We start from the raw sequence: 57,671 nt of genomic DNA, 5'->3' as shown, positions 1-57,671 counted from the left end.
TGGAAGATGACGGTGGGCATGAGGTCCTCCCGATGGGGACGGCTCAGGGAACTTGCCAGGTGACGTTCAGCGAGGTGAGCCCCCGGAACACCCAGCCGTCGAGACGGTCGGGGGCCTCTTCGGCGAGGCGGAGTCCCTTGAGGCGGCTGAGGACGAGGGGCCAGGCGACGGCGCTGACCTCGTGGCGCGCGACCCACGCGCCCATGCAGAAGTGCGGTCCGCCGCCGAAGGCGAGGTGCGGGCGGTGCGGGCGGTCCGGGTCGAACTCGTCGGCCCGCTCGAAGACCGACGCGTCCCGGTTGCCGGAGGCGATGACGAGGGCCACCCGGCTGCCGGCCGGCAGGGTCACACCGGCGATCTCATGGTCCTGGGTGAGCTGACGCGGATACATGCCGATCGGCGAGATCCAGCGGGCGCACTCCTCGAAGACCCGCTTCCAGCCCGCCGGGTCCTTGAGCACCCTCTCCAGCACCTCGGGGCGGCGCAGCAGCGCCCAGATCCCGACGCCGAAGACGTCCCGCGGCTCGTTGACGCCACCGCCGATGATCACCTTGACGTTGTTGTGGATCTCGGTCGGCGAGACCGGGTCGGGGGCGTGGAGCATGGCGGAGATCACCGAACCGTCGGGGGTGTCCCGGAGGGTGCCGGCCGCCTCGGCCACCGCGTCCTCGACGGCTCGGGTGGCCTCCTCGGCGCGGCGCCAGATGTCGGGGTCGTCGGCGTAGTTGCCGTTGGCGGCCATCATCGCCCGCGACCAGTCGGCGATGTCGTGGGCACGTGCCGGGCGCAGTCCCAGGACCAGGGCCAGGTTGGCCGCGGCGAGCGGTTCGGCGAAATCGGCGATCAGATCGGCCTGTCCACGGCCTTCGATCCGGTCGAGCAGTTCGTGTGCGGTGCGCTCGAAGCCGGCCGCCCACAGGTCGCGGACCTGGCGGGGGCGGGTGGGCGGCTCGGCGGCGGACCGCAGGCGCCGGTGGACGGGGTCGTCCTCACGGAGCAGGTTGGCCCCGACGGTCCGCAGCAGCAGCGAGCCCTCCTCGCGGGAGCTGAAGACCTCGGGCAGCTTCTCGGCGCGGACGATGTCCTCGTAGCGGGTCAGCAGGTGGCGGCCCACGGAGGGGACCCAGGCCAGCGGCGCGGTACGGCGCAGCTCGGCGTAGGCGGGGTAGGGATCGCGGCGCAGTTCCGCGAGGTCGAGGTCGACGACGGGGGCGCCGGGCGCCGCCGTCATCAGGGCGCTCATGATGTCCCGCCCGCGCCGATCAGGACGAAGAAGAGCGTGGCGGGCTCGGTGCCGAGGTTGCGCCAGGCGTGCCGGGTGGCGTTCTGCACGACCAGGTCGCCGGGCCTCAGGACCGCGGTCTCGCCGCCGTCGAGGTCGAGGACGATCTCACCGCTGAGGACGACGGCGTAGTCGACGGTGGGCGTGGTGTGCATGCCCGGGTTGTCGGTCTCGAACAGCTCGGCCAGGCCCGGTGTAGCCTCCAGTTGTTCGGAGCCCGCGGCCACCGGGTCCCAGGAGGGGTCCGCGTACACGCTCATGGGCGGGAAGGTGACCGTCAGCGCGACCGTTTCTCCGGGGGCCGGCACGTAGGACTTCAGGGACTGCGTCGGGTCGGACGACGGGGTGGCGGGAGCCGTCGTGTTCCACACCAGGGAACGGGCGAAGCCGGGGGTGTGGACGTAGGGACGTGTGACGGGCGGCTCCCCGTCACTGACGATCACGGGCTTGCCGCTGGAGCCCACACCTGTGACGACACGACGGACCATGATTCTCTCCTTTGAGAAACCAAGCCATTGTTAGATGCTTGACGGTAAAAGGTCTGACGAATTTCGGCGCCGACGCCCGCCCCTGCTGTTCCGGGCGCGGGCCGGGTCACTCCCCCGGCGGGGTCTCCTGGCTGACCAGGGTACGCAGCAGGTGGACCAGTTCACTGAGCTGATCGTCGCGCAGCACACCGGTCCACGCCCGCTCGCGCAGGGTCTGCGCCTCGATCGCCTTGCGCAGCGTCTCCCGGCCCTCCTCGGTCAGCTCGACGAAGAGCTGACGCCGGTCGGACTCCACGCGCTCGCGGCTGACCAGACCCCGGCTCTCCAGGGTCGCCAGCGCGCTGGAGATGCTGGCCCTGGTGGAGCCGGAGAACCGGCCGATGTCCTGCTGGCCGAGGGGTCCGTAGACCCACAGCGCGTTGAGGATCCGGAAGCCCGCCCAGGTGAGGCCGAGGGGCCGGTGGACATGCTTCTCGAAGTCCTTGGTGAGCCGGGCCTCAAGGCGAGTGAGGTCGGTGACCATCTCGATCGCGTCGAGGTCCCGGGGATCGGTCGTGCCCAGCTCACGATGGTGGTGGCGCAGCAGCTCCGAGAACTGCCTGGTCCGGCTCGCGGCGCCGGCCCCCGTCTCCCGTTCGGTCACGATCTGCTGCCCTTCCCTCTGCCTAGCCCGCCACGACCGGATTGACCATAGTGCCCACGCCCGTGACCTCGGTGCGCAGGACCTTGCCCCCGGTCAGGTACAGCCGCGGTGTGCGGCGGACCCCGCAGCCCGCCGGGGTGCCGGTGAAGATCAGGTCGCCGGGCTCGAACGTCACCCGCTTCGACAGCCAGGCGATCAACGCGGGCACCGGGAAGATCAGGTCCGAGGTGCGGCCCCGCTGCACCTCAAGGTCGTCGACCCAGCCGGTCACCTCGATGTCGTCCGGGTCCTCGAACTCGTCCAGGGTGACGAGGTAGGGACCGATCGGGCTGAAGGTGTCGTAGGACTTCGGCAGCGTGAACTGGTTGATCGGCTTGCGCCACTGCTCCCTGCGGTCGCTGATGTCCTGTCCGGCGGTCACGCCCGCGACGTGGGACCAGGCGTCGGCCTCGGGGATGTTCTTGCCCTCCTTGCCCATCACGACGACGAGTTCGGCCTCGTAGTCGACCTTGTCGTACTGCGGCTCCACCACGATGTCGTCGTACGGACCGACCACGGACGAGGCGAACTTGGCGAACACCGACGGCTCTTCGGGGACCGGGAGGTTCGACTCCTCGGCGTGCGCGCGGTAGTTGAGGGCCACTCCGATCGCCTTGTACGGCTTGGCGACCCGGCCCAGGTCGCGCGGGTCGAACGGCTTCCAGTCCGCGTCACCGGCCCGCTCGGCGAGCGCCCGCAGCTCGTCGTGGAGGGAGAGGTCGGACAGGACCTCCAGGCGCGGCTCGACCGCTCCCTTGCTCGCGTCCGCGATGTCCAGTGCGCGGTCGTGGCGCACGAGGACGGGACGGCCGGCGAGATGGGCGAGCTTCATGCGGGAACTTCCTTCCGGGGGGCGGGCCGAGGGAGGGGGAGCGCGCTCTCACCGTCGGTGCGCACGCCGAGCGTGTTGATGACGGTGGCGATGGTCAGGTACTGGCCGACGGTGTAGAGGACGTCGATGATCTGCTCGGTGCTCAGCCGGGCGCTCAGCCGGTCCCACAGCCCGTCGTCCACGCCTTGGTGGTCGACGAGCGAGTCGGTGGCGGCCAGCAGGACCTGGTCCAGTTCGTCGAGTCCGTCCCAGGCGCCGGTCGCGGCGGCGAGGATCGTCTCGTCGGCGAGGTCGGCGCGGCGGGCGATCCGCACGTGCTGGTCCCACTCGTAGGCCGCCTGCGCGCGTGCGGCGATCCGCAGGATCATCAGCTCCCTCGACTTGAGCGGCAGGGTGTTCTTGCCCAGCACGTGGTTGCTGAAGACGAGGTAGCGGCGCAGCGCGTCCTCGTGGTGGGCCAGGGTCGCCCAGATCGTGTGGATCCGGCCGTCCTGGTCGCGGTACGGCGCCAGCGACGCCAGTGTCTTGTCCTGCAGATCCGTCTCGTCGACGGGGAGCAGGCGGGGCTTCTCCGGCATCGGAGTCCTCCTCGGCTCGATGACGGCAACGTATTCGTCAGAACCTTGACCGTCAAGGGTCTAACAAATACCGTCTTCGTCATGACGACGATCCAGAGCCTTGGTTATGTGGGGATCGGCACGCCCGATCCGGCAGCGTGGGCGCGGTACGCCCGCGACGTGATCGGGCTCGCCGTCGAGACCGGCGAGCCCGACGACCCTGTGCAGTACCGGCTGCGGATGGACCAGCACCCGTTCCGTATGTGGCTCACGCAAGCCCCGGTGGGCGGTGTCGGGGTCATCGGCTGGGAGGTCCGCGACTCGGCCGCCGTGGACGAGGCGACGGTGCGGCTGAAGGAGGCCGACGTCGACGTGACGGCCGGCACGGAGGAGGAGTGCCGGGAGCGCCAGGTGACCCGGATGGTGCATTTCACCGGCCCCGCCGGGATCCGCACCGAGCTGTTCTGCGGGCGCCGGCTGGCGGCGAGCCAGTTCGTCTCACCGCTCGGCGTCGACTTCGTGACCGGCGACCAAGGGCTCGGACACGTGGTGATGAAGACACCGCACGTCCAGGAGGCGGTGGACTTCTACCGCGACGTCCTGGGCTTCCGGCTCAGCGACACCGCCGACTACCCCTGGGGCACCTTCTACTTCCTGGGCTGCAACCCCCGCCATCACAGCGTCGCCTTCGTCCGCTCGTACAAGAACGAGGGCACCCATCACATCCTGTGCGAGGTGACCACCCCCGAAGAGGTCGGCCGGGCCCTCGACCGGACCCGCGAGCACGGCATCGAACTCATGGCCACGCTCGGCAAGCACGCCAACGACGGGATGTTCTCGTTCTACATGACCTCGCCCGCCGGCTTCGGCATCGAGATCGGCGCGGGCGGGGTGCAGGTCGACGAGGACACCTGGGTCAGTCGCACCTACACGGCCGACATCTGGGGCCACCACCCGGTGCCGTAGTCCTTCGCTCCCCGACCCCTCTGAAGAAAGCGGGCCGCAGCCCATGCTTCTCGAAAGCCATCTCCAGGACACCTGGGTCGCGCCGACGGCCGCCGATCCGGCGGTGGTCGACGTCGCCGACGCCGTGACCGGCGAGACGGTCTGCCGCGTCTCCTCCGCCGGCCTCGACCTGGCGGGCGCCTTCGGCCACGCCCGCCAGGTCGGCGGCCCGGCACTGCGCGCGCTCACCTTCCACCAACGGGCCGACCTCCTGGAGGCTCTCGCCACGGCCGTCCGCGGCCGTCGCGAGGAGCTCTACGCCCTCTCCGCCCGCGCCGGGGCCACCCTCGACGACGCCCGCTACGACGTCGACGGCGGCATCCGCGTCCTGCGCGACTACGCCGTCCGCGCCCGCGCCGAACTGCCGGACGCCCCCTACCTCGTCGAAGGTCCCGCCGAACGCCTGACCCGCGGCGAGGACTTCCTGGGCGTCCATCTCGTCACCCCTTCCCCCGGTCTGATGCTCCAGGTGAACGCCTTCAACTTCCCTGTCTGGGCGCCCTTGGAGAAGCTGGCCCAGGCCGTGCTGGCGGGCATGCCGAGCGTGGTGAAGCCGGCCACCCCGACCGCGTACCTCACCGAGCACCTGGTGCGGATCATCACCGACGCCGGCGTACTGCCTGCGGGCGCCCTTCAGTTGGTGGCCGGTTCGGTACGCCCCGGACTCGACCTGCTCGGCGAACAGGACGTCGTCTCCTTCACCGGCTCCGCCGCCACCGCCGCGACCCTGCGCGCCCACGCCAGCCTGGTCGCCCGCTCAGTCCGCTTCAACGCCGAGGCCGACTCCGTCAACGCCGTCGTACTGGCCCCCGACGTCCCGCCGGGCTCACCGCTCTTCGAGGCGTTCGTACGGGAGGTCGTGACCGAGATGACGGTCAAGGCGGGCCAGAAGTGCACCGCCATCCGCCGCGTCTTCGTACCCCGCGAGCACGAGAGCGCCGCGCTCGACGCGATCACGTCCCGACTGGCCGAGGTGACCATCGGCAACCCCGCCGCGGAGGGCGTGGCGATGGGCGCGGTCGTCAGTCTCGCCCAGCGCGAGGAAGTACGACGGGCGGTACGGGCCATCGCCGCGTCCGGGCGCTTCGTCCACGGGGACCCGGCCAAGGTGCGCGTGGTGGACGCCGACCCCGAGCGGGGCGCGTTCATGGACACCCTGCTGATGTCCGCCGATCCCGACGCCGCCGCGCCCCACGAGGTCGAGCCCTTCGGCCCGGCCGCCACCGTCCTCGCCTACCGCGACACCGCCCACGCCACCGACCTGCTGGCCCGCGGCCGGGGCAGCCTCGCCGCCTCGCTGGTCGGCGACGACCTCGCCTGGACGACCGCCCTCGTCCGGGAGGCGGCCCCCTGGCACGGCCGTCTGCACCTGCTGGACTCGACGAACATGACCCAGACCACCGGACACGGCTCGCCCCTGCCCGCGCTCCGGCACGGCGGACCCGGACGAGCCGGCGGAGGAACGGAACTGGCGGGCATCAGAGGCGTGCTGGAACTGATGCAGCGCACCGGGGTACAGGCGTCCCGGCGGACGCTGGCGGAGTTCCAGGGCCGGTAGCGCGGGCCACGGGCGGGAACCCTTCGTGGCCCCGACCCGGCCACCCGTGGCGCGCGCACGATCAGCGTCGACCCCCTCCCCGCCGCGCCCCGTGGGGCGATCGTGCGAGGGCGGGCAGAGGAGCCGACAGCACCGGACTGTGCGCACTGGCCGTGGTAGGGCGCCTCAGGTGTGTCGTTCTCCCGGCAGGGTCCGGCAGCGGTCGGTGGGCGACGAGAGAGCGGTCGACCCGAACCTGGCGCTGCCGGGCGAGACGGTCGCCGACGCCTGAGGCCACCCACTGCCTCGGGTCGTCTCCTTGTCGCCCCGCTGCCCGCCCGACTGCAACCATGCGGAAGCGGAAGCAGTCATACGCGGCGACCCGGCGACCGCCCGGGTGAGGGATCAACACGGGGAGCGGGATGATCAGCACGGTGTTCCGGACCACGGACGTGCCGACGGAGGACCGGTTCGAATACTGGCGTGAATTGATGAGCCGGACGATCGCCCCCAGCGAGATCAGCAGCCACCACGCCGCCGACTTCCGGGCGGAGCAGCGGCTGATGGAGCTGGGGCCGGTGATCGTGTGGTCCGGGGAGGTCCTGCCGACGCGCTACCGGCGCAGCCCGAGGCTGATCCGCCAGTCCGACCCCGAGCAGTACCACCTGCAACTGCTGCTCGGAGGGGGGCTCGGCCTCGACCACGTCGGGCGTACCGACACGTACGGTCCCTGTGATCTGTGGGTGTCCGACAGCTCACGGCCCTACGACGTACGACCGCCGAGGGACGAGAGCCGTCACATCGTCAGCGGGATGGCGGTGGAGTTGCCCAAGGCGTCGCTGCCGCTGTCGCCCGACCAGGTCCGGGGGCTGCTGGGCAGACGTCTGTCGGGGCGCGAGGGGAGCGGCGCTCTGCTGACGGATTTCCTGATCGGGCTGGACCGGCAGTCCGGGGCCCTCCGACCGTCCGACACACCCCACCTGAGCAAGATCCTGCTCGACCTGGTGTCGGTCTGGTTCGCCCAGCCGCTGGAGGCGGAGGCCGCGCTGCCACCGGAGACCCGCCAGCAGGCCCTGACCATGCAGATCCGGGCGTTCATCCAGGAGAACCTGCACGACCCGGGGCTGACTCCGCCGGTGATCGCGGCCGCCCATCACATCTCCCTCAGCTATCTGCACCGGCTGTTCCAGCAGCGGACGCGGGGCGAGACGGTCGCGGCCTGGATCCGGCACGAGCGGCTGGAGAGGGCTCGCCACGACCTGGCCGACCCCTTGCAGATCGCCACGCCGATCCGCGCGATCGCCGCCCGCTGGGGCCTGCCCCGCGCCTCCGACTTCACCCGCGCCTTCCGCTCCGCCTACGGGGTCTCGCCGAGGGAGTACCGACACCAGCCGCCCATGCGGGACTAGACGCACTACCAAGTCGCAGTGCACTCACCGTTAACGACAGTCCCGTGGTCACCTCGCATGCTGGTCGGGTAGTTGCTCGACCCGATCCGAGCAGCGGATTCCAAGGAGACCCCCACTGTCATGACCATGAAAATGTTCGCCAAAGCCTCCGCCGTCGCCGCCGCGGCCATGTGCGCCGCGGCCTTCGCCACGCCGGCCAACGCGGCGGCGACCGCCTACGACACGCTCTACAACGGCGGAACCGGGAAGTGTCTGGCCGTCCCCAGCGCGAGCACCGCCAACGGTGTCGGCCTGATCCAGTGGACTTGCAGCGGCAACAGCGAACAGCAGTGGCAGCTGGAGTCGGTGGCGGGCGGAAACGGCGACCGCTACATCGTCAGAAACCTGAACAGCAACAAGTGTCTCGCCATGCCCAACTCCAGCACGGCCAACGGCACCCAGGCCATCCAGTGGACCTGCAACGGCGGCAGCGAACAGATCTGGATCCACGACAGCGCCTTCCGCCTGCGCAACCTCAACAGCGACAAGTGCCTGGCCATCCCCAACAGCAGTACCGCCAACGGCACCGAGGCCATTCAGTGGACCTGCACCACCAGCGGCGACCAGGCGTGGCTTTGGTAGGCAGAACCACCGGAGCGGCCCTCTCCACGAGGGCCGCTCCGTCTTTGGGAACAGCACGAACAGCAGCAACAGCAGGAACAGCTAAGGAAGCTCCCGAATGAGAAGACGCGTCACCGCCACCGCGGCGGCCATCGCCATGGTGAGCGCATCTCTGCTCACAGGCCCCGCCCTGACCGGCACGGCGTCAGCCGCCGGGACAGCCGAGGCGGTCGTCAACGCCCGCCTCTACAACATGGGCACGGGCCTCTGTCTGGCCAACCCGAACTCCAGCCAGACCGGCGGCACCGTGATGATCCAGTGGTCGTGCAGCAACAGCGACAGCAACTACTGGTCGCTCCAGCCGATGACCAGCGGCGGCTACCACGTGGTCAACAAGGCGAGCGGCCAGTGCCTGGCCATCCCCAGTGGAAGCACGACGCTCGGCACCAAGGCCATCCAGTGGCCGTGCCAGAGCACCCAGAACGACGAGCAGGTCTGGGTCCACGACGAGATCGACCAGCTGAGGAACGTGAAGACCGGCCTGTGCCTCGCCATCCCCAACAGCACCACGACCGCCGGCACCCAGGCCATCCAGTGGACCTGCGACGCCGTGACCGACACGGCCCCGAACCCCGACCGGGAATGGCTGTGGTGACCCGCGAGCGCGGCTGGACCGCGCTCCTGACCGCACTCGTCCTCGCCGTCCTGACCGGCGGCCTCCTGATGCCGGGCCCGGCCTCCGCCGAGGGCACGTCGGCCGAGAAGACCGTGTACACCAACACGATGACCGGCGGCGACGGCACCCGCACCCCGGACATCATCAGCACGAGCGCCAGCGACGCGGTCGTGGCATGGCGGGAAGGCCTGCGGCCCGGCAACCGGGACATGGGCTACATGCGGTACTCGTACACCACCGACGGTGGCGCGACCTGGAGCCGCCCCCGGACGCTGGCGCAGGAGACCGACGAGTACGCCTGGCACTACGTGATGCTCTACAAGTCCGGCAGCGAGCTGTTCGCGTTCCTCGGACGCACCCCGATCGCGGACCCGACCGACGAGGACGACGACGGCGACACGTGGAACAACAACGGCCTGCCGATCACCGCCACCGTCGTCAAGCGCAGCACCGACGAGGGCCACACCTGGCAGGACTACCCCGTCACCGTGCCGGCCATCGGCAACCTCGCCATCTCGGGCCGCCCGATCAGGCTGGCCAACGGCAACACCGTCCTCCCGTACTGGGGCACGGGCCGGGAGAACGGCGTGCTGATCGCCACGGACCCGAGCCTGAAGACCTGGACGAAGGGCGGTACCGTCTCGAACGGGAACGCCACCGGCGTCAAGGCCGGTGAGAACCAGATCGTCGTCTCGCCGGACGACCCGAACACACTGATCATGGTCGCCCGCGCCGACAACGCCAACGCCATGACGGCCACGAGCACCGACGGCGGCGCGAGCTGGACGGCCTTCACAGCCGCCACCGGTCTGCCGAGCAACAACGCGGCCAGGAGCTACTTCGGCAAGGACAGCAACGGCCAGCTCCTGTACATCTACACGACCGGCGACACCAACACCCGCCCGTCCCTCTACTACAAGACCAAGCGCCCCGGCGCGACGTCCTGGAGCGCCGCCAAGTTCTTCGCCGACGGTCCGGCGAGCCAGCAGGATCCGACCCCGGCCGGTACCGGCGAAGGCTGGGACACCTACCCGATGGCCGACGAGTACGCACCGGGCAAGTTCTTCGTGACCTGGGAGTTCGACACCACCCGCATCAAGGTGAACAGGCTGGACATCTCCGACGCACCCTGATCCCCGACCACGACCGCCGTACCCCTGGCCGCCCGCCGACCAGGGGTACGGCAGCGTGTGCGGCCCTGTCCCCGTGCGAGGAGTCCGTCGCCGATCTCGCACTACCGCCGCTCCACCACGGGGGGGCTGGACTCGGCGACGCTAGGGTGCGCAGACGACCTGCCGCTTCTGTCCGGGCAGGTACAGGTCCCGTTCCTGCTGCGTGATGTCGCGGCGGACGGCGTCGCAGAGGTTGTGGATCAGCCGGGGTGCGCTGGGCAGGCTGACGTTCCACAGTTGCACGGTGCCGTCGTTGTCGGCGCTGGCCAGCGTATGTCCGTCGGGGCTGAAGGCCAGGGACAGCACCTCGGCGGTGTGGCCGACGAACCGGACCCGGGCATACCCGGTGGCGATGTCCAGCAGGGACACGGTGCCACCGCCGCTGCCGCTGGCGCTGCTCCCGGCGGCGAGGGTGGTGCCGTCCGGGCTGAACGCCACGGTCGTCCCGGCGCCGGGAAGGGTCTGCTTGATTCTGCCGGTGGCAGGATTCCACAGGCGTACGGTGCCGTTCTCGCTGCTGGTTGCCAGGGTGGTGCCGTCCGGGCCGAAGGCGATCGACTCGACGGTGTTGCCCGAGGGGTCCAACTGTCTCGCCGGTCCCGAGGTGCCGGCGGGGAGCTTGTCCTCAGGCATGTTCAGGGTTGCGAGGACGTGACCGTTGCGCACGTCCCACAGCCGTACCCGCCCGAAATGGCCACTGACGGCGAGGACTGTGCCAGCGGGGTTGAAGACCACCGACGGCAGTGTCCCTTCCGTTTGCTTGTCCTGGAAGGTCTTCTTCGTACGGCCGGTGGTGGGGTCCCAGAGCATGACGGTGCCGTCGTCGCGGACGGTGGCGAGGGTGGTGCCGTCCGGGCTGTACGCCACCGCCGTTCCCGCGTCGGGGAGCGAGCGCTCCTCCTTCCCGCTCCTTGGGTCCCACAGGTGGACGGTTTCGCGTCGGCCGCTGGTCGCCACTGTGCCGCCGTCAGTACTGAAGGCCGCCGAGGCCTCCGCCTGGCCGCCCGGCAGCGTGTGCGTGACCTTGCCGGTCACCGTGTTCCACAGCCGTATGCCGCTGCCGGTCAGCCCCATCGACATGGCGCCGATGGCGAGGGTCGTGTTGTCGGGGCTGAACGCCACCGCGGTGGCCTGAGTTCCAGGCTTGCGGAGGGTGGCCCGGGGGTGGCGGCCGGCGACATTCCAGAGTCGTAGGCTGCCGTCCCTGCCGCCGGAGGCCAGGACCGCGCCGTCGGGGCTGAACACGACGGAGTTCACTGCCTCGGTGTGCCCGGTGAGAGTGATCTGGAGGCGACGGCTGACGACGTCCCACAGTCGTACGGTGCCGTCGTCGCTGCCGGAGGCGAGGGTCGTACCGTCCGGGCCGAACGCCAGGGTTCGGACAGGGAGACTGTGACCGGTGAGGCTCGCCTCGGCACGTCCGGTCTCCGCGTCCCACAGCCGCACCACACCTGACGCGCTGCCCGTGGCCACGGTGTGTCCGTCGGGGCTGAAGGCCACCGCCTGGAGGGAGTCCAGGGATTCGGTGGTGAGTACTGCCCGGATCCGGCCGGTGTCCAGGTCCGACAGGTACACCCGCCGATCGTGCCCGCCCGTGGCCACGGTGTGCCCGTCAGGGCTGAAGGCGACCAGCATCTCGACGCCGGAGGGAGCGGAGAGGGTGGTCCTGACACGGCCGTCGGCCACGTCCCACACCCGTCCGGTGGCGCTCACCGCGACGGCCCGGCCTCGGACGAACGCGACGGCCTCCACACGCCGGTCGGAGATCGCGGCACGGATGTTGGTGTGGGCCTTCGACAGGTCCCACGTCTGCACACCACCGGCCCCCGCCGTCACGAGGCGTTTCCCGCTGCGGTCGAAGGCCGTGGACCACACGGCCCCGCCGGTACGGGTCAAGGTCGTCCGCGCACTGCCAGTGGCGGCGTCCCAGAGTTTGACGGAGCCCGCGCCGACAGCGCTGTCGCTGCCGGTCGAGGCCACGGTCCTTCCGTCCGGGCTGAAGGCAACAGTGTCGACCGTCGCGGCATGCGCCGCGACGCGGTGTTCGAGCGGGACGCCGGCGGCGGCGTAGAGGCTGGTGGTCGCCTCGCGGGTGGGACTGGTGCGATAGGCCTGGATCGCCAGCAGGGAGGCCAGGTCGGAGTCGCGGCTCAGCAAAGCGGTGGACTGAGCGGCGAGTTGACGGGACAGGGCCTGACGTTGCGCGGTGAACGCGCTCCGGCGCTGGTCCAGAGCCGTGCCGGTCGCGGCGAGCGCGACGACGAGCACGCACGCCAGACCGGCGACCAGCGCCCGCAGTCGGCGCGCCGCGCGGGTGACCTGTCTTTGTTCGTCGGCACGGGCCTGGAGGCTCGCGGCGAGGAAGGCCTTCTCCAGAGGGGTGAAATGATCCTGTTGTTCCTGGGGGAAGGACTCCTCGGCCGCGGCGAGTCGGCTGCCTCGGTAGAGGGCTCCGGCGTCACGGCCGAGTTCGTCCCAGACGCCTGCGGCTTCGGATAAGCGGCGCTGGCCGCGCAGGAGTTCGCGGCTGGTGTCGATCCAGTCGCGCAGTCGGGGCCAGGCGGTGATGACGGCCTCGTGGGCGAGGTCCACGGTGCCGTCGTCGAGGGTGACCAGCCGGGCACGCGCCAGCAGTTCGAGGATCCGGTCGGCCTCCGCACCGCTGGTGGGGTTGAGTTCACTGTGCCGCGCGGGACGGCGGGTGTCCTGGGCGCCTTCACCGGGGCTGATCAGGCGCAGCAACAGGCTCCGGGCGAGGGCGGCCTGCTCGGGCCGCAGGCCGGTGTAGACCTGCTCGGCGGTGCCGGCGATGGCACCGCGGATGCCACCGGCGGCCTCGTACGCCTTGAGGGTGAGGGTCTTCCCCTTGCGGCGGCGCCAGGTCTCCACCAGGGCATGGGACATCAGGGGCAGGCTGCCGGGTTCGTCCGCCACCTCGTCGATGATCCTCGCGCTGAGCGAACGCTCCAGCACCAGACCTTCGGCGGCTGCCGGTCCCACGATCGCCTCCCGCAGTTCCTCCCGGCTCATCGGCGTGACGAGCAGATTGGCACGTTGCAGGGCGTGGGCGAGGCCGTGGTGCTCACCGCAGCGGCCGTAGAAGTCGGCCCTCACCGCGATCACCACCCGCAGACGGCTGCTCTCGTCCAGCGCGGTGAGCAGGGCCTCGATGAACTCGGCGCGCTCGGCACTGTCATGGCAGAGCGTGAACACCTCCTCGAACTGGTCGACCAGGACCCAGGTGTCCCCTTCGCCGTCCGCGGGAGTCAGAGCGGCGGCATGCCGGATCGCCGGCTGTTCACCGGGGGTGAGGATCCGAATGGCCGCCGGCCTGGCCGAGGGTTCGGCCCGGCGCAGCGCGGGGATGAGTCCCGCCCGCAGGAGGGAGGACTTCCCGCTGCCGGACATGCCTATGAGCCCGGTGAAGCGGTGTCGCCCCGCCGTCCTGACCAGATCGGCCGTCAGACGGTCCCGGCCGAAGAACCTGTCGTGATCGTCAGGCTCGAAACGCGCCAACCCCATGTACGGCCCGCGCGCCCCGTCGTCGAACGCCGGCTGCTCCTGTTGCTCTTCGCGGGCGGCCTGGTTCCAGCGCCGCTCCCACTCGACAGCGTCCCCGCCGCACACGGTGGCGTACGCCAGGGCCACGGGCAGCGAAGGCAGCCGTTCACCGGCGGCGGCTTCGGACAGCGTGGCGGACGCGTATGCGCAACGCCTGGCCATGGCACGGTAGGTGGGCCCGCCGGCCTGCCGCCGCAACATGCGCAATTCATGGGCGAAACGCTGGACCGGTCCGGCTTCGGGGTCCAGCGGAATCTCGGGACGACCCACTTCGGTGACGCTCCTTTTCTCTGCCACGACGGTGATTCTCGGTTTCGCGCCGTAGCGCACGATCTCGTCCCGCACGGTATGCGGGTCCACAGTGGGAGGCCCGGTCTCCCCGCACCAGCCGCTGTCCGGCCGATGCTCCAGAACCGTTCTCGCCGGTTGCCGCGTGCTCCCTCCCCCGCAGGAAACGCGCGGCAACCGGCCGCCCGACGGCAGAGCGACTCCCCCGGCCAGTCACGCTGTCGACGACCCTCCCCGCCCCTGATTCCAACGGCGGCAGCATTGACTGGCCACCTGTCTCCGCTCACAAATCAACTCGGCGCGGGCCTGACAAGACCTCGCTCCGGCCAGGGCTGGGGCGGATCTTGACTACCCGTACAGACGAATGAAACGGCCAAGCACGACCCAGGGGGCTGGTGTCGGAAAGCCCCTCGGCGACCCCGTCGCAAGCGCTCGATCGAAATCGCCCAGAACGCATTCGTCGGCGTGACATGCGGACGGAAACGCAGTGGCTGGGAGTCGTTCCGGCCGTGTGCGGCACCAATCTCGGTTCAGGCGAGGTCGTTACGGCGAGCGGTCCGCAGATCGTCATCGTGTGTATGTTCCGCCGCCGGCCTCGTCCCGGCCGGATCCCCTTCGAGGCGTGCCAGGGCGGTCGCCGTCCCGGCGGCGGAGGTCGTGTCGCCGGCCGTGACGAACAGGCGGTGGGCCTCCGTGAAGTGGGTGCGGGCCTCCGCCAGTTCGCCGCACTGTTCGAGGGCGGTGGCGAGGCCGGCGAGAGCACGGGCCCGGAAGCGGCTGGTGCCGCCGTGGGTGACGGGGGCCATGACGGCCCTGAAGGCCTGTACCGCCTCGGGCCAGCGTTCCAGGGCGAGCAGGTCGCGGGCTATCTGGTGGCGGAGTATGGCCTCGGCGAACTCCTGGAACCCGGGCACGTCACCGGCCCGGGTGCCGAGCAGGGCCAGGTGGACGGCCAGTGCCTCCTCGGCTCGGCCGGCCTCGCGCAGGGCGCTGCCCAGGACGCGCCGGGAGACCGCCTGGCCCGCCTCGTCACCGGTGGTCGCGAAGAGTCGTACGGCGTTCTCGGCGGCCTCGGCCGCCTCCGCGGGGCGGTCCAGGCTCATGCAGGCTCCGGCGATGTAGGTCGACGCCCAGGCCTGCTGCGCGATGTCGCCCACCTCCGTGGCCAGTTCGAGTGCGCGGCGGGCGTGTTCCTCGGCCTCCCGGTAGTGGCCGCCTCTCGTCGAGTACGTCCAGGCAAGGCAGTTGAGCTGGTGGGCCTCGGCGGCCCGGTCGCCGAGCGCCGCCGCCGACCGGACGCCGTGGGAGAACAGGGTCCGCCACTCGGGCCAGGCGTCCCAGCGGTCGGAGAACCAGTACAGGGTGCGGGCGGTGTGGAGGATCTCCCGGTGCCGGCCGGCCGCCGCCATCACCGGCAACGCGCCTGCCCAGTGGGCGCGTTCGGTGGTCAGCCACTCCTCGGCCTCGGTGGCGGACGCGGGGGTGAAGGGCGCGGGCTCGCCCCTCCAGGGCTCCGGCGCGGTGTCCGGTGCCTCGAACAGGCGGCCCGCCGCCGAGGCCGAGCGCAACAGCCAGTCCGCTGCCCGGACGCGGACCGCGTCCTCGTCCGCCTCCTCGTCGCGCAGTCGCTCGCGGGCGAAGAGCCGTACGAGATCGTGCAGGGCGTAGCGGCGGGGCGTCGTCTCCTCCAGCATGCCCCGGTCGACCAGCAGGTCGAGGGAGTCCTCGGTGGTGAGCGGATCGCCGTCGGCGAGGACGGCCGCGAGGTCCGGTCCGGCGTCGTGGCCGGGCAGCAGGGCGAGTCGGCGCAACAACATGCGGTGCGCGTCGGTGAGTTGGCCGTAGGAGAGGGCAAGAGCGCTGCGGACGGCGAGGTCGCCCGCGACCAGCCTGCTCAACCGGCGTTCCTCGTCGGCGAGTTGGTCCACCAGCCGGGCCGGGGTCCAACTGGGGCGGCTGGAGAGGCGGTTGCCGACGATTCGCAGGGCCAGCGGGAGGTGTCCGCACAGTACGGTCAGCCGGGTGATCGCCTCCGGCTGTCCGCCGGTGCGCGGGGTGCCGAGGATCCGTTCCAGCAGCCGGGCCGACTCCCCTCCGCTGAGCCCGCCGAGCCTGATCCGCCGGACGCCTTCCAGACCGGCCAACGGCCGTCTGCTGGTGACCAGGACGAAACTGCCCTCCGCGTCCGGCAGCAGCGGCCTGGTCTGGCTCTCGTCGGCCGCGTCGTCGAGCACGACCAGCGCGCGCCGACCCGCGAGTGCCGCCCGGTAGGCGGCCTCCCGGGCGACCGGGTCGACCGGGATCCGGTCGGGCGGGTGGCCGAGCGCGGTGAGCAGGAGGACGAGCGCCTCGGCGGGAGGCAGCGGGGAGTCGCTCATCCCGTGCAGCTGGACACAGACACAGCCGTCCGGGAACGTGCCCGCCAGCCGCCGTACCGCCTCCGCCGCCAGAGTCGTCTTGCCCTGCCCGCCGGGCCCGAAGAGCACTACGGCCCGGGTCCGGCTGCCGCCGGCGAGGGCCTCCAGGTCCGCCAGTTCCTGCTCCCGGCCGGTGAAGTCCGCAACGGTGCGCAGGAGATACGGCGACGCCGGCGCCCCTCCGCGTTCCCGGCCGGCGTCGGCCAGCCGCTGGAGACGCTCGCTCTGCTCGGCGTCCAGACGGAGGGCGGCGGCGAGCGCGTCGACCGTACGGCGCTGCGGCCCCCGGCTGCGACCGCGCTCCAGGTCACCGAGGGCGCGCACGCTCACCCCGGACGCCTCGGACAGCTCCTCCAGGGTCAGCCGGGCGGTCCTGCGCAGCGACCGCAGCATCACGCCGAAGCCGGTGCCGACAGGTGAAATCTCGGACCGCGGCGGTTCAGATATATGACTGGTCATCACGACAATTAAAACAACCGCAAGCGCTTCCTACTTCCGCCTGCACTTCTGCCTGGAGGGCGCGGGCCATCCCTGATGAGCTGGGACCTCCCCGACAGAAGGACCAACCGACATGCCTTACATCAGCGTTGGCGAAGAGAACAGCGCGCCCATCGAGCTCTACTACGAGGACCACGGCACCGGCCAGCCCGTCGTGCTGATCCACGGCTACCCGCTCGACGGCCACTCCTGGGAGCGCCAGGTCCCGCACCTGCTGGAGGCGGGCCACCGGGTCATCACGTACGACCGGCGCGGCTTCGGCCGGTCCTCCCAGCCGACCACGGGTTACGACTACGACACCTTCGCCGCCGACCTCGACAAGGTGATCGAGGAGCTGGACCTGACCGACGCGGTTCTGGTCGGCTTCTCCATGGGCACCGGCGAGGTGGGCCGTTACCTGGGCACGTACGGCTCGGGCCGGATCGCCAAGGCCGCCTTCCTGGCCTCGCTTGAGCCCTTCCTCCTGAAGACCGACGACAACGCGACCGGTGTGCCGCAGGAAGTCTTCGACGGGATCTCGGCGGCGGTCACCAAGGACCGGTACGCCTACTTCAGCGCCTTCTACCAGGACTTCTACAACCTGGACGAGACGCTGGGCAGCCGCATCAGCGAGGAGGCGCTGCGCAACAGCTGGAACGTGGCCGCGGGTTCCTCGGCACACGCCTCGGTCGCCTGCGTCCCGACCTGGATCACCGACTTCCGGGCCGACGTGGCGAAGATCGACGTCCCGTCGCTGATCGTGCACGGCACCGGCGACCGCATCCTGCCGATCGACTCCACCGGGCGGCCGTTCCACGCGCTGCTGCCCTCCGCCGAGTACGTCGAGATCGAGGGCGCGCCGCACGGCCTGCTGTGGACGCACGCCGAAGAGGTCAACACCGCGCTGCTGGCCTTCCTCGCGAAGTAGCCCTCGCCGCCGACGGATCACCCACCCGGGACGGTCACCGCGGGCAGCGCCACCAGCGCGGTCCCCGGGACCGTCGCGGACGATCAGCCGGCGCCGGTGCGGGGTGGACAGGAGGTGTCCTGGCCAGCTGGGCACGACTCGCGCGAGTACGCGGCGGCAGGCGGCTCCGGTCCGCCCCACGACCGATGCGGCGCCGGGCTTTTCCCCTTCGCTGACGGCACTGGAAGGCCGTAGTAGTCTCCGTCGTCTGAACGCCAACACCCCTTGTACAGATGGGCGTTGGCGTTCTTCGACCTTGGTGGAACGGCCCACACCTGCGCCGCCCCAGCCCCAGTCTCGTACCGGAGGACACATCCATGATCAGAGCTCAGCACATCGCCGCGTCATGCACGGCGATCGCGTTGGCCGCGGCCTCGCTCCTCGTCGCGACCCCGGCCGAAGCCTCCTCCAGCGTGTGCTACCTAAAGTACTACGACAACCCGCTCATCCCGGGCACCCAGAAGTTTCTGGTGCCCGAAAGCGACCTGTCGTACGGCAGCACGGACTACTGCGTCTCGGGATGGCAGCGCCAGATCAACCACCGCTACGGCGACGTACTCACCGTCGACAGCGTCTTCGGCCAGAACACCAGGGCCTGGACCCGGCTGATCCAGGACACCAGCACGTACTCCTGGTGCGCGGGCGGTGTCGACGGGATAGCGGGACCCAAAACGATCAGCTGCTTCGAGTACGAGAACGGCATCTCCATCTGGTGACGGCCAGGGGCCTGGAGTTACGGTTCCCAGTCTCCGCGCATGGGAGTGCGTGGGCGGGGCTCTGCGCTCTCGTCCCGCACGTGTCCCCGTGGCCGCCTCCACCACGACGCCGGGCAGGAGCCGTTCGTCGGTTCCCGCCCGGTCTGTGCGCCTGGGCCCCGGTCGGGGCGTAGGGGGGAACGAACCCGACACAGGCATGGGTTGCTGCGCCACCTCCGGGTCGAGCTCGCCCTGTACTGAGTCAGCCGCTCCGACGATCGTCGACCTCGACGGACAAGTGCGGCCACAACGCTACGAGTTGCAACAGCTCATCCGCCACAGGTCCGACTGCCACACGCACGCGCTCGCCAGGGCGGAAGTGCACAACGGTGCCGGTCGCGCCGTCGTCCGCGATCGGTGTCAGACCCGTCGTGGGGACGCCGAACTCGTAACGTTGATTCCAGGCGCCTGCTGCGCGGCGATTGGTGTGGACGAGCCATTCGCTGAGCGCCGCGACAACGGACATACCGCGGCGCGGATAGCCATCGGGAAGCACTTGCGCGTCGGGGTGATCGAAGAATCGAAGATCCTTCGACGCCATGACCGGCTTCTTCACGGCTCGTCCGTGCTCATCGAAGCGGGTGTCAGTGCCTCGACCGTCGTCCGCGACGGATACCGATCCGTCGGCGTGGAAGGTGACGGTACAACGCCCTGCGCCGCGCGCTTCCGCCTCGTCGGCCGCGTAGGCGACGACTTCGAGGATCAGGTGCTGCGCACCGCTCGGTGCATAGGTGGCCCAATCGCGACGGATACGCGTGAGGTGGTGGACGTCCACGGTGCTCGTCCAGTCGTGCGTCGTGTTGCGCCACGGAACCGTTGATCTGTCCATTCGGGAAGTATCCCGACCGCGCACACAGGTTCAAGATGCGGTCCATCGCGAAAGACCGCCTCGCCCCGTGGGCGAACCAGCCAGCCGACGCCCTCCCCGGTGGTGGCCGCGTCGGTGCCGAGGATCTCCCGATGCCTGTCGTCGGTGGCACCGACCGCGATCAGCGCGTGGACGTTGATGGTCCGGCCGTCGTCGCCTGTTCGGCCCACCGGGGTCGTTCCAGGAGCCAGTGAGCCCTTTCCAACCTCTCGCGTTGGTACGGACGCAGCGGAACAAGCCAGGAAGCGACGGCTGGTCCGCTGGGCGGAACAGAGGGCGACCGCGCGCTTTCACCGGAACACGCTGTCCACGAACGAGACGGAATCAGGTTTCCGGTCGACAAGTCATAGGAGTTGCGACGATGAAGATCCAGAACAGGATCACCGTCCTGGCGGCGACGCTTCTGAGCTGCGCGGGCATGGTCACGTTGGCGACGGGAGCGAGTGCCGCCGTGCCGACGCCGGACTCTACGGCGGGAGTGTCAGCCCGTGTCACGGCCGCCGCTGCCGCGAGCAGCTATCACACGATCAAGAACATGGCCTACAGCCAGTGCGTGGACGCGCCCGGCGGGGTGCTGAACGTCAGACTTCAGCTGGCCAACTGCAACGGCTCCAGCACGCAGAACTGGGCGTTCGTGTCGACCGGTTCGGCGGACACCTACTACCTGGTGAATCAGGCGAGCGGGTACTGCGCCGAGGTCAACAACGGCACCAGCGTTCCGGGCGAGGCCGTCGACGAGTACCTCTGTGACGGGCTGGCGTCGGAGCAGTGGGTCGAGACCGCCGTGATCATCGACCAGAAGATCGGCGCGAAGTTCAGGCACGTGGGCACCAATCTGTGCCTCGACACGGTCGGCGGTGCCGGCAGCCAGCTCATGCAGTGGAGTTGCGACGACGCACACCCGGCGACGGCCCAGGTCTGGACCGTGAGTTAGGCCGCTTCCGAGCAGCCCGCCGCTCACCGTTCGGCGAGCTGCTCGACCGAACGCCGTTCCTGCCGGGGCGATCCCACGGCAGGAACGGCGTTCACAACGGCAGGGCGATGGTGTCCGTCGTCGTGGGCCCCGCGTGGTCAGGGGTAGATGGGCCCGTAGGCGCCGACGAGGTACTCCAGGCAGCTGTTGGTGTTGGGGCCCGCCTGGCCGTCGACGTTCTGTGAGCAGGGCGAGTCGGTCTGGAACTTCTTGACCCAGGCCTCGGTCTGCGGTCCGAAGTTGCCGTCCACGGACAGCGGGGTGCCGCCGTAGTACTCGTTGATGCCCTTCTGGAGCAGCTTCACGCAGTAGTCGCCGTAGTCGCCGTAGGCCAGATTGTGGTTGGGGACCAACTGCTTGAACAGCAGGGCGTTGTTCTTGTAGTACACCGTGGTGCAGGTGGTGGAGGAGTACGCGGCGGAGACCTGCGCGGTGGTGGTCGCCGCGTCCGCGGTGGGCGCCACGGCGAGTCCGCCGCCGGCGAGGGCTGCCGAGGCGAGTCCGAGTGCGAGCCGCCTGCCGATGACCTTCATGAGCGTGGGTTTCCTTCTGTGTCTGGGTCGCTGAGGCACCGCGCCGTCGACGGACATGAGGATCCGGGCCGTCGGGGCGGGGCGGTTCCGATACTCGGGCCCGCGAGCGTCGGAGCACCACACCCGGCCGCCGATTGACGAGATTGCGGGTCCTCGAAGCTCTGACCTGCTCTTCTCTCGTCCCGGGTGGCAATGGGACGGGTCGTGTCCCGGGAGCGCGAACCTCTCGGAAGCGTGCGCGTCAGGAACAAGCCCGTGCACACTTCACCCGTGATCGGCCCCACTACACAGCGGGACGCCGTCGTCGGCCAGGCCGTCGATTGTGTGGCCATGCTGCAAGGAGTTCCGTATTCGTCGCCGGAAGACACCCGCGTGCCGGCCGGCGGTGACCAGGCCGTCCCGGATGACGAAGTCAGCTCCTGGGCGAGCAGGCGTTCCGCGCAGGCCCGCAGGCCGGGGTGTGCTCACGCAGCATGGCGACGAGGTCGTCGCGGATCACAGCGCGCCCCGGCAACAGGAAGACGAGTACCCACACGCACCGCGAATTCCTCTGGTTCAGGTGCGGGTCGGGCCAATGGCGCGCAAAACGGCCCACCGGCGTCATATGGGCATGAGCATGATGATTCGATCAGCTCTCGCAGGCCAGGCCGCCGAGGGGGAATCCAATGCTCCGTATGCACTTCACCGATGCCGACCTGGCGCGTACCCGTATGGCGGCCGAGCCGGATCCCCTGTGGGAGATCGGGCTGAGCCTGGCCCGGTTACAGACCCGGCAGGGTCGGTGGGCGTACGCCTCGTGGTACCGGGACACCAGACAGCGGCTGACCGAGACCGGGCTGGACCGCATGGTGCGCACCACGCTCTTGCCTCTGTTTCCCAGAGCCGCCTACTACCCGGACTTCCTCAATCCCGCCGAAGCGGCGGACGGCCTCGACGCGGGGCTGGCCGCCATCATGGCGACCCCGGAGGAGCGGATCCGGCGCGAGGTGGAGCACTTCGCGAGCATCACAGCGGCTCCGACCTGGACGCAGCGCCTCGTGGAGCGGGACGCGCGCGAAGACCTGACCGACTGCCTGCGGCGGTACTACGACACGGCCATCGCGCCCTATCACGAACGGGCCCAGGCCCGGATCGACGCCGAGCGATCCGTCCGGGCCCGCGCCCTGCTGCACGGCGGGACGGACGCGCTTCTGCGCGGCCTGGGGCCCTCCATCCGTTGGCAGGCACCCGTACTGCATGTCGAGTACCCCGCCGCCGACTGCGACCTCCACCTCGGCGGACGCGGACTGCTGCTCGTACCGTCGTATTTCTGCTGGGGATGGCCGATCGCACTGGCCGATCCCGCACTGCCGCCCGTCCTCGTCTACCCCCTCCTCCACGAACAGGCCGCCCCCACCGGCACGGCGCCCCTCGCGGTGCTGCTGGGCCGGACCCGGGCACTCGTGCTCCGGGCCACCGCGGCTGGAGCCACCACCGGGGAACTCGCCCGCGCGGCCGGCATCTCCGGGCCGGCCGCCAGCCAGCACACGTCCGCACTGCGCGACGCGGGTCTGATCACCAGCCACCGCCACGGTCCAGCCGTCCTGCACACCCTCACACCTCTCGGCGCGGCCCTGGTCCGCGCCGCCACCAGATGAACGACCTCCTCCGGCGTGACCCCTCAATTACCCTCTTCCACCTGGGCATTTAAGCCGTACTGAACAGGTGTGGCCGGGTGTACCGGCCGGTGGGAAGGTCGTCGTCAGCGGCCGGCGGACAGCGCAAACGTGGCGGGACAGGGGCCGTGAACGGCGCCTCCTGCCCGACGTACTGCCTGCTCTGCCGCATGGACCCCGACGACGCTGGACTCACTGGATTGAGGAGACCCAATGGGAAGCATCCGAACCACCGCCGGACTCGCGGCGGCATCGGTGATCTCGCTGCTTTCGATGATCGCCGCGACCGGCACCGCTGCCGCCGCGTCGGACTCACCGGCGGCCACCCCGAGAGCCGTGGCGGCCGTTCCGAGCGGATGTACGGCAGGGAACTTCTGCTTCTGGAACAACGCGTACTACGACGACGGGCCGGGTCAGGTGTCCGGCAACAACAACAACTACACCGCCTTCGCGCACGCCAGCTGCCCGCACCAGACGTGGAACGACTGCATCTCGTCCGTCTACAACGACGGCACCAGCGGCCTGGGCGTGGCCGTCTACCTCGACGCCGGACCGAGCGGCGTGTCGTGGTGCGTGCCGGACAACACCGGCTACGCCCTCCTGCCCACGTACTACCCGAACACCACCACCGTCCTCAACGACTCGATCAGCGCCAACAAGTGGACCTCGGCCTGCTGATCCGACCCCCAACGGCACTCTGAGGACTGGCGGTTGACCATGTCTCACCGTTCGCGACGCGGGCCTGAACGGGTCCGCGCGAGCCTTCGGATCGCGGCGGTGCTGACAGCCGCCCTGGCAGCGGTGACCGGGTGCTCCACGGGCCCGGCACCGCGACCGGGGAGCGCCACGTCGCAGGCGCGTCAGGAGGTGGCGGCGCTGGCCGTACTGACCGACGACGCCACCTCGCTCCGGCAGCACTGGCAGCTGTTCGGCGCCCAGCAGCTGCTGGTCCAGCGGTGCATGCGACAGCTGGGCCTGCGCTACCTCGTCACGCGCACCGGCCCCGAACCGGCGGCCGGCATCACCACCGCGGACACCAGAGGCACCGCCGTCCCGGCCTCCTACGCGATCACCGGGCCACCGGTCGGCGCGATCGACGGAGTGCCGGCGCAGGACCGCTACGTCGGCTCCCTTCCGCCTGCGGCGCGGGCACGCTATCTGGTCGCCTACAACGGCTCCGCCACCCGCATGGCGACCCTCACGCTGCCCAGCGGGACCGTGAGCCGGTACCTGACCGGCGGCTGCGAGGGCCGGGCACGGACGGAGCTGTACGGCAGCGTACGGGCCGCGATGCAGGACACCCTCGTCCCGCAGGACGTGAACGCGATGTTCCACGCCTCCCTTGCCACCAACCGGCGCTACCAGTCGGCGCTCGTCACCTGGCAGCGCTGCATGGCCCGATCCGGATGGCGGGCGAAGACCCCGGCCGCGGCCATCCAGGCACTCCAGGCCCAGGCCGCCGCCAGCGCAAGTACCGCCGCACTGGCCGGAAAACAGCACTCGGAGGCCGCCGCCGACCAGCGTTGCGACACCGCCGGCGATCTGCGCGGCACGCTCACCGCCCTGCGAAGGGCCTTCCTCGATCGGCAGCCCAAAGAGACCCTGATCCGACTGAACCAGATCGAACAGACCCGCCGGTCGGCCCTGGCCCGCGCCCGGACAGCTCCCTGAACTCCCCCAACGACAACCAGCACCCCGCCGCACCCCTCTGCCCCCGACTCACCAACTGGAGTCACGTCCAGGGCAAGCACTCTTCACCCTATTGGCGTTCGGGCTCGCATGCCTTCCGATAGGTCGCGTCCGGTATGTAGGTCTTCCACTGCGCCTTGGTCAGTTCCGCTCCGGCGCGGGCGCAGACGTCCCTCACCGCCTGGGCGGGGTCGACGACGTGGCGTTGGACGGAAACGTGCGTGCCGCTCGCGTACAGGGTGTGGTTGTCGGAGCTGAAGGCGAGAGAGGTCAGCGGTTCGCCGGCGGTCGGCAGGGGGCCGCCCAGGGGCTGCCGGGTCTGGGTGTCCCAGAGTTGGAGGGTTCCCGCGTCGCCGCCTACGGCGAGTGTGCGGCCGTCGTGGCTCAGGGCGAGAGCTGTGATCGACTCCGAGCTTTCCGCCGAGGACTGCAAGGCGTCGTCCAGGACTGCGACCGGGTCGGCAGGGTCGCCGTCCCAGAGGGTGACGCGGCCGGTGAGGTCCCCTGCGGCCAGCCAGGAGTGGCCGACAGTGCCGGATGAGCCGCCGACGACGAACGCGGTGGCGCTGATATCGGCGTCCTGGGCCAGTTTCGGAGGCAGGCGGCGGGCCGAGGGAAGACGTACGGCGCTGCCGTCGCCGACCAGGACACGGCCGTCAGGGGACAGTGCCAGGTGGCTGTCGGCCAGGCCCTTCACCGTGCCGGCTCTGCGGGCGTGGACCGTGTCCCAGATCTCGTCGACCGTTCCGCCGTCGTCCGTGGCCCGGGCGACGTAGAGGGTGTGGGTGCCGGGCGCCAGGGCGAGGGAGCGTATGTCGTCGGCGGGGCCTGTCGGGGTGAGGGGCACGGTCACCGGCGGGCGGGTGCCAGTCAGGTCCCGGACGGTGACGCGTCGCGCCGTGCCGTAGACGAACGCACGGCCGTCCGGACTGAAGGCCAGCAATGGCAGGCCGGCGGCCGACACGGACGGCAGGGTCCGTGGCCGTCCGCCGCCGGTCGAGCGCAGCGTGAAGTGGTAGGCGGCGCCGCTGCGTTCGACCGTGGCGAGTGTGTTGCCGTCCGGGGCGAGCAGGGTGGCGTCCGAGGGCCGTGCGTGCCAGGCCGACGCTGTCGGTGTCGTCACGTCGTAGGAGTGGACGGTGTTGTCGGAGAGGTAGCGGAGTATGGGGTGGGTCGGGTCCCAGGCCAGTTCGCCGTATGTCTGCTGCTCGCCGAGGGGGTGGCGGAAGACGGGGGCGCCGGGTGCGGACAGGCGCCACACCCGGATCTCCGTGGTGTCGTCGGTCGCCAGGAACGCCCCGTCCGGGCTGAAGACGGCCGAGTCGACCTCCGCGTCCTCGGGGGCTGCGACCTGACGTCCCGTACGGGTGTCCCAGATGTGGATGCCCAGCGCCGACACGAGCGCGAGACGGTGGGTGGCGGCCTCGGAGCCACGGCCGAACAGCAGTTGTGCGCCATCGGCCGCGCACAGGTCTCCGGCGCTTCGCCAGGCGCCGGGGACTGCGCGGTGCTCGGTCGTGTCCCGGACCTCCACTCCGTGGGAAGTGCACGCGGCGATCTGCCGGTCGTCGGGGTCCGTGGCGACGGCATCCACACCACGTGCCCGGGTCTCGTACAGCAGCCTCCCACCGTCGACGGAACGCACCTGCACACGGCCGGAGTTCGCGTCGCTGACCGTGTAGCTACGGCCGCTGCTGCCGAAGGAGATGTCGGTGGTGCGCCTCGGGAGAGGGCGGGCGCCGCCGGTCCAGCGATGGCCGGCCGTGTCCCACAGGCGTATCCCGTCGCCGGTGGAGAGCGCGAGAACCCGGGCGTCGGGGGCGGCGGCGATCAGTTGGGTGCCGGCCGGCAGCGCTCCCGAAGCGATGCGCGCGTGCGTGGTCACGTCCCAGGTACGCCATGTGGTGCCGTCGACGGTGAGCAGGGTGCGGCCGGCGTCGGTGAGAACGGGGCTCGGGCCGTTCGGCGTGGGGACGGTGAAGGCGTCCAAGTCGGGCTGGGCCAACGCGGCGAGTACCGCGCGGCGGGACTCGGGCAACGGGGACAGCCGCCAGGCGGCTGCGCTGAGGAGGAGTGCGGTGCGCGGGTCGGTGGTCCGCAGGGAGTCGGCGACGGCGGCGACCCTGCGGGCGGCGGCCTCGGTGCGCTGGTGGCCGTTCGCGCGGTGCTGACTCCAGGCGAGCAGTCCGGCCGCCAGTGCCACGGCGAGGACGGCGGACAGCGAGGTGAGCAGGAGCCGCGAGCGGCGGGCGGCCCGGACGGCCGTGCGGTGTTCCGTGTCCCGGGCCTCCAAGGCCGTCTCGACGAACTCCGCCTCGTTCCCGGTGAGTTCGTGGCCGAGTAGTTCCTGTGCCCGGTCGAGGCGGGTGCCGCGCCACAGGGCGCCGGGGTCGCGGCCGGCCTCGCGCCAGGCGTGCGCGGCCTCGGTCAGACGCCGTTGGTCGCGCAGCCGATCGCGGCCCTCCTCCAGCCAGTCGGCGAGCCGCGGCCAGCAGGTGATCAGTGCTTCGTGGGCCAGCTGGACGCCGTCCTCGTCCGTCGTCAGCAACCGGGCCCGGGCCAGCCGGTCGACCACGTGCGGCACGGCCGGGTCGGTCCACTCGTCGAGTTCGGCGCGGTTCAACGGGCGGCGGGTGTCGGGTGTTCCCGGTCCTCGCCCCGGCTCGACGAGCCGCATCAGCAGCAGCCGGGCGACCGTCCGTGACTCCGGCTCCAGTTCCGCGTACACCTCCTCGGCGGTCGCCGCGATCGCACCGCGCACCCCGCCGGCCGCTTCATAGGCGGCCAGGGTGAGCATGCGGCTGCGTCGTCTGCGCCAGGTCTCCAGCAGGGCGTGGGAGAGCATCGGCAGCCCGCCCGGTTCGTCGAGGACCTCGTCGACGACGCGGGCGGTCAGCTCCCGCTCCACGAGCAGGCCGGTCGCGGCGGCCGGTCTGACCACCGCCTCGCGCAACTCGTCGGCCGTCATGGGGCCCAGCGCCAGCGCGGCGCCCCGCAACGCGTCGGCCAGGCCTCGGTGTTCGAGGCAGCGGGCGTAGAAGTCGGCACGGACGGAGATCAACACCCTCAGCCCGCTGTCCGGTTCGCGCGCGGCCAGCAGCAGGTCGATGAACCGGGCGCGCTCGGCACGGTCCTGGCACAGCGTGAACAGTTCCTCGAACTGGTCGACCACCACCCAGCTCTCGGGCGCGTCGGTCTGTGCCGGGGCGAGCAGTCCGCCGTAGGTCGCGGCGGGGCTGGGGCCGGGCGTGAGGATCCGCAGCACCGCCGGGCGGTCACCGTCGGCGGCCCGCTCGCGCAGCCGGGGGATCAACCCCGCCCGCAGCAGCGAGGACTTGCCGCTGCCGGACGCCCCGAACAGCACCGCGAGCCGGTGGTCGCCGACCAGCCGTTCCAGCTCCGTCACCATCGGTTCGCGCCCGAAGAACAGCCCCCGGTCGCCGGGTTCGAAGCGGGCCAGCCCCCGGTACGGCGGACGGGCGTCCTCTTCCCTTACGGCCACGGCCAGTGCCGCCTCCGTCTCCTTCCAGAGCGTCTCCCACTCCGCCGGGTCCCCGTCGCAGGCGCTCACGTAGCCCTGTACGGCGTTCCAGGTGGGCAGTTGTTCTCCGGCCGCCGCCCGGGACAGCGTCGTCGCGGAGACGCCGGAGGTGGCGGCCATGCTCCGGTACGACGGACCGCCGGCCGCTCGCCGCAACTCACGGAGTTGATGCGCGAGTTGCGGGACGGGTCCGGCTTCCGGGTCGAGAGCACTCTCGGGACGCCCCACGCGGCCACCTCCTTGTTCACACCCGTGTCCACACCGGACAAGAGACGGATCCGGCACGCGCGGTTCCGTTTGATTCGGCTGATCACAGGGACCTGCGCATCAACTTCCGGCCCGCAAACCTCGTTAGCGACACTCCGATCGAGGGGGAAGCTTGCACAGAAACGTCAAACGCGCCTGCGCCGTCGCGGCCGTGTCCGCGGCCGTCGCGGCGCTGGCCTCGGGACTGACCGACCCGGCCGCGGCCACCGCCGCGCCGACCGCCATGAAGTCCGCCGAGAGCCATGGCCAGGGCACGCGCCTGGTCACTCTGATCACCGGTGACCGCGCGGTCCTCGACGCGAAGGGCCGCTTCCTCGGCCTCCAGCGGGCCAAGGGCCGCGAGCGCGTCCCCGTACAGGTGCGCACCTCCGGCGGCCACACCCTGGTGATCCCGATGGACGCGGCCTCCATGGTCGCGAGCGGTGCCCTCGACCAGCGGCTGTTCGATGTGACGGCGCTCGACAAGGCCGCGACCCGCACGAGCCGGCGCGGCGGTCTGAAGGTCATCGTCGGCTACCGGGGCGCCGCCCGGGCCGTGCGCAGCGAGGTCCGGGACACCGGCACCCTGTCCGCGACCTTCACGTCCCTGGACGCGGACGCCGTGCAGACTCCGGTCAAGGACACTCCCGAGCTGTGGAAGGCGGTGACCGACGGGGACCGTACCGCCGCCGGCATCGCGCACGTCTGGCTCGACGGCGTCCGCAAGGCGAGCCTCGACAAGTCCGTACCGCAGATCGGCGCCCCCACGGCCTGGGCGAAGGGGTACACCGGCAAGGGCGTGAAGGTCGCCGTGCTGGACACCGGTATCGACACCACTCACCCGGACCTGAAGACCCAGGTGATCGCGGCCAAGAACTTCACGACCGCCAGGGACACGTCCGACCACTTCGGTCACGGCACGCACGTCGCGTCGATCATCGCGGGCACCGGCGCCAAGTCCGGGGGCAAGTACAAGGGGGTCGCGCCCGGCGCCGAACTGCTCAACGCCAAGGTGCTGGACGACGAGGGCAGCGGCGACGACGCGTCGATCCTCGCCGGCATGGAATGGGCCGCCGCGCAGGGCGCCGACATCGTCAACCTCAGCCTCGGCGGCGCCGACACCCCGGGCATCGACCCGTTGGAGGCCGAGGTGAACAAGCTGTCCGAGACCAAGGGCATGCTGTTCGCCATCGCGGCCGGCAACGAGGGCGAGGGCGGCGACTCCACCGTCGACTCGCCGGGCAGCGCGGCCGACGCGCTCACCGTCGGCGCGGTCGACGGCTCCGACAAGCTCGCGTACTTCTCCAGCCGGGGACCGAGCGCCGACAACACCCTCAAGCCGGACGTCACCGCGCCCGGCGTGAAGATCACCGCGGCGGCGGCCAAGGGCAGTTACATCGACAAGGAGGTCGGCGAGAACCCGGCCGGGTACCTGACCATCTCCGGTACGTCGATGGCGACCCCGCACGTGGCGGGCGCCGCCGCGATCCTCAAGCAGGAGCACCCGGACTGGACGTGGGCGCGGCTCAAGGCCACGCTCGTCGGGTCCGCGAAGGGCGGGGACTACACCGCGTTCCAGGGCGGGGCGGGCCGTATCCAGGTCGACAAGGCCATCGCCCAGACCGTCGTCGCCGAGCCGAGTTCGCTGGACTTCCCGCTCCAGGAGTGGCCGCACACCGCCAACACCCCGGTGACGAAGCAGCTGACGTACCGCAACAGCGGCGCCAGTGACATCACGCTCAGCCTCAGCGCCCGGGGCTTCGCTCCGAAGGGCACCGCGGCCCCGGCCGGCTTCTTCACCCTCGGCGCCTCCACGGTCACCGTCCCGGCGGGCGGCACCGCCTCCGTCGGTGTCACCGTCGACGCCAGGCTCGGTGGCAGCGCCAACGGCGGCTATTCGGCCCGTGTGACCGCGACCGGCGGCGGCCAGACCGTCAGCACCTCGGTGGGCGTCGTGCGGGAGACCGAGCATTACCGGGTCACCCTCAAGTACATCAACCGGCCCGGGCAGACCCCGAAGCACGTGGCCTCGCTGATGTCCGTCGACGGCCTCGGAGCGGCGGCCTGGCTGTCGCCGGTGTCGACCGCCGACACCGTCGTCGTACGGGTGCCGAAGGGCAAGTACACCCTGGAGTCCGCCGGCGCGCAGGACCTGGACACGTACAAGGGCGGCCTCGACTGGCTGATCCAGCCCGAGTTGGACGTCACCGGGAACACGACGGTGACGCTCGACCAGAACAAGGCGAAGGCGCCGGACATCACGGTGCCCGACCCCGCGGCCGAGCCGAAGAACGCGTGGGTGGGGTACCACTACTACCCGGGCCAGAACGGCGCCAACGGCAACGGCGTGCTCGTGCGCTCCTTCTCCGACATCCGCGTCGCGCACATCGGCCCCGCCGTCGACTACCTCACCGAGACCTGGTCCGGACAGTGGACCAAGGGCGCCGACTCCGAGTACGACACCGGCTACGCCGCTCCGGTCAAGAGGATCACGCCGTACGTCCGCCACTACCGGGCGGGCGACTTCGCCACGCTGAACATCGGCATGGGCGCCTCGTCCCCCGGCAAGACCGGCGCCGTCGTCCTCACCGGCTCCGTGCCCGACGGCTACGGTTTCGCGTCGGCCGGCACGGACGCCGTGACGCAGAAGCTGCCCGGCACGCGCACCTACCACGTGTCGGCGGTGGACGGTGTCCAGTGGCGGCCCGACTTCTACCAGTTCTCCGCGAAGAAGGACGCCGACGGCAACGCGGTTCCGGACGAGGACCTGTGGGTCGACGACTACATGAACCTCAAGGCGGGTCGGACCTACCAACAGCGGTTCAACGCGGGCGTGTTCGGGCTCCGGCTCACCTCGTCGGAGAACCTGTTCCGCACGGGCAACAAGATGTCCGCCCAGCTCTTCCCGTTCGTCGACGGGGCCGGGCACGCCGGTGACGTGGACGTCTCCTCGGCGACGAGCACCCTGTACCGCAACGGCGTGAAGATCGGTTCGAACACCGACCCGCTCATGGGCAAGGAGCAGTTCACAGTCCCGGCCGGCGCCGCCGTCTACCGGCTGACGGCGTCGGTGCGCCGGGCCGCCTCGGTCGGAAAGGCCGGTTCGCGGATCGACGCGAGCTGGACGTTCCGATCGAAAAAGCCGGCCGACGAACTGCCGCACACGTTGCCCGCGTCCACGGTCCGCTTCGCGGTACCGACCAGCCCGACCAGCACCGTCCCGGCCGGCCGCACGACCGTCTACCCAGTCACCGTCCAGGGCGCGGCCAAGGGCGCCAACCTGAAGTCGCTGGCGGTCTGGGTGTCGTACGACCACGGCAGGACCTGGAAGAAGGTCACCGTCACGCACGGCAGGGTGACCGTGAAGAACCCGGCGAAGGGCAGGTCCGTGGCCCTGCGCGCCAAGGTCACCGACAAGAGGAACAACACGTCGACGATCACGCTCTACGACGCCTACTACGGCGGCTGAGCGTCGGCGATCACGCGGCGCCCCGGGCCGACTCGCCCGGGGCGCCGCACTCGTCGGACAACGCCCCGTACGAGCACGGCCGGAGCAGCCACTGGGACGGTCCTGGAAACCCGCACGGGACATCCTCCCGAAATTCTTGTTATCGACCGCCCGGGCGGACCGTCTCCCTAGGAACACCCGCGAAAGGAAAACGGACAGCATGCACCGAAATCACGGCAGACGGGCCAGGAGCAAGGCGCCCCGGTGGCGCATAGCGGCGCCGACGGGTGCGGCGGCCCTCCTCGTCCTGGGCGGTGCCGCCGCGGCGACCACAGTCGCGACGAACTCGGGCGACCAGACGGCCGACGTCAAGGCGGGCACGTACACCCTCACTGTCGCGAAGAGCGGCCAGTGCATGGATCTCGTCGGGAGCGGGAAGTCTCCCGGCACTCTGATCCAGCAGTGGGGCTGCGGTACCGGGCAGAGCAACCAGCAATGGACCCTGGTCGACCGCGGATCGGGCAGGTTCGCGCTCAGGTCGGCCGCGAGCGGGCTGTGCCTCGACGTCCCCGGCGCCTCGACCGCCTCCGGGACCCGGCTCCAGCAGTGGGGCTGCGCCACCGGCCAGGACAACCAGCTGTGGACGCTGAAGCAGGCGCAGGAGCACACGTATCAGCTCGTCAACGCGGGCAACGGCCTGTGCGTGAGCGACGCGGGGGCGAGCACCGCAGCGGGCGCCGCCGTCATCCAGGAGACCTGCACCGCCAACAGCAACAAACGCTGGACGCTCACCGCCGTCGGCAGCACCACTGCCTCACCGTCGCCTTCGCCCGCCGCCTCGGGCACGACCATCACGGTGGCCGCCGACGGCAGCGGTGACGTCAGAACCGTCCAGGCGGCGATCGACAAGGTGCCGGCGAACAACACCAAGCCGGTGACCATCGCCGTCAAGAAGGGCACCTACCGGGGCGTCTTCACGGTCCCGGGCACCAAGCCCTACGTCACGCTCAAGGGCCTCGGGGCCTCCGCCTCCGACGTCGTCCTGGTCGAGAACCACGGGGCCGGCACGAAGAAGGCGGACGGGACGACGTACGGCACCTCGGGCAGCGCCACCGCGTTCGTCGACGGGCACGACTTCACCGCGTCGAACCTGACCCTCTCCAACGACTACGACACCGGGACCGCGAGCACGGGCCAGGCGGTCGCGCTGAGCCTGTCCGCGGACCGAGCCGTTTTCACCGGCGTCCGGATCCTCGGCCACCAGGACACCCTGCTGCTCAACGACTCCGCGCGCGCCTACTTCCGGAAGTCGTACGTGGCCGGGACCGTCGACTTCGTCTTCGGCGGCGGGATCGGCGTCTTCGACCAGTCGGAGATCCACCAGCTGGGCAACGGCGGCTACTTGACCGCCGCCAGCACCCCGGCGAACCGCGCCTACGGCTACCTCTTCTACAAGTCGAGCATCACGGGCGCCGGAGTCGCGGGCACCAGCAGCCTCGGCCGGCCGTGGCGGCAGAACGCGCAGGTGCTGTACCGCGAGTCCACCATCGGATCGTTCATCAGGACGAGCCAGCCGTGGAGCGACATGTCCGCCAACACCTGGAAGGGCGCCCGCTTCAGCGAGTACAAGAACACCGGCGCCGGCGCGACGGTCAACTCCGCCCGGCCGCAGCTGAGCGACTCCCAGGCGGCGGACTACACCCCGCAGAAGTACCTGGCCGGATCGGACGGCTGGAACCCGACCACCACCGAAGCCACATCGGCCGCGACGGTCTGCAGGCCGACCGCGTACGGCGCGAAGGCGGACGGCCGAACGAAGGACACCGCCGCGATTCAGAAGGCCATCAACGCCTGCGCGGGCAAGGGCACCGTGGAACTGACCAGCGGGAAGTACCTCTCCGGCGCCCTGACCCTGCCCGGCGACCTCACCCTCACCCTCGACTCCGGGGCCACCCTGCTCGCCTCGCAGAGCACCGCGGACTATCCCGCCTCGGGCTCCAAGCTCGCCCCGCTGCTCTCCGCGTCCGGCGCGAAGAACCTCACCATCGACGGCTCGGGCAGCATCGACGGACAGGGTGCCTCCTGGTGGTCCGTGATCAAGTCCGAGAAGGCGGCGGGCAAGACGCTCTCGCCGCGCCCCGGTCTGGTCGACATCAGCGACGCCTCCAACGTGAAGATCTCCGGCATCACGCTGAAGAACGCCCCGAACGTCCACATCACCCTGAAGAAGGTCACCGGCGCCACGCTCGACAAGCTCACCATCTCGTCACCGGCCGACTCGCCCAACACCGACGGGATCGACGTCTGGTCGTCGTCCCAGGTCGCGGTGACCAGCAGCACCATCGACTCGGGTGACGACAACATCGCCATCGACTCCTCGCCGTCCGGCGGGCCGGCCCACGACATCTCGCTGAGCGACTGCATGATCCTGCACGGCCACGGCCTGTCCATCGGCAGCTACACCGCGGGCGGCGTCTACGACATCGACATCCACGACAACACCCTCAACGGCACCACGGCGGGCGTCCGCATCAAGACCGCGCGCGACCGGGGCGGCGAGGTCCACGGCATCAAGTACCGCAACCTCACGATGACGAACGTGACGACGCCGATCCAGGTCGTCGGCTACTACCCGAAGGCCCCCGCCGACGGCGACCCCGCCCAGACCGTGACCGCCACCACCCCGAACTACCACGACATCACCATCTCCGGCATCACCGCGACGGGCGCCACCGAGGCAGGTCAGATCATCGGCCTCCCGGAACGCCCCGTCACCGCCCTCACGCTGACCTCCGTCACGATCAGCGCCAAGACCGGCCTGACGGTCCGCAACGCGACCGTGAAGACCAACTCCACCACGATCAAACCCGCATCGGGACCGGCCTACGTGGTGCAGAGCAAGGCGACCGTCCAGTGATTCCCTGACACGGTCCGGTACTTCGCGACCATGCGCGGCAGACCGCGAGGCTCTTTCCCGAGCCTCGCGGTCTTCTCTTCATCAGCAGCAGCGGCCCTGCGCGGTGCTCTCCTGCTGTCTGCTGCGCAGCAGTTGATGCTCGCGGCGGGTCGGGGTGGGCGCGTGCGGGTGGTGCCGGCGGTGGCGTTCGCAGTAGCGGTCGTACTCCGCCTCCCCCGTCAGCTCCCGCAGGTACCAGCGGACCGTCCCCGCCAGGGCGGCGAGTTGTCTCACGACCGGGTCCCCGCGAGTTCCGGCGCGGTCGCGATCCGCGACTCGACGTAGGGCGCCTCGCTCGTGGGCTGGGCTCCCGGATGGCGGACCGAGCGGACGCAGACCACGGCGGCGTTGATGATCACTGTTGCCACCAGCACCAGGAACAGGGCCATGAGCACTCCGTCGACGGTGGAGTTGGTGACCACGGTGCGCATGTCGTCCATGGACTTCGCGGGTGCCAGCAGCCGGCCCGCGTGCAGGGCGTCGGCGTACGTCTCGCGCTGTGCGAAGAAGCCGACGCGGGGGTCGCCGGAGAAGATCTTCTGCCAGCCGGCGGTGAAGGTGACCGCGGTGACCCAGGCGAGCGGGACGCCGGTGACCCATGCCCAGCGCAGTCGGCCGGACTTGACGAGCAGGGTGGTGCAGACGGTGAGGGCTATGGCGGCGAGGAGCTGGTTGGCGATGCCGAACAGCGGGAAGAGCTGGTTGATTCCGCCGAGCGGGTCGGTGGCGCCGGTGTGGAGGAAGTAGCCCCAGGCGGCCACGATCAGTCCACTGCACAGCCAGATCCCGGGCTTCCAGTTCACCCGGCCGACGGGCTTCCACACGTTGCCCAGCATGTCCTGGAGCATGAAGCGCCCGACCCGGGTGCCGGCGTCGACCGTCGTGAGGATGAACAGCGCCTCGAACATGATCGCGAAGTGGTACCAGAAGGCCTTCAGCGCGCTGCCGCCGAAAACGCCGGAGAAGATCTCGGACATGCCCACGGCCAGGGTCGGGGCACCGCCGGAGCGTGCGATGAGGGTCTGTTCCTCGACGGCGTGGGCGGCCTGGTTCAACTGGTCCGGGGTGATGGTGAATCCGAGGCCGGCGACGGCGTGCGACGCGGACTGGGCTGTCGCGCCCAGCAGTCCGGCGGGCGCGTTCATGGCGTAGTAGAGGCCGGGCTCCAGGGTCGCGGCGGCGATGAGCGCCATGATCGCGACGAACGACTCCATCAGCATGGCGCCGTAGCCGATCATTCGGACCTGGGACTCCTTCTGGAGCAGCTTCGGTGTCGTACCGGAGGAGACCAGGGCGTGGAATCCGGAGAGGGCTCCGCAGGCGATGGTGATGAACAGGAACGGGAACAGGGAGCCCGCGAAGACCGGGCCCTTGCCCGAGGTGGCGAACTTGCTGACCGCGTCCGCGTGCAGGACCGGGGCGGCCACGACCACGCCGACCGCGAGGAGCGCGATGGTGCCGATCTTCATGAAGGTGGAGAGGTAGTCGCGCGGCGCCAGGAGCATCCACACGGGGAGCACGGAGGCGACGAAGCCGTAGCCGATGAGGCAGAAGACCAGTGTCGTGGGGCTGAGGGTGAACGCGGAGGCGAGTGAGGAGTTCTGCACCCAGCTGCCGCCGGCGATCGCGAGCAGGAGCAGTGCCACACCGATCAGGCTGGTCTCCACGACGCGGCCCGGGCGGATCCGGTGCATCCACAGCCCCATGAACAGGGCGATGGGGATGGTCATGGCGACGGAGAAGGTGCCCCACGGGGAGTGGGCGAGGGCGTTGACGACCACCAGGGCCAGCACACCCAGCAGAATGATCATGATGGCGAGGACGGCGACTAGGGCTGCGGCACCGCCGACCCGGCCGATCTCGTCCCGGGCCAGCTGTCCGAGGGACTTGCCGTCGCGTCGCATGGAGAGGAAGAGGACGACCATGTCCTGCACGGCTCCGGCGAAGACGGCTCCGGCCACGATCCACAGGGTCCCTGGGAGGTATCCCATCTGGGCCGCGAGCACCGGTCCCACCAGGGGGCCCGCGCCGGCGATGGCGGCGAAGTGGTGGCCGAGCAGCACCCGGCGGTCGGTGGGCTGGAAGTCGACCCCGTCGTCCAGGCGTTCGGCCGCCGTGGCGCGGCTGTCGTCCGGTTCGAGGACGCGGCGGGCGATGAAGCGGGAGTAGAAGCGGTAGGCGATGGCGTACGAGCCCAGGGCGGCCACGACGAGCCAGATGGCGGAGATCCGCTCGCCTCGGGACAGGGCGAGCACTCCCCAGGCCACACCACCGGCCAGGGAGACGGCGGTCCACAGGAGAACCGACCGGGGTGACATACGTGATTTCTCTCGCTTTTCGGGCACTTCACGAGCGAGTGTGGGCATGACGGCTCCTCACCTTGGCAGGTGGACGGACAGCGGGATGTTCGGCTCGGTGACGCGGTCGACGCGTCGGTACGCGGGCAGTGCTGCGGATCCGTAGAGGAGTTGTCCACCGGTCGTGACCGGTTGACAGGGAGATTTCCGGAAGATTTCCTGAACGCCCTTGTCCTCCGTTCCGCCTGCTCGCGCAACTCATGCGAAAGGGACAAGGCACACCAAGGACGGTGCACCATGGCTGACAGCGCCACGAGCTCGACGTTTCTCGCCGTGGTCGGCGGCGCGTCGCTGCTCGCCTTCAGCGCTCGGCGGCTGCACCCGACCGACCGACTGCCGTCCCTCGAAGGCTGGGCACTGGGCGACCGCACGCTCGGACCGGTGTGGACCTGGCTGCTGCTGGGCGGCACGGTCTTCACCGCCTACACCTTCACCGCGGTACCCGGCCTCGCCTACGGCAGCGGCGCCCCCGCGTTCTTCGCCGTCCCCTACACCATCCTCATCTGCCCGCTCGCCTTCGTCCTGCTGAGCCGTCTGTGGACGGTGGCCGCGCGGCAGGGGTACGTCACCGCCGCCGACTTCGTGCGGGCCCGCTACGGTTCACCCCCGCTGGCGCTGGTGGTCGCGCTGACGGGGATCCTCGCGACGATGCCCTATCTCGCGCTCCAACTGCTCGGCATCCGGGCCGTGTTGACCGCCGGCGGGATATCGCCCCGGGGTCCGGGCGGTGACCTGCTGATGGTCGCCCTGTTCGCGGGGCTCGCGGTCACCACGTATCGGCACGGCCTGCGAGCGCCGACCGTCATCTCGGCCCTCAAGGCACCCGCCGTCTTCCTGTCGCTCGGCGCCGTCACCTGGGTGGTGCTCCGCCATGTCGGCGGTCCCGGTCCGGTCTTCGACGAGGCGGCCCGACGCCTCGGCAGTACGGGCCCGGTCCTCTCCCCCGCCCAGCAGCCCGCGTACGCCACACTCGCCCTCGGATCCGCGCTCGCGCTGCTCATGTACCCGCATGTCCTCACCGCAGGCTTCGCCGCCGACAGCTCCCGCACACTGCGCAAGGCCTCGGTCGCGCTCCCCCTGTGGACAGGACTGCTCGCGCTCTTCGGCTTCCTGGGCATGGCGGCCCTCGCGATGGACGTGCGCGCGCCCCGGGGCAACGCGGAGGCCGCGGTACCGATGCTCGTGGACCGGCTCCTGCCGGGCCCCGTCTCCGGGCTGGTGTTCGGCGCCCTCACCGTGGGCGCCCTCGTACCGGCCGCCGTGATGTCCATCGCGGCGGCGACCAGCTTCGTCCGCAATGTGTACGTCGAGTACGTCCATCCCACGGCGACACCCAAGCGGCAGGTCCGCATCGCCCGGACGGTGTCCCTCACCGCGAAGGCGGGAGCCGTCGCCTTCGTGTTCGGACTGCGCCATCAGGACGCGGTCGACCTGCAACTCCTCGGCGGGGTGTGGATCCTCCAGATCTTCCCGGCCGTGGCGGTCGGCCTGTTCACCGCCCGGCTGCATCCCCGGGCGCTCCTGGCCGGCTGGGGTGCGGGCATGCTGTCCGGAACCCTGCTGGTGGTGGGCGAGGGGTTCTCCTCCGCCGTGGCCCTCGGCTTCGGCCGGCTCCAGATCTACGCCGGCCTCGCCGCCCTGATGCTCAACCTCGTCGTCGCGGTGACCCTCACCGCGTTCCTCGACCGACTCGGCGTGCCCCGCGGCGCCGACCTGACTGGCCTGCCGTCCCGCCTGACCGTCAGGCGGCGCCCGGACACGAGAGCGAACCAGCAGTGAGACACATTCCGTCGATTCCCGTGCCGCAGCCACGCGAGCCCATGGCGCTCGTCTCCACGGATCCGACCGCGTCGGAGCGTGAGAGCGTCCTCGCGGAACTCTTCGAGCTGCACTACTCCTCGATGCTGCGGCTCGCCGTGCTGCTCGGGGCGGACGATCCCGAGAACGTGGTGGCCGAGGCGTACTACCAGCTCTACCGGAAGTGGCGGAAGCTCCGGGACGCCGACGCCGCGGCCTCCTATCTCCGTTCGATCGTGTGCAACCTGACCCGGATGCGCATACGTCACCTCCAGGTGGTCCGCAAGCACTCGGAGAGCCCGACGGAGGAAGCCGTCGTCTCCGCCGAGAGCACGGCGTTGCTGAGAGACGACCAGCGGGTGCTCATCGGCGCCCTCCAGGAGCTGCCCGCCCGCCAGCGCGAGGCGCTCGTGCTCCGGCACTGGATGGGGCTCAAGGAAAGTGAGATCGCCAAGGCGATGGGCATTTCCAGCGGTTCGGTCAAGACCCACACCTCACGCGGCCTCGCCGCCCTGACCCAGGCGATGGAGGCCCGGCGATGAAGGACACCGCTTCCGACCGCACCGAGCAGGAACTGGCCGCGGCGCTCTCCGCCCTCGCCGAAGGGGTCCGGGCCGCACCCGACGCCTACCGCACGGCCCGGGGCGACTGGCTGCGCCGCGAACGCCGACGCCGCCTCGTCCTGGTCACTCTGATCACGGTGGTGTTCGCCCTGGCCACGCTCATCGGCCTCTGGGTCCTCAACCAGACTCCCCCGCATTCAGGGGTGATCTTCTCCGGCCTGCCGTCCACACACACCGAAATCACGGTCCGGAACGCGACGCCCGAATTCAACATCCCTTTCCGGCTCTGAAAAAGGCGCCTCACTGGCGGATGCGACAAGACCGCCACCCCTTTCGGGGCAACGGTCAAGTCGACAGACCCTAGTTCCTGGGCTTCGAACTCAGGCTTGTGCCCTGGGAAGTACCCGGCTGAGCCAGGTGGATCGTCGTGTGCGCGGTCGACGAGGTGGGGGCGGCACCGCTGTTGTTGCACATCGACTTGCGCTCCGAGGCGGCCATCGAGCGGGTCTGGATGGAGACCGTCGAGTACTGCATCTCGTCGGGGTCGTACTGCGTGAGCGTCGGGTAGGCGTACCACTCGTAGTGGCCGTGCCGCCGCTTCGGATAGTTGATGACCATGCGACCGCTGACGCGCTGCATCGCCGGGGCGATGGTCGCGAATCCGATCGAGTACTCGGGCACTTCGGCGCTGATTTCCGTGGTCTCCGACGTGGAATAGGACCACGTGTGCCCGTAGGTCGTCTGAATGGAGGCGCTGAAGATCTTCGACAGGCCCGCCTCGACGCCGACCGCGACGCTGATGCTGTTCTCCTCGGTACGGCTCTCGGTCGTCTGCCGGCCGAAGGTCACCTTCGTGCCGCAGGCGTGAACAGTGGTCCCCACCTGTCGTGCCGGGCCGGTGAAGATGGTCCGCTGCGCCGGTTCGAACCGGCAGCGGTCGGCTTTTCCGAGCCCGGACACGGATTGGGTGCAGGAGGTGAGCAGGGCCGACTGGTCGTACCAGTTGTCATCAGCGGCATGGGCGGTTCCCGCAGTGGCGAGCAGACCGCCGACCAAAGCCAGTCCGGAGACGGCTGCGGCCACTGACGGGCCGATTCCCTTCAGGCGAGGATTCACTTGATGGCCTTTCGGTGTGGGGGGTGGAGCAAGTGCTTGATACTTCTAGCATCGAATTTCGAACAAGAAAGGACCCGTTCGCAAAAAGTATGCAAAGGGGATTATGTTCAACGTTCATCAATTCGATGGACGGGGCCACCCAATTCTCAAATTTCTTTAATCAATGAGGAGTTGAGCGCGGTCCGTGCACTTTCCCCGACAACTTCCGGCAAGCGCAGCTGCTTTGAGAGATACCTACGCTGCGCAACCGCGTGAATCCGCCTTGCTGATTCCGCTACATCGCCTTCCAGGTGCCGTCGATGAGGCGTTGGGCGAGCGCACGGTGGGCGTTGCCGAAAATCTCCAGATGCCGTTGGACTCCGGCGCGGCCCATCAGCATCGGGTTGGGCGCCGACGGATCCGCTTTGAGCGCGCGCAGATGGCTGAAGGCGGCGCTCTGGTAGGCGTGGGTGTTGAGGAAGGCGTCCGCGCCCTCCTGCCCGGCCACGCCTTGGACGAAGTCGGTCGAGACCGCGTACTGGGCGGCGGCGTCGATGTTGTCGTTGCCGCTCCACACAAGGAGTTTGCGGGTCTCCCCCTGATGGACGACCGGCACTATCACCTGCATCTGACCGATGGTGTGGCCGGGCGCGAGCATCGCGACGGCCGTGGTCCGGCGGCCGATCCGGATGCGTCTCATGCCGACGGTGTGGCCGGGATACGCCTCGATCTCGATGTCGATCCGGCTGGGGAGCAGAGCCAGCCGCGCCCGGTACTCCTCCTCGGTGTACTCGTCCTTCCGCTTCTTCAGGTCGACGCGCTGCGCCGCGACGACCGCGGCGTCCGGCTGCCCCATGACGAACTTGGCGTGCGGGGCGTAGCGGTCCCTGATCAGGTTGGCGCCGCCGACGTGGTCGATGTGGGAGTGGCCGAGGAACACGTAGCGGATGTCTCTCGGGTCGAGTCCCGCGGCCGCGGCCTGGTCGAGGAACTGACCACGCATGTCCTGCGGGTTGGTCAACGCGTCGAGCATGATCAGCCCGTCCGGAGTGCGGACGACCACGATTCCGGTGAAGTCGGTGCCGAAGAACCAGGCGTTGTCCATGAACCGGACGCCACCGGCGGGCATGGGGCGGACGTAGTCCTTGTACAGGAAGCCCTTGGGTGAGACGAAGTCGGTTGTCGGGTCGGTGAGTTGGTCGACGGGCTGCCCCGTGCCGGCGCTTCCCGGGCTGCGGTAGCCGGTCTGGCACCACACGCGGTACTGCCAGCGGATCATCGGGTTGTCGTCCACCTCCGACAGCGCCTTGGCCGCGGTGTCGTACGCCTTGGCCAGCGGCTTGTCGGGGGCGAGCGGGCCGCCCCAGGGCTGTGCCGCGGCGGCCTGAGCCGTCGTCACGGCCGGTGCGTCGGGGGTCAGGGCAGCCGCCGTAGGCACGTTCAGGGCGGACGGGATCGCCGTCGCGCCCACGCCTGCCATCACCATCGCGCCGAATTCACGCCTGGTACGCGTCATCGTTTCCTCCTGGGTCGACCTGTGTGTCGGAACCGGTTTCGAACTGATCGGCTTCGGTCGGGTGGGCGAGCAGTCCGCGCAGGACGTACGGCATGACTCCGCCGTGGCGGAAGTAGTCCGCCTCGCGAGGGGTGTCCAGGCGGACTCGCGCGGTGAACTCGCGGTCGTCGGCGAGCACGCGGACTGTTGTCGGGGTGTGTCCCGAGTTGAGGGACTCCAGTCCGGAGACGGTGATCGTCTCCGCGCCGGTGGGGGCCAGGTCCTGCGGGCCTCCGTCGACGAGTTCCAGGGGCAGGACACCCATGGCGATGAGGTTCGACCGGTGGATGCGTTCGAAGGACCGCGCGATCACGGCGCGGACGCCGAGCAGCGCGGGGCCCTTGGCGGCCCAGTCCCGGGAGGACCCGCCGCCGTAGTCCTCGCCCGCCACGACGACCATGGGGACTCCGGCCGCGCGGTAGGCGGCAGCCGTGTCGTAGATCGAGTCCTCGCGTCCGTCCGCGAGGAAGTTGCGGGTCCGGCCGCCCCGGGTGCCGGGTGCCACCTGGTTGCGCAGCCTGATGTTGGCGAACGCTCCCCGCATCATCACCTGGTGGTTGCCGCGCCTGGACGCGTAGGTGTTGAAGTCCTGCGCCGGTATGCCGAGTTGGGCGAGAAAGCGGGCTGCGGCGCTGGAGGCGGTGATGGCGCCGGCCGGGGAGATGTGGTCGGTGGTGACCTTGTCCCCGAGTTTGACGAGGACCCGTGCCCCGGTGATGTCCTTGACGGTTTCGGGTTCCCTGGTCATGCCGTCGAGGTAGGGGGGCCGGCGGATGTAGGTGGAGTTCTCGTCCCACGCGAAGCTCTCGGTCGCGCGCACGCTGATGTCCTGCCAGCGCCGGTCGCCGGTGAAGACGTTGGTGTAGGCGTCGGTGAACATCGCCGGGTCGATGCTCCCGGCCGTCACGGCCTCGATCTCGGCGGGGTCGGGCCAGATGTCACGGAGATAGACGGGCTCCCCGTGCGGGTCGTGGCCGAGGGGCTCGGTGCGGAGGTCGACATCCATCGTGCCGGTGAGGGCGTAGGCGATGACGAGAGGGGGCGAGGCGAGGTAGTTCATGGCGACGTCGGGCTGGATACGGCCTTCGAAGTTGCGGTTTCCCGAGAGCACGGAGGTCACGGTCAGCCCGGTCTCGGCCACCGCCTCGGACACCGCGCCGACGAGCGGGCCGGAGGCTCCGATGCACGTCATGCAGCCGAACCCGGCGAGGTGGAAGCCGAGGGCCTCCAGGTCCGGGACGAGGCCGGCCCGCCGGTAGTAGTCCATGACGACCCGCGAGCCGGGGCTGAGGGTCGTCTTGACCCACGGCTTGCTGCGCAGGCCCGCCCGGACGGCGTTGCGGGCGAGCAGTCCCGCCCCCACCATGACCGCCGGGTTGGACGTGTTGGTGCAGGAGGTGATGGCCGCGACCGCGACCGCGCCGTCGGAGAGTTCGTGTGGGGTTCCGTCGATGACCACGGTGGCCGGGCCCGCGGACCTGGTGCCGCCGTTCGGCCCGTGCCGGCGGACGGATGCGACGGCGGTACGGAACCGGGCTCGGGCCTGGTCCAGGGGGACGCGGTCCTCGGGACGGGAGGGCCCGGCCAGTGAGGGGACGACGGTGGACAGGTCGAGGTCCACGTCCTCCGAGAAGCGGGGCGGGCTCTCGGGCCGGTGCCACAGGCCCTGTTCCTTCGCGTATGCCTCGACGAGCGCGGCCTGCTCCTCGGACCGCCCGGTGAACCGCAGATAGCGCAGGGTCTCGTCGTCTACGGGGAACAGGGCGCAGGTCGAGCCGAACTCGGGGCTCATGTTCGCGATGGTCACCCGGTCGGTCACCGGCAGGGCCGAGACGCCGGTGCCGTGGAACTCAACGAACTTGCCGATGACGCCGTGGGCCCGCAGCAGTTCGGTGAGGGTGAGGACCAGGTCGGTGGCCGTGGTTCCGGCGGGCAGTGCGCCGGTGAGGCGGACGCCGACGACTTTCGGGACGAGGGCGGACATGGACTGGCCGAGCATGGCGGCCTCGGCCTCGATGCCTCCGATGCCCCAGCCCAGGACGCCGAGTCCGTTGACCATGGTGGTGTGCGAGTCGGTGCCGAGGCAGAGGTCCGGGAACGCGAGGCCGTCCTCGACCATGACCACGCGGGCGAGGTGCTCCACGTTGACCTGGTGCATGATCCCGGTGCCGGGCGGTACGACCGCGAACTTCTTCAACGACTGCTGTCCCCACCGCAGGAAGCGGTACCGCTCGCCGTTGCGCGCGTACTCCAGTTCGACGTTGCGGGTCAGCGCGTCCGGGCGTCCGAAGACGTCGGCGATGACGGAGTGGTCGACGACGAGTTCCGCCGCGATGACGGGATTGACCAGCCCCGGGTCGCCGCCCAGGTCGGACATCGCGTCACGCATCGCGGCCAGGTCCACGACCGTGGGCACTCCGTTGGTGTCGTGCAGGAACACCCGGGAGGCGTACAGGTCCACCGGTGTCCCGGCGGCGCCGCGGGCCAGGATCGCCCGCACCTGCTCGTCACCCCGAGCGGTGCCGTCGTGGAAGCGGGCCACGTTCTCCAGCAGGATCCGCAGGCTGACCGGGAGGTCGGCCGGGGCGAGTCCTTCGATGCGGTGGTAGGACAGCGACTGTCCCAGGACGTCGAGGCGGGTGCGGGTGCCCAGTGCGTCGAGCCCGGATCCCGCCAGGTGGTCACGGCCCCTCACCATGCCTCCACGCGGGACGGTCCGGGACGGTCGCCGACCTGCTCGCGCAACGAGCGGGCGGCCAGCGGCGGAGCACTCAGCACCGGCAGCCCCAGCGCCTTCTCCAGGCCGGCGCGGGCGGGAGAGAGCGAGAACATCCCGAGGATCACCGCGTCGACCGCGCCGAGATACGGCAGGGCGGCCTCGGTCAGCGACCGCTCCAGCGCGTCGAGGTCACCCCGGGCGGCTGCCGTCGCCGCCTCGGGAGCGGTCTGCCCGGTGACCTCCGTCCGCTCCCCGCTCTCGGTGGCGGACAACGCCCTTCGCAACCAGTCCACCGAGTCCCGCACCGCCGGGACGGAGTGCCCGAGGAGCAGGACACGGTCGAACCGTCGGCGCGAGACCTCGGTGAAGAGTTCCGCGTCCGAGCTGATCAGGGGCAGCCCGTGGTGCCGACGGGCCCGTTCCAGCACCGGTCCGTACAGGGAGCAGGACAGCAGGACGGCGTCGGCACCGCCGTGGACGGCGTGGTCGATCAGCGACAGCATCCGGTCGGACAGGGCGGGCGTGAGCCCGCCGGCCGCCTCCGCGTCGCCGACGAGGCGATCGTCCAGCACGTTCCACACCGACACCTCGGGGCAGCCCTCCGCGAGCGCGGTCCGAGCGGGCCCGATCGACGCCGGGGTGGCGTGGATGACGGCCACGGTGGGCGGCCGGTCGGCCGTGGACCCGCTCACAGCAGCCCGATCGAGGTCGCGACCGCGTCGGCGAAGGCACGGCATCCGGCCGATCCGCCCATGTCCCGTGTCCTGGTGCCCTGTTCGAGGGTGGCGGCCACGCCGTCCTCCATCAGACGTGCCGCACGCGGGAGTGCCTCGTCCTGGTGGCGGGTCCCCAGCCACTCCAGCAGCATCGCGGTGGAGAGGATCATCGCCACGGGGTTGGCCAGGTCCTGCCCGGCGATGTCCGGTGCGGAGCCGTGTGCCGCCTGTGCCATGGCGCGGTCCTGCGAGGCGTTCAGCGAGGGGGCGATGCCCAGGGATCCGGCCAGTTCGCCGGCCAGGTCCGAGAGGATGTCGCCGAACATGTTCTCGGTGACCACGACGTCGAACTCCCGGGCCCGGCGCACCAGGTGCACGGTCATCGCGTCGATGTGAAAGTCGTCCACTTCGACGTCGGGGTAGTGCCGTGCGATGTCGTGGCACACGTCTCGGAACAAACCGGTGGTCAGCTTCAGGACGTTGGCCTTGTGGACGATCGTGACCTTCTTGCGCCGCCGGGAGGCCAGTTCGAAGGCTTCGCGGGCGATGCGTTCGCAGGCCGTACGGGTGATGATGCCCATCGCGATGGCGATGTCCGGTGTGGGCATGAACTCGCCCGTGCCCAGGTGGGTGTTGCGGTCGGCGTAGAAGCCCTCGGTGTTCTCCCGCATGATGACGAGGTCGGTGCCGGGGGCGACGGCGTCGCCGCCCGCGAACGCTTTGGCGGGGCGCACGTTGGCGTACAGGTCGAAGTGTTTGCGGATGGTGCCGCTGGGGTTGAGTTCGGAACGGAAGGGTTCGGGATAGGAGGCGCTGTCGTGGGGGCCGAGCAGCCAGCCGTCGGTCTCCGCGAGGGCCGCGAGGGTGGCCTTGGGGGTGGCTTCCCCCAGTTCCTCGATGGCTCGTCGGCCCAGGGGCAGTTCCTGCCAGGTGACGGGTGGGGCTCCGGTGGCCGCGAGAGCGGTGTCGGCGATCAGTACGGCGGCCGGGACGATCTCGGGCCCGATGCCGTCGCCGTGCAGGACGCCGAGGGTGTACCGGTGGGGGATTCCGCTGGTGGCCACGGGACTCCTCATGTTGTTCGTGGGGTGGGTGTCAGCCGGTGACGGTCAGGAGGGCCTGGGCGTCCTCCGAGAGCACGACCGTGTCGCTGTAGACGAGGCAGGCCGCCGGTTCGACGGCGAGGCTGACCGGACCGGTGAGGCCGCCGCGGTCACTGGCGACCTGGACGACCAGGTCGCCGACCTTGAGGTCGTACTCGAAGCGGGAGCCCAGGTAGGAGGTGGTGAGGACCTCGGCGCTGATGACGTTCGTGCCGGGCGCCGCCTGCTCGGCCGCGGCGATGACGGAGAGGCGCTCGGGGCGGACGGCGACGGTGACGGTCTCGCCCTTGCCTAGGCTCTGGGGCGTCGTGACGGACAGCGACTGCCCGTTGGCCGCCAGCGTCAGGACGGCTCCGTCCCCGGTGGTCTCGGCGACCGTCGCCTTGAGGAAGTTGCAGCGGCCGACGAACGCGGCGACCTCCGCGGTGGCCGGCGTCTCGTAGATCTCCTGAGGGGTGCCGACCTGGAGCATGCGACCGCCGGACATGACCGCGATGCGGTCGCTCAGGGCGAGGGCCTCGTCCTGGTCGTGGGTGACGTAGACGGTGGTGATGCCGAGGTCCTCCTGGAGCCGCTTGAGCCAGGCGCGGGCCTGCTCGCGCAGCTTGGCGTCGAGGTTCGAGAGCGGCTCGTCGAGGAGCAGGACGCTGGGCGAGTACACCAACGCCCGGGCGAGGGCGACGCGTTGCTGCTGGCCTCCGGACATCTGGTGGGGGTACCGCTCGCGCAGGTGCAGCAGGCCGACCTTGTCCAGGGCGTCGTCGATGAGCCGGCGCTGTTCGGCCTTGTCGACCTTGCGGATCTGGAGGGGCATCGCCAGGTTGGCGGCGATGGTCTTGTGCGGCCACAGCGCGTAGGACTGGAAGACCATGCCCAGGTTGCGTCCCTCGGGCGGCACGAACAGCTTGGTCCCGGTGTCCACGAAGGGGGTGTCGCCGACCGAGATCGAGCCCCTGGTGGGCTGTTCGAGCCCGGCGACGCAGTTGAGGGTGGTCGACTTCCCGCAGCCGCTGGGGCCGAGCAGGGTGAAGAACTCACCGTCCCGGACGGTGAAGTCGACGTCGTCGAGTACGACGTTGCCGCCGAACTCCTTGTGCAGGTGCGAGACCTTGACGTCAGGCATCGTTGTTGCGTCCCTTCAGGAGGAGTCCGGCGAGCCCGACGAAGGCCGCGGTGACGGCGATCTGGAGGGTGGCCAGCGCGGCGACGGAGCCGGTGTTGCCCTGGACCCAGAGTTCGAGCATCGTCGTGCCGATGATCTTGCTGTCGGCGGAGCCGAGGAAGACGGCCGGCGAGTACTCCTTGAGCATCGTCACGAAGGTCAGGACGAGGGCGCCGGCGAAGGCGGGCGTCAGCAGTTTGGCCAGGATCATGGTGAACGTCTTGATCCAGTCGGCTCCCGAGACCCGCGCCGCGTTGTCGAGTTCCTGGCCGATCTGCATGACCGACGGCGCGAGGGAGCCGAATCCGCTGGGCAGGGCGCGCAGTCCGAAGCCGATGACGATGGCCCACAGGGTGCCCTGGAGCAGGTTGCCGATGCCGAACGGGGCGTAGGCGAAGGCCCAGAACAGTCCGATGCCGACGATGATCCCGGGCATCGCCTGCGGGGCGAGGGCCAGGTACTCCGCCGCTCTGCGGAAGCGGAAGGTGGAGCGGCGTGCCACCATCACGGCCAGCAGGCCGAGGACGCTCACCAGGACGGCTCCGACGCCCGCGACGATCAGGCTGTTGACGATGGAGTCGACGTAGGCGGTGTAGCTGAAGATGCGTTCGTAGTTGACCGTCGTCAGGGTCCTGAACGGGGACTGCAACGGGGTGAAGACCAGGGTGAACGAGCGGAAGACCAGGCCTCCGATGGGCACGAGGGCGCCCATCACGACGTAGAAGACGATGGCGGACAGGCTGATCCACTTCAGTGGGCCCAGGTCGAGGCGGCGGGGGCGGGTGGCCTTGCCGCGCACCGAGACGAACCGCTGGGCGTCCTTGAGGAGTTTGGCCTGCACCGCGACGAGGCCGACGGTGACGAAGAGGATGATGGCCGACGCCGCGCCGAGCACGCCGTAGTCGGGGTTGATGGACTGAAGGCCGTTGCGGTAGAGGAAGGTCGAGAAGACCTGGATGTTGGTCGGCTGGCCGTAGAGGAGCGGCACGCTCAGTGTCTCCACGGAGATCGAGACGACCAGGATCGAGCTGTAGACGATGGGCGGGCGGAGCATCGGCAGGATGACCTGGAAGACGATGCGGAGCGGTCCGGCGCCGCAGACCTGGGCGGCCGACTCCAGCGAGGCGTCGCTCTGGCGCAGTGCTCCCGCGCAGAACGTGTAGGCGATCGGCGCCAGGGCCACGGCCTCGGTGAGCGCCATCCCCGGGATGGAGTACAGGTTCCAGGGGACGCCGCCGAGGACGTCGGCGACCTTCACGCTGACGAAGCCCGCGGGGCCGTACATCGTGATCCAGCCGAAGCCGAGGATCAGGGAGGAGATGAAGAACGGCCACTGCATGGCGGCGGCGAGCAACCGTCCGCCGGGCATCCTCGTCCGTACGACGGCCACTGCCATCGGGATCGCGATGATCAGCGTGAACACGGTGGTGAGGAGGGCGAACAGGGCCGTGTTGAGTGCCACGCGGCCGAAGCCCGCCTCGGTGAACAGCTTGACGTAGTTGTCGAAGCCGAGGACTCCCCCGGCCTCGTACAACGGCCGGTCCAGCAGCGACTGGTACAGCGTCGGCACCACGGGCGCGAGCACGAGCAGCGCCAGCACGATGACGACCGCGTAGTGCAGCCACACCTCCCGTCCCCGCCCCAGGACCCGCCGGTACCGGGGCGCCGGGCGCCCGGCGGACGGCGGTGGGCTGTCGCTGTCCGGCGGCGACGGCGCCGTCTTGGTAGCAGACATGTTCTGTCAGGCCTTTCGTGGGTCTGGCGGTTCAGCGGCCGAGGAGCCCGTCCCAGCGCTTGGTGAACGCCTTCACCTCTGCGTCGGGGACCTTGGTGTACTTGACGTCGATGACGTTCTTCGGACCGACCGCCTTGACCAGTTCCTGGTAGGTGTGGCGGCCGTCGGTGGCCTCGATGCCGTCGCGGTACGAGGTGAGCCCGCCCTCGGCGACGGCGCGCTGGCCCTCGGCCGAGAGGACGAAGTCGGTGAAGAGCTTCGCGGTCGCGGTGTGCGGGGCCTTGGCGGCGATGCCGATGCCGCGCGGCATGACGACGGTGCCGTCGTCGAGGAAGGTCAGGGCCAGCAGACCGCCGCTCTCCTTCACCTTGGGATAGGCGGGGGCGGCGCTCACGAAGAAGCCGGCGAGGTACTCGCCCGAGAGGACCTTCTCCAGCTGGGTTCCGGAGGACGACTCGGCCTTGCCGTAGGGCAGCAGCTTCTCCAGCGTCGACCAGGCCTCGGGACGGTTCTCGGTGAAGGCGTGGGAGACCGAGAACCCGAACGCGCCGGTCACGTCACGCGTGGTGATCTTGCCCTTGTACTTGCCGGGGTCCTTGGCCACGAGGTCGGCCAGCGACTTCAGACCGGTGGGCTTCCCCTTGACGAGCGAGGAGTTGTAGATGATGGACAGCGGGTCCATCGACATCGCGTAGACGTTCGGCAGCAGCGTGGCGTTCGAGGGGAGCTTGGCCACCTCGGGCGACTTGTACGGCAGCAGCGTTCCGGAGCGCTCGGCGAAGTCGGCCCACGCCTGGGAGGCGTTGGAGACCAGGACGTCCGCGGGTGAGCCGTTGGTGGCCTGCTCGCTGAGCACCCGCTGGAAGACCTCGTCGCTGTCGAGGTTGTTCGCGTCGATCTTCTTCACCCAGGGGTACTTCTTCTTGAAGTCGCGGAAGATCGGCGCCCAGTTCTCCTGGTCCGTGTTGGAGTAGATGGTGAGGGCGCCGCCCTCCTTCTTCGACGCCGCGATGACGTCCTGGTACGCGGCCGGGTAGTACGAGGGCGCCTTGCCGGACTCGATGACGTTGTCGGCGCCCGGCTCGTCGTCTCCGGATCCGCAGGCGGCGACCAGAACGAGGGACACCACCGCTCCGAGCGCGAGAACGGCCCGGGACCGGCGGCGGGGGGTCGCGGCGGCGGTCCGACCGGCGTCCAGGGCGGTTCTGTCGGGGTTTACGGTCATGCTCTTCCTCCTTGAAGAGACCCGGCGTGCGCCTCGGGTGCCGCAAACAGTGACGGTTATAACCTATGACGTCAACCCTTCAGGGGAGATCCATCGACCTTCGGCGCCCACGCCCCGCAGGAGGCGAGCCTCCGCAGTCCACGCCGTGCACGGCCGATACCCCCGGCAAGTAAGATGCACTGTTGTAGGGTCGACGACGACTCGGTAGGTTATAACCATGGATGCCAGTGGGGGCCATATGTCGCAGCCTGTTGAGGTTTTCGAGACGAAGAGCGACTTCGCCTACCGTCAGGTGCGCGATCGGATCCTCTCCGGGGAGCTCGGGCCCGGCTCGGTGATCCAGCAGCGCGAACTGGCGAGCTTCATCGGCATCAGCACCACACCGCTCCGTGAGGCGCTCCGGCGCCTCAAGAGCGAGGGTCTGGTCGAGCTGGACGCCCATCGGGACGCCCGGGTCTCACCGTTGCGGGCCGAGGAGGCACGCGACCTGCTGGAGATCCGCCGGTCCCTGGATCCGCTGGCCGCCTCACTGGCCGCCGAACGGCGCACCAAGGCCGACATCCAGGCCATCCGCGCCGCGGCGGACGGCCTTGCCCCCCTCCACCCGCATCCGAGCGTGGAGCAACTGGTCGCACACCGCCGCTTCCACGCCGCGATCTACATGGCGTCCCACAACGATCTGCTGATCGGGACCCTGGAGGCGCTGTGGGACAAGGCCGACCGCTACCGTCTCCTCGCGCTCCGCACGGATCCCGGCCAGGACGCCCGGGATCAGAAGGCCAAGGAGCACGAGGCGCTGGTCGAGTGCGTCGCTCTCGGTGACGGCGCCGGCGCGGCGGAGATCATGGGCAGGCACATCGACACCAGCCTCGGGGCGACGGCGGTATGGCGCCTCGGCCACGCCGAGCGCACCGACGGAACCTGAACCGGACCTGGCGACAGCGGGTGGTGGCCCCCGCGAGGCGGTCGGCCCTGTGCCGCTCCTGTTCGGTGAAGCGGCTCGGTTCGACATGGGCCAGGACGGGCCCGCAGGGGACGCCCGCTCAGTGCGTGTCACCCTCCACGACGGTCTCGGTGCGGCTGCCGGACCAGTCGGTGTGGAAGACGCCCTGCCTGTCGACGCGGCGGTAGGTGTGCGCACCGAAGTAGTCGCGCTGGCCCTGGACGAGCGCGGCGGGGAGGCGTTCGGCCGCCAAGGAGTCGTAGTAGCTCAGTGCCGCGCCGAACCCCGGTGCCGGTACGCCGGACAGTGCGGCTGTCGCGACGACGCGACGCCACGCGTCCTCCCCTTCGGCGACCGCCCGCGCGAAGTACGGCGCTTCGAGCAGCGTGGCGATGTCCGGGGTCTCCGTGTACGCCTCCGCCATGCGGTCGAGGAAGCGGGCCCGGATGATGCAGCCGCCCCGCCAGATCCTGGCGATCTCGTCCTTGCGAAGGGACCAGCCGTACTTCTCGGCTCCGGCACCGATGGCGTCGAAACCCTGCGCGTAGGCGACGACCTTGGAGGCGTAGAGAGCCGCGGCCACGTCCTGCACGAAGGTGTCGTCGGCCTTCCGCGGTTCGGGCCGCGAGGTGATCACCCTCCGCACCGCCTCCCGCTGCGCCGACCTCCCCGAGACGGAACGGGCGAAGACCGCCTCGGCGATGCCGCCCACCGGGACGCCGAGGTCGAGGGCGTTCTGGACCGTCCACACTCCGGTGCCCTTCGACCCCGCCTGATCCAGCACCACGTCGACGAACGGCTGTCCGGTCGCCGGGTCGACCCGGCGAAGGATCTCGGCCGTGATCTCGATGAGGTACGACTCCAGCGGTCCCCTGTTCCACTCGGCGAAGACGTCCGCGAGGGCGTGCGGCGGGAGACCGCCCACCGTGCGCAGCAGGTCGTACGCCTCGCCGATCAACTGCATGTCGGCGTACTCGATGCCGTTGTGGATCATCTTCACGAAGTGACCGGCGCCGTCCGTGCCCACGTGGGTGACGCAGGGCTCCCCCTCGGCGACGGCCGCGATGGAGGCGAGGACGGGTCCGAGGGTCCGGTACGACTCCGCCGAGCCGCCGGGCATGATCGAGGGACCGTTGAGGGCGCCCTCTTCGCCGCCGGAGATGCCGACGCCCACGAAGTGGACGCCGGTGGGTGCGAGCCGCTTCTCGCGGGCGATCGTGTCCTGGAAGTCGGCGTTGCCGCCGTCGACGATGATGTCTCCGGGCTCGAAGCGTTCGGCGAGCTGGTCGACGACCGCGTCGGTGCCCGCTCCGGCCCGCACCATGACGATCGCGGTACGCGGCCTGGCCAGCGACGCGACGAAGTCGTCGATCGACGCGGCGGCGACGAGTCCCGCCTCCGGGTGCCGGCTGACGAGTTCGTCGGTGCGTTCCCGCGTGCGGTTGTACACGGCGACGGTGTTGCCCTCACGGGAGGCGAGGTTGCGCGCCAGGTTGGAGCCCATCACCGCCAGCCCGACGACGCCGATGGTGGCGGTTGCCCGGGTGTTCATCCGTACCTCTTCCGTTGTGGTGCGATGTGCTCAGAAAGCGAGCAGGACCTTGCCCGAGGCGGCGGAGTCCGCCGCGACGGCGAGCGCCTCCAGCGTTTTCGCCACGGGGAAGGTGTGGGTGATGACCGGTTCGACGGCCAGGGAGCCGTCGGCCAGGGCGGGGATCACCTCGTCGATCTCGTCGTTGAAGCGGAACGAGCCGACGAGGCGGATCTCCCGGGTGATGGCGTGGGCGACGGGCACGGGCTGGTCGCCGTGGGGCAGCAGGCCGACCATGACCACGGTGCCGCCGCGGGTGGCTCCCCTGATCGCGGAGGCGAGGCCGCGGTGGTTGCCGGAGGATTCGATCACCACGTCGGCGTCCACGGCCGCGATAGCCTCGCTGTCGCCCGCGTCGAGGGTGTGGGTCGCGCCGACCGCCGTCGCGATCTCGCGGGGCTTGGTGTGCAGGTCGACCGCCACGATCTCGGCGGCTCCCGCCCGCTTGGCCGCCGCGACGGCCAGGGCGCCGATGGGACCGCTGCCGACGACCAGGACCCGCTTGCCGCGCAGGGCGCCTGCCTGGGATACGGCGTGCCAGGCGACGGCGGCGGGCTCGGCCAGGGCGGCGAGGCGCAGGTCCAGGCCCTCGGGCAGCGCGCGGAGCATGGCCGCGGGCAGCACGACCTCGCCGGCGAAGGCTCCCTCGGTGTGCGGGAATCGTGCGGCGGAGCCGAGGTAGCGCACCCCGGGCGAGAGGTTGGGCCGGTCGTCGGGGAAGCGGACGGTGCTCGCCTCCCGCCGCGCCGGGTGCACGGTGACCGGGGTGCCGGCGGCGGGGCCGGTTCCGTCGGCCGCGGCCCGTACGACGGTGCCGGACACCTCGTGTCCCAGGATCATCGGCGCCCGCAGGACCGATTCACCCACCGCGCCGTGGCGCCAGTAGTGCAGGTCGGAGCCGCAGACACCGCCGTAGGCGACGGCGATCACCGCCTCGTCGGGTGCCGGTGCGCGCACGTCGACCCGCTCGACGCGGACGTCGCCGGCGCCGTGTGCGACGACCGCCGTGGTGGTCATGGACATCATGGGGTTCCCTTCTCAGACGACGACGGTCATGCCGCCGTCGACGAAGACGACCTGGCCGTTGACGTAGTCGGAGGCACTGGAGGCGAGCCAGACGGTGGGGCCGACCACGTCGGCCACCGTGCCCCAGCGCCGGGCCGGGGTGCGGCCGAGGATCCAGGAGTTGAACTCCGCGTCGTCCACGAGGTTCTGCGTCATCTCGGTGTGGATGTATCCGGGGGCGATCCCGTTGATCTGGAGGCCTGCTCCGGCCCACTCGGCCGTCATGACGCGCGTGAGGTTGCGCAGGGCGCCCTTGGCCGCCGTGTACGGGCCGATGGTGGGGCGGGCCAGGTCGGTCTGGACCGAGCAGATGTTGATGATCTTGCCCGCGCGGCGCGGGAGCATCCGCCGTGCGACGTGGCGGCCGACCACGAAGGCGCCGGTGAGGTCGGTGTCGATCACCCGCCGCCAGTCGTCGAGGCTCACCTCGGTCAGGGGCTCCCGGTGCTGGACCCCGGCGTTGTTCACCAGGATGTCGATGGCCCCGATGTCGGACTCGACCGAGGTGACGGCCGCTTCGACGGCGCTCTCGTCGACGATGTCGAACGCGCGGGCCGCGATCCGGTCGGCGCCGAAGCGCCCGGCCAGTGACGTGCGGGTCCGCTCCAGCCGGACGGGGTCGACGCCGTTGAGGACGAGGGTGGCTCCGGCGTCGGCGAGCCCGGTCGCGATGCCCAGCCCGATGCCGCGGCTGGATCCGGTGACCAGGGCGACCTTGCCGGTGAGGTCGAAGGAGGAGGACATGTTCGTGGTGGTTTTCCTGGTTGTGGGGGTCGGTGGACGCGAGGGGTCAGTAGAACTCGACGGTGTCGACGCGGTTGACGAGGTCGTGGCCGTCGAGGAGCCGGGTGGCATTGGCGGCGAACAGCTCGGCGATGAGGCGGTCCTCCGCACCGTCGAGCGCGGCGGTGTGCGGGCTCACCAGGACCCGGTCGTGGTCCCAGAGGGGGCTGTCGACCGGCAGGGGTTCGGTCTCGAAGACGTCGAGCGCCGCGAAGCCGACCTGGCCCGAGTCGAGCGCGTCGAGCAGGGCGGCCTCGTCGACGACGGTGCCCCGTCCGACGTTGACCAGCGTGGCTCCGGGCCGCAGAGCGTCCAGGAACCGTTTGCCCACGAGGTGCTCGGTGGCGTCGGTGCCCGGCAGGGTGTTCACCACCGCGTCGACGGTGGGCGCCACGTCGGCGATGCGGTCGGGATGCACGACGGTCGTGACGCCGGGCACTCCGGTCGTGACGCCGGACACGTCGGCGTCTCGTCTGCTCGTGCCGATGACGGTGGCCCCCAGCGCGTGCAGCGCCTCGGCGACCTTGCGGCCGATCCCGCCGAGTCCGAGCAGCAGGACGGTCTGCCGGTGCACCTGGCCCATGGTCCAGCGACCGCTCCATGTGTGGTCGCGCTGCTGGCGGTTGAGGCGGGGCAGGTCCTTGGCGCCCGCGAGGACACCGAAGACGGCGAACTCGGCGAGGGGTCGTCCGTGCACTCCGGCCGAGGTGGTGAAGAGCACCCGCTGGAGTTCGGTGTCGGTGAGCCCGGCGGCCCTGACCTGTGCGCCGCCCCCGGCCGCCATCGTGTGGACCCAGCGCAGCCCCGGGTTGGCACGCACGGCACGGGCCAGTGCGCCCGGATCCACGTCGGGGATCCCGTACAAGGCGTCGGCGGAGTCGATGGCGGCTTCGTAGGCCCGCTGCTGTGCGTCGGTGCGCCGCCAGTCCGGATCGCCCGCGAAGTCGGCCGGCCAGCGCATCGGCGGCAGGAGGGACGGGTCGACGACGAGGTCGACCCGCGGTTCCAGCTCCTGGACGCGTGCGCGGTTCTCCTCGGACAGCGGTGCGGCGACCGCGACCCGCAGGCGGTCCGGCCGGCCGGCCCGGTCGCTCATCGGGCTGCCGCGTTCCGCAGTGCTTCGACCTCGGCGTCCAGCGCGGCCTCGCGCGCGACGATCGCCTCGACGCCCTTCAGCGCCTCTTCGGCGCGGTGCGGCGGGATGACGATGACGCCGTCCCCGTCGGCGGCGACGATGTCGCCCGGATGGACGACGACGCCGCCGATCGCGACCGGTTCGCCGATGGCACCGGGACCGTTCTTGAAGGGGCCGGCCGGTGTGAGACCGCGGGCGAAGACCGGGACGCCGAGCTTCTCGATGATGGCCGCGTCCCGCACGTACCCGTCGACGACCGCTCCGGCGGCGCCGAACACCGCGAAGCGCTGGGCCAGGTTGTCACCGATGATCGCGCGGCCCTCGTAGCCGAAGGCGTTGATGACGAGGATGTCTCCGGGGCGGATGTGGTCGAGGGCGTCGATCACGGCTTTGTTGTCGCCCGCGACGGTGAGCACCGGAAGGGCGGTGCCGACGGCCTTGGCGCCGTTCCAGATGGGCGCGATGCCGCCGTCGACGATGTTGAGCCGGTCGAGGGCGTCTCCGAGGTTGGCCACCGAGTGGGCGCGGAAGCGGTCGAGTACCTCGGCGTCGACGCGTTCCCATCCGGTGTTCGCTCGCACGTTGTCCTGGGTCATCGCGGGTTCCTTCGGGTGTGTGGGCGTGGGGAAGTCAGGAGCACCCCCACCGCAAAATGCGAAAGCTTTCACGTTTCGACGGGAGTCAGTGTGCATCCATCCGCCGTACAGCACAAGGGTCGACGAACTGGCCAGATCAGGTCGCGGGCTCCCGGTGAGGACCATGGAAAGCGGCGAGATCCGGCCATCGAGGCAGCGAGACCGAAGGCGAAAGCGGGGTGAAACCACGAGTTAATACGGAGTCAACACCACATCCTTGACCGCCCCGTACTGCGAACCTATTCTCATTCGCGATTCAAGTCGCATCTTGGTTCTGGTGTGGTCCCGCCGCCTCCGGCCCCGGGTCACGCCATGGCCGCACAACTCCCCTGAGGCGCCGTCACCGGCCTCCCCCTTGCGCCCCACACCGTCGGGTGCATCTCGGCGCAGGAGCGATCGCCGTCAGCGGCTTCGCTCGGCGCACGACCCTCAGGACACCGTCCCCGGAGTCCGCGACACTGAAAGCGAACGCGTATGGCAACGTCAGATCAGCTCGGCATCCCATCGGACCGTGACGAGGCAGCGGCACGCGAGCCCGGCGCGGCGGCCCTCGACGCCGTCTCCGCCGACCCCAAGGTCGTCCGCAAGGCCACGTTCGCGGGCGCCGTGGGCTCCTTCGTCGAGTGGTACGACTACGGCATCTACGGCCTGCTCGTCACCTATCTCGCGATCAACGTCATGGGCGAGGCCGACGCCGGGAACCTCTTCCTCACCAACGTCGGTTTCCTGGTCAGCTTCCTGGCCCGGCCGTTCGGCAGCGTGATCTGCGGCTACCTCGGGGACCGGATCGGCCGCAAGGGGCTCCTCGCCACCCTGCTGGTACTGATCTCCGCCGCCACGGCGGCCATCGGCCTCATCCCCTCGCACGCCGCCATCGG

General features: G+C 70.2%; 45 protein-coding genes (2 of these 45 cut by a window edge). 19 read left to right on the top strand and 26 right to left on the bottom strand.

Going from position 1 to position 57,671, the window contains the following annotated elements; genetic code table 11:
* From ACIQPR_RS42225 to ACIQPR_RS42200, 6 genes are all read right to left on the bottom strand, one after another.
* Window positions 1-20, bottom strand: the 5' end (the start) of a protein-coding gene (locus tag ACIQPR_RS42225) for a 2Fe-2S iron-sulfur cluster-binding protein (protein ID WP_403660575.1). It extends 304 nt beyond the left edge of the window; 20 of the gene's 324 nt are visible here — the first part of the coding sequence; the start codon lies at window positions 18-20; the stop codon falls past the left edge of the window.
* 23 nt (window positions 21-43) lie between these two features.
* Window positions 44-1,243 carry a cytochrome P450 gene (locus ACIQPR_RS42220; RefSeq protein ID WP_403660572.1) on the bottom strand — a complete coding sequence of 400 codons (1,200 nt, stop codon included), beginning with the start codon at window positions 1,241-1,243 and terminating at the stop codon, window positions 44-46.
* Complete coding sequence (locus ACIQPR_RS42215) at window positions 1,240-1,770, bottom strand: cupin domain-containing protein (protein ID WP_403660569.1); 531 nt, start codon at window positions 1,768-1,770, stop codon at window positions 1,240-1,242. The genes ACIQPR_RS42220 and ACIQPR_RS42215 overlap by 4 nt, the downstream gene beginning before the upstream one ends.
* Window positions 1,771-1,876: 106 nt before the next feature.
* On the bottom strand, window positions 1,877-2,413 hold the full coding sequence (locus tag ACIQPR_RS42210; RefSeq protein WP_403660566.1) for a MarR family winged helix-turn-helix transcriptional regulator: 537 nt from the start codon (window positions 2,411-2,413) through the stop codon (window positions 1,877-1,879).
* 22 nt (window positions 2,414-2,435) lie between these two features.
* A complete protein-coding gene (locus tag ACIQPR_RS42205; protein ID WP_403660563.1) occupies window positions 2,436-3,284 on the bottom strand; it encodes a fumarylacetoacetate hydrolase family protein in 849 nt (282 codons plus the stop codon).
* Window positions 3,281-3,862, bottom strand: coding sequence for a carboxymuconolactone decarboxylase family protein (locus tag ACIQPR_RS42200; RefSeq protein WP_403660560.1), 582 nt, complete (start codon window positions 3,860-3,862; stop codon window positions 3,281-3,283). Before ACIQPR_RS42200 ends, ACIQPR_RS42205 begins: the two co-directional genes overlap by 4 nt.
* A gap of 81 nt (window positions 3,863-3,943) precedes the next feature.
* Between ACIQPR_RS42200 and ACIQPR_RS42195 the strand changes: the two genes are divergently transcribed.
* From ACIQPR_RS42195 to ACIQPR_RS42170, 6 genes are all read left to right on the top strand, one after another.
* Complete coding sequence (locus ACIQPR_RS42195; protein ID WP_403660557.1) at window positions 3,944-4,807, top strand: VOC family protein; 864 nt, start codon at window positions 3,944-3,946, stop codon at window positions 4,805-4,807.
* Window positions 4,808-4,850: 43 nt separating this feature from the next.
* A complete protein-coding gene (gene paaZ, locus ACIQPR_RS42190) occupies window positions 4,851-6,404 on the top strand; it encodes a phenylacetic acid degradation bifunctional protein PaaZ (protein ID WP_403660554.1) in 1,554 nt (517 codons plus the stop codon).
* 401 nt (window positions 6,405-6,805) lie between these two features.
* Window positions 6,806-7,792, top strand: coding sequence for a helix-turn-helix domain-containing protein (locus ACIQPR_RS42185; protein WP_403660551.1), 987 nt, complete (start codon window positions 6,806-6,808; stop codon window positions 7,790-7,792).
* Window positions 7,793-7,912: 120 nt separating this feature from the next.
* Window positions 7,913-8,413 carry an RICIN domain-containing protein gene (locus tag ACIQPR_RS42180; protein WP_403660548.1) on the top strand — a complete coding sequence of 167 codons (501 nt, stop codon included), beginning with the start codon at window positions 7,913-7,915 and terminating at the stop codon, window positions 8,411-8,413.
* A gap of 97 nt (window positions 8,414-8,510) precedes the next feature.
* Window positions 8,511-9,047, top strand: coding sequence for an RICIN domain-containing protein (locus ACIQPR_RS42175; RefSeq protein WP_403660545.1), 537 nt, complete (start codon window positions 8,511-8,513; stop codon window positions 9,045-9,047).
* A complete protein-coding gene (locus ACIQPR_RS42170; protein ID WP_403660543.1) occupies window positions 9,035-10,201 on the top strand; it encodes a sialidase family protein in 1,167 nt (388 codons plus the stop codon). The genes ACIQPR_RS42175 and ACIQPR_RS42170 overlap by 13 nt, the downstream gene beginning before the upstream one ends.
* Before the next feature lie 141 nt (window positions 10,202-10,342).
* Here the strand turns inward: ACIQPR_RS42170 and ACIQPR_RS42165 are convergent, their stop codons facing one another.
* Together ACIQPR_RS42165 and ACIQPR_RS42160 are read right to left on the bottom strand one after the other, a co-directional pair.
* On the bottom strand, window positions 10,343-14,098 hold the full coding sequence (locus tag ACIQPR_RS42165; protein ID WP_403660540.1) for a hypothetical protein: 3,756 nt from the start codon (window positions 14,096-14,098) through the stop codon (window positions 10,343-10,345).
* A gap of 521 nt (window positions 14,099-14,619) precedes the next feature.
* On the bottom strand, window positions 14,620-16,965 hold the full coding sequence (locus tag ACIQPR_RS42160) for an ATP-binding protein (protein ID WP_403660537.1): 2,346 nt from the start codon (window positions 16,963-16,965) through the stop codon (window positions 14,620-14,622).
* A gap of 112 nt (window positions 16,966-17,077) precedes the next feature.
* On the opposite strand from ACIQPR_RS42160, the gene ACIQPR_RS42155 reads away from it, so the two are divergent.
* Entirely contained in the window at window positions 17,078-17,911 is an 834-nt protein-coding gene (locus ACIQPR_RS42155) for an alpha/beta fold hydrolase (protein WP_403660534.1), read from the top strand.
* A 356-nt stretch (window positions 17,912-18,267) separates the two neighbouring features.
* Complete coding sequence (locus tag ACIQPR_RS42150) at window positions 18,268-18,666, top strand: peptidoglycan-binding protein (protein WP_403660531.1); 399 nt, start codon at window positions 18,268-18,270, stop codon at window positions 18,664-18,666.
* A 241-nt stretch (window positions 18,667-18,907) separates the two neighbouring features.
* Here the strand turns inward: ACIQPR_RS42150 and ACIQPR_RS42145 are convergent, their stop codons facing one another.
* Window positions 18,908-19,534: an ATP-binding protein gene (locus tag ACIQPR_RS42145; RefSeq protein WP_403660528.1), complete on the bottom strand. Its 627-nt coding sequence runs from the start codon at window positions 19,532-19,534 to the stop codon at window positions 18,908-18,910.
* A gap of 400 nt (window positions 19,535-19,934) precedes the next feature.
* Between ACIQPR_RS42145 and ACIQPR_RS42140 the strand changes: the two genes are divergently transcribed.
* Window positions 19,935-20,507, top strand: coding sequence for an RICIN domain-containing protein (locus tag ACIQPR_RS42140; RefSeq protein ID WP_403660525.1), 573 nt, complete (start codon window positions 19,935-19,937; stop codon window positions 20,505-20,507).
* 137 nt (window positions 20,508-20,644) lie between these two features.
* On the opposite strand, the gene ACIQPR_RS42135 is transcribed toward ACIQPR_RS42140, so the two are convergent.
* The gene (locus ACIQPR_RS42135; RefSeq protein ID WP_403660523.1) at window positions 20,645-21,079 is read right to left on the bottom strand and encodes a peptidoglycan-binding protein; all 435 of its coding nucleotides are present in this window, start codon (window positions 21,077-21,079) and stop codon (window positions 20,645-20,647) included.
* 665 nt (window positions 21,080-21,744) lie between these two features.
* Here ACIQPR_RS42135 and ACIQPR_RS42130 point away from each other — a divergent pair.
* The 3 genes from ACIQPR_RS42130 to ACIQPR_RS42120 all read left to right on the top strand — a co-directional run bounded on the left by ACIQPR_RS42130 (window position 21,745) and on the right by ACIQPR_RS42120 (window position 24,405).
* Window positions 21,745-22,716 carry an ArsR/SmtB family transcription factor gene (locus ACIQPR_RS42130; protein WP_403660520.1) on the top strand — a complete coding sequence of 324 codons (972 nt, stop codon included), beginning with the start codon at window positions 21,745-21,747 and terminating at the stop codon, window positions 22,714-22,716.
* A 231-nt stretch (window positions 22,717-22,947) separates the two neighbouring features.
* Window positions 22,948-23,412 carry a peptidase inhibitor family I36 protein gene (locus ACIQPR_RS42125; RefSeq protein WP_403660517.1) on the top strand — a complete coding sequence of 155 codons (465 nt, stop codon included), beginning with the start codon at window positions 22,948-22,950 and terminating at the stop codon, window positions 23,410-23,412.
* Window positions 23,413-23,511: 99 nt separating this feature from the next.
* Window positions 23,512-24,405: a hypothetical protein gene (locus ACIQPR_RS42120; RefSeq protein WP_403660514.1), complete on the top strand. Its 894-nt coding sequence runs from the start codon at window positions 23,512-23,514 to the stop codon at window positions 24,403-24,405.
* 88 nt (window positions 24,406-24,493) lie between these two features.
* Here ACIQPR_RS42120 and ACIQPR_RS42115 read toward each other — a convergent pair whose 3' ends face one another.
* The gene (locus tag ACIQPR_RS42115) at window positions 24,494-28,192 is read right to left on the bottom strand and encodes a hypothetical protein (protein WP_403660511.1); all 3,699 of its coding nucleotides are present in this window, start codon (window positions 28,190-28,192) and stop codon (window positions 24,494-24,496) included.
* 151 nt (window positions 28,193-28,343) lie between these two features.
* Here ACIQPR_RS42115 and ACIQPR_RS42110 point away from each other — a divergent pair, with 151 nt between their 5' ends.
* Window positions 28,344-31,679, top strand: a complete 3,336-nt coding sequence (locus ACIQPR_RS42110) for a S8 family peptidase (RefSeq protein WP_403660508.1) — start codon at window positions 28,344-28,346, stop codon at window positions 31,677-31,679.
* Window positions 31,680-31,878: 199 nt separating this feature from the next.
* Complete coding sequence (locus ACIQPR_RS42105) at window positions 31,879-34,575, top strand: pectinesterase family protein (protein WP_403660505.1); 2,697 nt, start codon at window positions 31,879-31,881, stop codon at window positions 34,573-34,575.
* An 81-nt stretch (window positions 34,576-34,656) separates the two neighbouring features.
* Here ACIQPR_RS42105 and ACIQPR_RS42100 read toward each other — a convergent pair whose 3' ends face one another.
* Both ACIQPR_RS42100 and ACIQPR_RS42095 read right to left on the bottom strand, forming a co-directional pair.
* Complete coding sequence (locus ACIQPR_RS42100; RefSeq protein ID WP_403660502.1) at window positions 34,657-34,848, bottom strand: CstA-like transporter-associated (seleno)protein; 192 nt, start codon at window positions 34,846-34,848, stop codon at window positions 34,657-34,659.
* Window positions 34,845-36,932, bottom strand: coding sequence for a carbon starvation CstA family protein (locus ACIQPR_RS42095; RefSeq protein ID WP_403660499.1), 2,088 nt, complete (start codon window positions 36,930-36,932; stop codon window positions 34,845-34,847). The genes ACIQPR_RS42100 and ACIQPR_RS42095 overlap by 4 nt, the downstream gene beginning before the upstream one ends.
* Window positions 36,933-37,208: 276 nt before the next feature.
* Here ACIQPR_RS42095 and ACIQPR_RS42090 point away from each other — a divergent pair, with 276 nt between their 5' ends.
* The 3 genes from ACIQPR_RS42090 to ACIQPR_RS42080 are packed head-to-tail and all read left to right on the top strand — an operon-like array spanning window position 37,209 to window position 39,621.
* Window positions 37,209-38,750, top strand: a complete 1,542-nt coding sequence (locus ACIQPR_RS42090) for a sodium:solute symporter (protein ID WP_403660496.1) — start codon at window positions 37,209-37,211, stop codon at window positions 38,748-38,750.
* Between the two features lie 41 nt (window positions 38,751-38,791).
* Window positions 38,792-39,310: a SigE family RNA polymerase sigma factor gene (locus ACIQPR_RS42085; protein ID WP_403660744.1), complete on the top strand. Its 519-nt coding sequence runs from the start codon at window positions 38,792-38,794 to the stop codon at window positions 39,308-39,310.
* Complete coding sequence (locus ACIQPR_RS42080; protein ID WP_403660493.1) at window positions 39,307-39,621, top strand: hypothetical protein; 315 nt, start codon at window positions 39,307-39,309, stop codon at window positions 39,619-39,621. Before ACIQPR_RS42085 ends, ACIQPR_RS42080 begins: the two co-directional genes overlap by 4 nt.
* Window positions 39,622-39,691: 70 nt before the next feature.
* Here ACIQPR_RS42080 and ACIQPR_RS42075 read toward each other — a convergent pair whose 3' ends face one another.
* The 8 genes from ACIQPR_RS42075 to ACIQPR_RS42040 all read right to left on the bottom strand — a co-directional run bounded on the left by ACIQPR_RS42075 (window position 39,692) and on the right by ACIQPR_RS42040 (window position 50,641).
* Window positions 39,692-40,414 carry a hypothetical protein gene (locus ACIQPR_RS42075; RefSeq protein ID WP_403660490.1) on the bottom strand — a complete coding sequence of 241 codons (723 nt, stop codon included), beginning with the start codon at window positions 40,412-40,414 and terminating at the stop codon, window positions 39,692-39,694.
* 307 nt (window positions 40,415-40,721) lie between these two features.
* On the bottom strand, window positions 40,722-41,942 hold the full coding sequence (locus ACIQPR_RS42070; protein ID WP_403660487.1) for an MBL fold metallo-hydrolase: 1,221 nt from the start codon (window positions 41,940-41,942) through the stop codon (window positions 40,722-40,724).
* A complete protein-coding gene (gene acnA / locus ACIQPR_RS42065) occupies window positions 41,923-44,658 on the bottom strand; it encodes an aconitate hydratase AcnA (RefSeq protein ID WP_403660741.1) in 2,736 nt (911 codons plus the stop codon). Before acnA ends, ACIQPR_RS42070 begins: the two co-directional genes overlap by 20 nt.
* Window positions 44,659-44,672: 14 nt before the next feature.
* Window positions 44,673-45,392, bottom strand: coding sequence for an aspartate/glutamate racemase family protein (locus ACIQPR_RS42060; protein WP_403660484.1), 720 nt, complete (start codon window positions 45,390-45,392; stop codon window positions 44,673-44,675).
* On the bottom strand, window positions 45,389-46,480 hold the full coding sequence (locus ACIQPR_RS42055; protein ID WP_403660481.1) for an isocitrate/isopropylmalate dehydrogenase family protein: 1,092 nt from the start codon (window positions 46,478-46,480) through the stop codon (window positions 45,389-45,391). The genes ACIQPR_RS42060 and ACIQPR_RS42055 overlap by 4 nt, the downstream gene beginning before the upstream one ends.
* A gap of 31 nt (window positions 46,481-46,511) precedes the next feature.
* A complete protein-coding gene (locus ACIQPR_RS42050) occupies window positions 46,512-47,642 on the bottom strand; it encodes an ABC transporter ATP-binding protein (RefSeq protein WP_403660478.1) in 1,131 nt (376 codons plus the stop codon).
* Window positions 47,635-49,416 (bottom strand): ABC transporter permease, encoded by a 1,782-nt coding sequence (locus tag ACIQPR_RS42045; RefSeq protein ID WP_403660475.1) that lies wholly within the window; start codon window positions 49,414-49,416, stop codon window positions 47,635-47,637. The genes ACIQPR_RS42050 and ACIQPR_RS42045 overlap by 8 nt, the downstream gene beginning before the upstream one ends.
* Before the next feature lie 31 nt (window positions 49,417-49,447).
* Window positions 49,448-50,641: an ABC transporter substrate-binding protein gene (locus ACIQPR_RS42040; RefSeq protein WP_403660472.1), complete on the bottom strand. Its 1,194-nt coding sequence runs from the start codon at window positions 50,639-50,641 to the stop codon at window positions 49,448-49,450.
* A 238-nt stretch (window positions 50,642-50,879) separates the two neighbouring features.
* On the opposite strand from ACIQPR_RS42040, the gene ACIQPR_RS42035 reads away from it, so the two are divergent.
* Window positions 50,880-51,566, top strand: a complete 687-nt coding sequence (locus tag ACIQPR_RS42035; RefSeq protein WP_403660469.1) for a GntR family transcriptional regulator — start codon at window positions 50,880-50,882, stop codon at window positions 51,564-51,566.
* Window positions 51,567-51,684: 118 nt separating this feature from the next.
* Here ACIQPR_RS42035 and gndA read toward each other — a convergent pair whose 3' ends face one another.
* Genes gndA through ACIQPR_RS42010 form a run of 5 tightly spaced genes read right to left on the bottom strand, consistent with a single transcriptional unit; the run spans window position 51,685 to window position 56,754 of the window.
* Window positions 51,685-53,136, bottom strand: a complete 1,452-nt coding sequence (gene gndA, locus ACIQPR_RS42030) for an NADP-dependent phosphogluconate dehydrogenase (RefSeq protein WP_403660466.1) — start codon at window positions 53,134-53,136, stop codon at window positions 51,685-51,687.
* 30 nt (window positions 53,137-53,166) lie between these two features.
* Window positions 53,167-54,192 carry a zinc-binding dehydrogenase gene (locus tag ACIQPR_RS42025; RefSeq protein WP_403660463.1) on the bottom strand — a complete coding sequence of 342 codons (1,026 nt, stop codon included), beginning with the start codon at window positions 54,190-54,192 and terminating at the stop codon, window positions 53,167-53,169.
* Between the two features lie 21 nt (window positions 54,193-54,213).
* Complete coding sequence (locus tag ACIQPR_RS42020) at window positions 54,214-54,984, bottom strand: SDR family oxidoreductase (protein ID WP_403660460.1); 771 nt, start codon at window positions 54,982-54,984, stop codon at window positions 54,214-54,216.
* 46 nt (window positions 54,985-55,030) lie between these two features.
* Entirely contained in the window at window positions 55,031-56,119 is a 1,089-nt protein-coding gene (locus tag ACIQPR_RS42015; protein ID WP_403660457.1) for a D-2-hydroxyacid dehydrogenase, read from the bottom strand.
* Window positions 56,116-56,754, bottom strand: coding sequence for an RraA family protein (locus ACIQPR_RS42010; RefSeq protein WP_403660454.1), 639 nt, complete (start codon window positions 56,752-56,754; stop codon window positions 56,116-56,118). Before ACIQPR_RS42010 ends, ACIQPR_RS42015 begins: the two co-directional genes overlap by 4 nt.
* A gap of 513 nt (window positions 56,755-57,267) precedes the next feature.
* Between ACIQPR_RS42010 and ACIQPR_RS42005 the strand changes: the two genes are divergently transcribed.
* A protein-coding gene (locus ACIQPR_RS42005; RefSeq protein ID WP_403660451.1) for an MFS transporter crosses the window boundary here: on the top strand, window positions 57,268-57,671 show its beginning. 973 nt of this gene lie beyond the right edge of the window; the window shows 404 of its 1,377 coding nt (coding positions 1-404); its start codon is at window positions 57,268-57,270; its stop codon lies off the right edge, out of view.

Source organism: Streptomyces sp. NPDC091280 (genome assembly GCF_044768565.1).
Classification (GTDB): domain Bacteria; phylum Actinomycetota; class Actinomycetes; order Streptomycetales; family Streptomycetaceae; genus Streptomyces.
This window is presented reverse-complemented; position numbering and strand designations above follow the sequence as displayed.

Bases quoted from the DNA above. Each gene is read 5' to 3' on its own strand.
- ACIQPR_RS42020 (WP_403660460.1), bottom strand. From the start codon at position 54,984: ATGTCCTCCTCCTTCGACCTCACCGGCAAGGTCGCCCTGGTCACCGGA.
- ACIQPR_RS42160 (WP_403660537.1), bottom strand. From the start codon at position 16,965: ATGACCAGTCATATATCTGAACCGCCGCGGTCCGAGATTTCACCTGTC.
- ACIQPR_RS42105 (WP_403660505.1), top strand. From the start codon at position 31,879: ATGCACCGAAATCACGGCAGACGGGCCAGGAGCAAGGCGCCCCGGTGG.
- ACIQPR_RS42125 (WP_403660517.1), top strand. From the start codon at position 22,948: ATGGGAAGCATCCGAACCACCGCCGGACTCGCGGCGGCATCGGTGATC.
- ACIQPR_RS42180 (WP_403660548.1), top strand. From the start codon at position 7,913: ATGACCATGAAAATGTTCGCCAAAGCCTCCGCCGTCGCCGCCGCGGCC.
- ACIQPR_RS42090 (WP_403660496.1), top strand. From the start codon at position 37,209: ATGGCTGACAGCGCCACGAGCTCGACGTTTCTCGCCGTGGTCGGCGGC.
- ACIQPR_RS42015 (WP_403660457.1), bottom strand. From the start codon at position 56,119: ATGAGCGACCGGGCCGGCCGGCCGGACCGCCTGCGGGTCGCGGTCGCC.
- ACIQPR_RS42080 (WP_403660493.1), top strand. From the start codon at position 39,307: ATGAAGGACACCGCTTCCGACCGCACCGAGCAGGAACTGGCCGCGGCG.
- ACIQPR_RS42140 (WP_403660525.1), top strand. From the start codon at position 19,935: ATGAAGATCCAGAACAGGATCACCGTCCTGGCGGCGACGCTTCTGAGC.
- ACIQPR_RS42155 (WP_403660534.1), top strand. From the start codon at position 17,078: ATGCCTTACATCAGCGTTGGCGAAGAGAACAGCGCGCCCATCGAGCTC.
- ACIQPR_RS42050 (WP_403660478.1), bottom strand. From the start codon at position 47,642: ATGCCTGACGTCAAGGTCTCGCACCTGCACAAGGAGTTCGGCGGCAAC.
- ACIQPR_RS42135 (WP_403660523.1), bottom strand. From the start codon at position 21,079: ATGAAGGTCATCGGCAGGCGGCTCGCACTCGGACTCGCCTCGGCAGCC.
- ACIQPR_RS42070 (WP_403660487.1), bottom strand. From the start codon at position 41,942: ATGACGCGTACCAGGCGTGAATTCGGCGCGATGGTGATGGCAGGCGTG.
- paaZ (WP_403660554.1), top strand. From the start codon at position 4,851: ATGCTTCTCGAAAGCCATCTCCAGGACACCTGGGTCGCGCCGACGGCC.
- ACIQPR_RS42045 (WP_403660475.1), bottom strand. From the start codon at position 49,416: ATGTCTGCTACCAAGACGGCGCCGTCGCCGCCGGACAGCGACAGCCCA.
- ACIQPR_RS42145 (WP_403660528.1), bottom strand. From the start codon at position 19,534: ATGGACAGATCAACGGTTCCGTGGCGCAACACGACGCACGACTGGACG.
- ACIQPR_RS42040 (WP_403660472.1), bottom strand. From the start codon at position 50,641: ATGACCGTAAACCCCGACAGAACCGCCCTGGACGCCGGTCGGACCGCC.
- ACIQPR_RS42205 (WP_403660563.1), bottom strand. From the start codon at position 3,284: ATGAAGCTCGCCCATCTCGCCGGCCGTCCCGTCCTCGTGCGCCACGAC.
- ACIQPR_RS42175 (WP_403660545.1), top strand. From the start codon at position 8,511: ATGAGAAGACGCGTCACCGCCACCGCGGCGGCCATCGCCATGGTGAGC.
- ACIQPR_RS42185 (WP_403660551.1), top strand. From the start codon at position 6,806: ATGATCAGCACGGTGTTCCGGACCACGGACGTGCCGACGGAGGACCGG.
- gndA (WP_403660466.1), bottom strand. From the start codon at position 53,136: ATGAACACCCGGGCAACCGCCACCATCGGCGTCGTCGGGCTGGCGGTG.
- ACIQPR_RS42085 (WP_403660744.1), top strand. From the start codon at position 38,792: ATGGCGCTCGTCTCCACGGATCCGACCGCGTCGGAGCGTGAGAGCGTC.
- ACIQPR_RS42130 (WP_403660520.1), top strand. From the start codon at position 21,745: ATGCTCCGTATGCACTTCACCGATGCCGACCTGGCGCGTACCCGTATG.
- ACIQPR_RS42095 (WP_403660499.1), bottom strand. From the start codon at position 36,932: ATGTCACCCCGGTCGGTTCTCCTGTGGACCGCCGTCTCCCTGGCCGGT.
- ACIQPR_RS42150 (WP_403660531.1), top strand. From the start codon at position 18,268: ATGATCAGAGCTCAGCACATCGCCGCGTCATGCACGGCGATCGCGTTG.
- ACIQPR_RS42035 (WP_403660469.1), top strand. From the start codon at position 50,880: ATGTCGCAGCCTGTTGAGGTTTTCGAGACGAAGAGCGACTTCGCCTAC.
- ACIQPR_RS42010 (WP_403660454.1), bottom strand. From the start codon at position 56,754: ATGACCCAGGACAACGTGCGAGCGAACACCGGATGGGAACGCGTCGAC.
- ACIQPR_RS42200 (WP_403660560.1), bottom strand. From the start codon at position 3,862: ATGCCGGAGAAGCCCCGCCTGCTCCCCGTCGACGAGACGGATCTGCAG.
- ACIQPR_RS42025 (WP_403660463.1), bottom strand. From the start codon at position 54,192: ATGACCACCACGGCGGTCGTCGCACACGGCGCCGGCGACGTCCGCGTC.
- ACIQPR_RS42195 (WP_403660557.1), top strand. From the start codon at position 3,944: ATGACGACGATCCAGAGCCTTGGTTATGTGGGGATCGGCACGCCCGAT.
- ACIQPR_RS42215 (WP_403660569.1), bottom strand. From the start codon at position 1,770: ATGGTCCGTCGTGTCGTCACAGGTGTGGGCTCCAGCGGCAAGCCCGTG.
- ACIQPR_RS42220 (WP_403660572.1), bottom strand. From the start codon at position 1,243: ATGAGCGCCCTGATGACGGCGGCGCCCGGCGCCCCCGTCGTCGACCTC.
- ACIQPR_RS42170 (WP_403660543.1), top strand. From the start codon at position 9,035: ATGGCTGTGGTGACCCGCGAGCGCGGCTGGACCGCGCTCCTGACCGCA.